General features: G+C 69.6%; 58 protein-coding genes (1 of these 58 only partly in view). 31 read left to right on the top strand and 27 right to left on the bottom strand.

Annotation, left to right across the window (positions count from 1 at the left end; translation table 11 throughout):
* Positions 1-2186 (bottom strand): methionine synthase (gene metH, locus KAH28_RS06400; protein ID WP_290575152.1); only part of this gene is annotated, 2186 nt, incomplete at its 3' end.
* A 156-nt stretch (positions 2187-2342) separates the two neighbouring features.
* Here metH and KAH28_RS06405 point away from each other — a divergent pair.
* Positions 2343-3302, top strand: coding sequence for a hypothetical protein (locus KAH28_RS06405; RefSeq protein WP_290575153.1), 960 nt, complete (start codon positions 2343-2345; stop codon positions 3300-3302).
* Position 3303: 1 nt separating this feature from the next.
* Here KAH28_RS06405 and KAH28_RS06410 read toward each other — a convergent pair whose 3' ends face one another.
* Genes KAH28_RS06410 through rpmH form a run of 7 tightly spaced genes read right to left on the bottom strand, consistent with a single transcriptional unit; the run spans position 3304 to position 8082 of the window.
* Positions 3304-3816 (bottom strand): NUDIX domain-containing protein, encoded by a 513-nt coding sequence (locus KAH28_RS06410; protein ID WP_290575154.1) that lies wholly within the window; start codon positions 3814-3816, stop codon positions 3304-3306.
* Positions 3813-4259 (bottom strand): YiiD C-terminal domain-containing protein, encoded by a 447-nt coding sequence (locus tag KAH28_RS06415; protein ID WP_290575155.1) that lies wholly within the window; start codon positions 4257-4259, stop codon positions 3813-3815. Before KAH28_RS06415 ends, KAH28_RS06410 begins: the two co-directional genes overlap by 4 nt.
* 46 nt (positions 4260-4305) lie before the next feature.
* Positions 4306-5640, bottom strand: coding sequence for a tRNA uridine-5-carboxymethylaminomethyl(34) synthesis GTPase MnmE (gene mnmE / locus KAH28_RS06420; protein ID WP_290575156.1), 1335 nt, complete (start codon positions 5638-5640; stop codon positions 4306-4308).
* 10 nt (positions 5641-5650) lie between these two features.
* Positions 5651-7363: a membrane protein insertase YidC gene (yidC, locus tag KAH28_RS06425; protein WP_290575157.1), complete on the bottom strand. Its 1713-nt coding sequence runs from the start codon at positions 7361-7363 to the stop codon at positions 5651-5653.
* A gap of 6 nt (positions 7364-7369) precedes the next feature.
* Positions 7370-7636 carry a membrane protein insertion efficiency factor YidD gene (gene yidD, locus KAH28_RS06430; protein ID WP_290575158.1) on the bottom strand — a complete coding sequence of 89 codons (267 nt, stop codon included), beginning with the start codon at positions 7634-7636 and terminating at the stop codon, positions 7370-7372.
* Complete coding sequence (rnpA, locus tag KAH28_RS06435; protein ID WP_290575159.1) at positions 7603-7947, bottom strand: ribonuclease P protein component; 345 nt, start codon at positions 7945-7947, stop codon at positions 7603-7605. Before rnpA ends, yidD begins: the two co-directional genes overlap by 34 nt.
* On the bottom strand, positions 7948-8082 hold the full coding sequence (gene rpmH / locus KAH28_RS06440; protein ID WP_290575160.1) for a 50S ribosomal protein L34: 135 nt from the start codon (positions 8080-8082) through the stop codon (positions 7948-7950). It abuts the gene before it with no gap.
* A gap of 128 nt (positions 8083-8210) precedes the next feature.
* Between rpmH and dnaA the strand changes: the two genes are divergently transcribed.
* From dnaA to KAH28_RS06465, 5 genes are all read left to right on the top strand, one after another.
* Positions 8211-9563 (top strand): chromosomal replication initiator protein DnaA, encoded by a 1353-nt coding sequence (dnaA, locus tag KAH28_RS06445; RefSeq protein ID WP_290575161.1) that lies wholly within the window; start codon positions 8211-8213, stop codon positions 9561-9563.
* A 234-nt stretch (positions 9564-9797) separates the two neighbouring features.
* Positions 9798-10895 carry a DNA polymerase III subunit beta gene (gene dnaN, locus KAH28_RS06450; protein ID WP_290575162.1) on the top strand — a complete coding sequence of 366 codons (1098 nt, stop codon included), beginning with the start codon at positions 9798-9800 and terminating at the stop codon, positions 10893-10895.
* Between the two features lie 73 nt (positions 10896-10968).
* Positions 10969-12042 carry a DNA replication/repair protein RecF gene (recF, locus tag KAH28_RS06455; RefSeq protein ID WP_290575163.1) on the top strand — a complete coding sequence of 358 codons (1074 nt, stop codon included), beginning with the start codon at positions 10969-10971 and terminating at the stop codon, positions 12040-12042.
* A 58-nt stretch (positions 12043-12100) separates the two neighbouring features.
* Positions 12101-14473 carry a DNA topoisomerase (ATP-hydrolyzing) subunit B gene (gene gyrB, locus KAH28_RS06460; protein ID WP_290575164.1) on the top strand — a complete coding sequence of 791 codons (2373 nt, stop codon included), beginning with the start codon at positions 12101-12103 and terminating at the stop codon, positions 14471-14473.
* A 30-nt stretch (positions 14474-14503) separates the two neighbouring features.
* Positions 14504-15262, top strand: a complete 759-nt coding sequence (locus KAH28_RS06465; RefSeq protein WP_290575165.1) for an AAA family ATPase — start codon at positions 14504-14506, stop codon at positions 15260-15262.
* Here KAH28_RS06465 and KAH28_RS06470 read toward each other — a convergent pair.
* The 3 genes from KAH28_RS06470 to KAH28_RS06480 form a co-directional block, all read right to left on the bottom strand.
* Positions 15246-16382 carry a 5-(carboxyamino)imidazole ribonucleotide synthase gene (locus tag KAH28_RS06470; RefSeq protein ID WP_290575166.1) on the bottom strand — a complete coding sequence of 379 codons (1137 nt, stop codon included), beginning with the start codon at positions 16380-16382 and terminating at the stop codon, positions 15246-15248. The two genes, KAH28_RS06465 and KAH28_RS06470, sit on opposite strands and share 17 nt — an antisense overlap.
* A complete protein-coding gene (gene purE, locus KAH28_RS06475; RefSeq protein WP_366918137.1) occupies positions 16379-16882 on the bottom strand; it encodes a 5-(carboxyamino)imidazole ribonucleotide mutase in 504 nt (167 codons plus the stop codon). The genes KAH28_RS06470 and purE overlap by 4 nt, the downstream gene beginning before the upstream one ends.
* A gap of 104 nt (positions 16883-16986) precedes the next feature.
* A complete protein-coding gene (locus KAH28_RS06480) occupies positions 16987-17718 on the bottom strand; it encodes an SIMPL domain-containing protein (RefSeq protein WP_290575168.1) in 732 nt (243 codons plus the stop codon).
* Between the two features lie 119 nt (positions 17719-17837).
* Between KAH28_RS06480 and sufT the strand changes: the two genes are divergently transcribed.
* Positions 17838-18386 (top strand): putative Fe-S cluster assembly protein SufT, encoded by a 549-nt coding sequence (gene sufT, locus KAH28_RS06485; RefSeq protein ID WP_290575169.1) that lies wholly within the window; start codon positions 17838-17840, stop codon positions 18384-18386.
* Between the two features lie 10 nt (positions 18387-18396).
* On the opposite strand, the gene KAH28_RS06490 is transcribed toward sufT, so the two are convergent.
* The 8 genes from KAH28_RS06490 to KAH28_RS06525 all read right to left on the bottom strand — a co-directional run bounded on the left by KAH28_RS06490 (position 18397) and on the right by KAH28_RS06525 (position 26722).
* Positions 18397-19701 carry an NADH:flavin oxidoreductase/NADH oxidase family protein gene (locus KAH28_RS06490; RefSeq protein ID WP_290575170.1) on the bottom strand — a complete coding sequence of 435 codons (1305 nt, stop codon included), beginning with the start codon at positions 19699-19701 and terminating at the stop codon, positions 18397-18399.
* 129 nt (positions 19702-19830) lie between these two features.
* The gene (gene mutM, locus KAH28_RS06495; protein WP_290575171.1) at positions 19831-20649 is read right to left on the bottom strand and encodes a bifunctional DNA-formamidopyrimidine glycosylase/DNA-(apurinic or apyrimidinic site) lyase; all 819 of its coding nucleotides are present in this window, start codon (positions 20647-20649) and stop codon (positions 19831-19833) included.
* Between the two features lie 6 nt (positions 20650-20655).
* Entirely contained in the window at positions 20656-21561 is a 906-nt protein-coding gene (locus KAH28_RS06500) for a DUF4340 domain-containing protein (protein WP_290575172.1), read from the bottom strand.
* A gap of 10 nt (positions 21562-21571) precedes the next feature.
* Positions 21572-22942: a DUF4350 domain-containing protein gene (locus KAH28_RS06505; protein ID WP_290575173.1), complete on the bottom strand. Its 1371-nt coding sequence runs from the start codon at positions 22940-22942 to the stop codon at positions 21572-21574.
* A gap of 3 nt (positions 22943-22945) precedes the next feature.
* Positions 22946-23692, bottom strand: a complete 747-nt coding sequence (locus KAH28_RS06510) for an ABC transporter permease (RefSeq protein ID WP_290575174.1) — start codon at positions 23690-23692, stop codon at positions 22946-22948.
* The gene (locus tag KAH28_RS06515) at positions 23689-24648 is read right to left on the bottom strand and encodes an ABC transporter ATP-binding protein (protein ID WP_290575175.1); all 960 of its coding nucleotides are present in this window, start codon (positions 24646-24648) and stop codon (positions 23689-23691) included. Before KAH28_RS06515 ends, KAH28_RS06510 begins: the two co-directional genes overlap by 4 nt.
* A gap of 69 nt (positions 24649-24717) precedes the next feature.
* On the bottom strand, positions 24718-25824 hold the full coding sequence (locus KAH28_RS06520) for a TRAP transporter substrate-binding protein (protein WP_290575176.1): 1107 nt from the start codon (positions 25822-25824) through the stop codon (positions 24718-24720).
* A gap of 28 nt (positions 25825-25852) precedes the next feature.
* On the bottom strand, positions 25853-26722 hold the full coding sequence (locus KAH28_RS06525) for a lysophospholipid acyltransferase family protein (RefSeq protein WP_290575177.1): 870 nt from the start codon (positions 26720-26722) through the stop codon (positions 25853-25855).
* A gap of 196 nt (positions 26723-26918) precedes the next feature.
* Here KAH28_RS06525 and dtd point away from each other — a divergent pair, with 196 nt between their 5' ends.
* The 10 genes from dtd to KAH28_RS06575 all read left to right on the top strand — a co-directional run bounded on the left by dtd (position 26919) and on the right by KAH28_RS06575 (position 32680).
* Positions 26919-27359: a D-aminoacyl-tRNA deacylase gene (dtd, locus tag KAH28_RS06530; RefSeq protein ID WP_290575178.1), complete on the top strand. Its 441-nt coding sequence runs from the start codon at positions 26919-26921 to the stop codon at positions 27357-27359.
* A 93-nt stretch (positions 27360-27452) separates the two neighbouring features.
* Positions 27453-28043 carry an imidazoleglycerol-phosphate dehydratase HisB gene (gene hisB / locus KAH28_RS06535; protein ID WP_290575179.1) on the top strand — a complete coding sequence of 197 codons (591 nt, stop codon included), beginning with the start codon at positions 27453-27455 and terminating at the stop codon, positions 28041-28043.
* A 15-nt stretch (positions 28044-28058) separates the two neighbouring features.
* The gene (gene hisH / locus KAH28_RS06540) at positions 28059-28700 is read left to right on the top strand and encodes an imidazole glycerol phosphate synthase subunit HisH (protein WP_290575180.1); all 642 of its coding nucleotides are present in this window, start codon (positions 28059-28061) and stop codon (positions 28698-28700) included.
* Positions 28701-28804: 104 nt separating this feature from the next.
* Positions 28805-29536 carry a 1-(5-phosphoribosyl)-5-[(5-phosphoribosylamino)methylideneamino]imidazole-4-carboxamide isomerase gene (hisA, locus tag KAH28_RS06545; protein ID WP_290575181.1) on the top strand — a complete coding sequence of 244 codons (732 nt, stop codon included), beginning with the start codon at positions 28805-28807 and terminating at the stop codon, positions 29534-29536.
* Positions 29537-29542: 6 nt separating this feature from the next.
* Positions 29543-30331, top strand: a complete 789-nt coding sequence (gene hisF, locus KAH28_RS06550; protein ID WP_290575182.1) for an imidazole glycerol phosphate synthase subunit HisF — start codon at positions 29543-29545, stop codon at positions 30329-30331.
* 16 nt (positions 30332-30347) lie between these two features.
* Positions 30348-30695 carry a phosphoribosyl-ATP diphosphatase gene (locus KAH28_RS06555; protein ID WP_290575183.1) on the top strand — a complete coding sequence of 116 codons (348 nt, stop codon included), beginning with the start codon at positions 30348-30350 and terminating at the stop codon, positions 30693-30695.
* Position 30696: 1 nt separating this feature from the next.
* Complete coding sequence (locus KAH28_RS06560) at positions 30697-30954, top strand: Sec-independent protein translocase subunit TatA (protein WP_290575184.1); 258 nt, start codon at positions 30697-30699, stop codon at positions 30952-30954.
* 21 nt (positions 30955-30975) lie between these two features.
* A complete protein-coding gene (gene tatB / locus KAH28_RS06565) occupies positions 30976-31452 on the top strand; it encodes a Sec-independent protein translocase protein TatB (protein ID WP_290575185.1) in 477 nt (158 codons plus the stop codon).
* A gap of 59 nt (positions 31453-31511) precedes the next feature.
* Positions 31512-32246, top strand: a complete 735-nt coding sequence (gene tatC, locus KAH28_RS06570; protein WP_366918139.1) for a twin-arginine translocase subunit TatC — start codon at positions 31512-31514, stop codon at positions 32244-32246.
* A gap of 38 nt (positions 32247-32284) precedes the next feature.
* Positions 32285-32680 (top strand): gamma-glutamylcyclotransferase family protein, encoded by a 396-nt coding sequence (locus KAH28_RS06575; RefSeq protein ID WP_290575211.1) that lies wholly within the window; start codon positions 32285-32287, stop codon positions 32678-32680.
* On the opposite strand, the gene aroE is transcribed toward KAH28_RS06575, so the two are convergent.
* Complete coding sequence (gene aroE / locus KAH28_RS06580) at positions 32677-33510, bottom strand: shikimate dehydrogenase (RefSeq protein WP_366918138.1); 834 nt, start codon at positions 33508-33510, stop codon at positions 32677-32679. The two genes, KAH28_RS06575 and aroE, sit on opposite strands and share 4 nt — an antisense overlap.
* On the bottom strand, positions 33486-34487 hold the full coding sequence (gene hemB, locus KAH28_RS06585) for a porphobilinogen synthase (protein WP_290575188.1): 1002 nt from the start codon (positions 34485-34487) through the stop codon (positions 33486-33488). Before hemB ends, aroE begins: the two co-directional genes overlap by 25 nt.
* A 117-nt stretch (positions 34488-34604) precedes the next feature.
* Between hemB and KAH28_RS06590 the strand changes: the two genes are divergently transcribed.
* The 5 genes from KAH28_RS06590 (at position 34605) to KAH28_RS06610 (ending at position 39457) form a co-directional block, all read left to right on the top strand.
* A complete protein-coding gene (locus KAH28_RS06590) occupies positions 34605-35201 on the top strand; it encodes a sigma-70 family RNA polymerase sigma factor (protein WP_290575189.1) in 597 nt (198 codons plus the stop codon).
* Positions 35198-35926 (top strand): anti-sigma factor, encoded by a 729-nt coding sequence (locus tag KAH28_RS06595; RefSeq protein ID WP_290575190.1) that lies wholly within the window; start codon positions 35198-35200, stop codon positions 35924-35926. Before KAH28_RS06590 ends, KAH28_RS06595 begins: the two co-directional genes overlap by 4 nt.
* A gap of 71 nt (positions 35927-35997) precedes the next feature.
* On the top strand, positions 35998-37473 hold the full coding sequence (glpK, locus tag KAH28_RS06600) for a glycerol kinase GlpK (protein ID WP_290575191.1): 1476 nt from the start codon (positions 35998-36000) through the stop codon (positions 37471-37473).
* Positions 37474-37844: 371 nt separating this feature from the next.
* On the top strand, positions 37845-38435 hold the full coding sequence (locus KAH28_RS06605) for a LemA family protein (RefSeq protein WP_366918140.1): 591 nt from the start codon (positions 37845-37847) through the stop codon (positions 38433-38435).
* Between the two features lie 23 nt (positions 38436-38458).
* Entirely contained in the window at positions 38459-39457 is a 999-nt protein-coding gene (locus KAH28_RS06610) for a DUF3137 domain-containing protein (protein ID WP_290575193.1), read from the top strand.
* Positions 39458-39476: 19 nt separating this feature from the next.
* Here the strand turns inward: KAH28_RS06610 and KAH28_RS06615 are convergent, their stop codons facing one another.
* From KAH28_RS06615 to KAH28_RS06630, 4 genes are all read right to left on the bottom strand, one after another.
* Complete coding sequence (locus KAH28_RS06615; RefSeq protein WP_290575194.1) at positions 39477-40412, bottom strand: hypothetical protein; 936 nt, start codon at positions 40410-40412, stop codon at positions 39477-39479.
* A 52-nt stretch (positions 40413-40464) separates the two neighbouring features.
* Complete coding sequence (locus KAH28_RS06620; protein ID WP_290575195.1) at positions 40465-41442, bottom strand: malate dehydrogenase; 978 nt, start codon at positions 41440-41442, stop codon at positions 40465-40467.
* 107 nt (positions 41443-41549) lie between these two features.
* Positions 41550-44057 (bottom strand): FtsX-like permease family protein, encoded by a 2508-nt coding sequence (locus KAH28_RS06625; protein WP_290575196.1) that lies wholly within the window; start codon positions 44055-44057, stop codon positions 41550-41552.
* Positions 44054-44722 (bottom strand): ATP-binding cassette domain-containing protein, encoded by a 669-nt coding sequence (locus tag KAH28_RS06630; RefSeq protein WP_290575197.1) that lies wholly within the window; start codon positions 44720-44722, stop codon positions 44054-44056. The genes KAH28_RS06625 and KAH28_RS06630 overlap by 4 nt, the downstream gene beginning before the upstream one ends.
* A 13-nt stretch (positions 44723-44735) precedes the next feature.
* Here KAH28_RS06630 and KAH28_RS06635 point away from each other — a divergent pair, with 13 nt between their 5' ends.
* From KAH28_RS06635 to KAH28_RS06650, 4 genes are read left to right on the top strand one after another with little or no spacing between them, the layout of a single operon-like run.
* Complete coding sequence (locus KAH28_RS06635; protein ID WP_290575198.1) at positions 44736-45359, top strand: arylesterase; 624 nt, start codon at positions 44736-44738, stop codon at positions 45357-45359.
* Positions 45360-45383: 24 nt separating this feature from the next.
* Positions 45384-46661 (top strand): FAD-dependent oxidoreductase, encoded by a 1278-nt coding sequence (locus tag KAH28_RS06640; RefSeq protein ID WP_290575199.1) that lies wholly within the window; start codon positions 45384-45386, stop codon positions 46659-46661.
* Positions 46658-47440, top strand: a complete 783-nt coding sequence (locus KAH28_RS06645) for a DUF1365 domain-containing protein (RefSeq protein ID WP_290575200.1) — start codon at positions 46658-46660, stop codon at positions 47438-47440. Before KAH28_RS06640 ends, KAH28_RS06645 begins: the two co-directional genes overlap by 4 nt.
* Positions 47441-47487: 47 nt before the next feature.
* Complete coding sequence (locus tag KAH28_RS06650) at positions 47488-48705, top strand: cyclopropane-fatty-acyl-phospholipid synthase family protein (protein ID WP_290575201.1); 1218 nt, start codon at positions 47488-47490, stop codon at positions 48703-48705.
* A 237-nt stretch (positions 48706-48942) separates the two neighbouring features.
* Here KAH28_RS06650 and KAH28_RS06655 read toward each other — a convergent pair whose 3' ends face one another.
* Both KAH28_RS06655 and KAH28_RS06660 read right to left on the bottom strand, forming a co-directional pair.
* A complete protein-coding gene (locus KAH28_RS06655) occupies positions 48943-49578 on the bottom strand; it encodes a hypothetical protein (protein ID WP_290575202.1) in 636 nt (211 codons plus the stop codon).
* Positions 49579-49662: 84 nt separating this feature from the next.
* Positions 49663-52248 (bottom strand): transglycosylase domain-containing protein, encoded by a 2586-nt coding sequence (locus KAH28_RS06660; RefSeq protein WP_290575203.1) that lies wholly within the window; start codon positions 52246-52248, stop codon positions 49663-49665.
* A 244-nt stretch (positions 52249-52492) separates the two neighbouring features.
* On the opposite strand from KAH28_RS06660, the gene pilM reads away from it, so the two are divergent.
* The 5 genes in view from pilM to pilQ are tightly spaced (at most 22 nt apart) and all read left to right on the top strand, a layout consistent with a single transcriptional unit that may run on beyond the window.
* Entirely contained in the window at positions 52493-53563 is a 1071-nt protein-coding gene (gene pilM, locus KAH28_RS06665; protein WP_290575204.1) for a type IV pilus assembly protein PilM, read from the top strand.
* Positions 53564-53565: 2 nt separating this feature from the next.
* Complete coding sequence (locus KAH28_RS06670; RefSeq protein ID WP_290575205.1) at positions 53566-54147, top strand: PilN domain-containing protein; 582 nt, start codon at positions 53566-53568, stop codon at positions 54145-54147.
* Complete coding sequence (locus KAH28_RS06675) at positions 54137-54790, top strand: type 4a pilus biogenesis protein PilO (protein WP_290575206.1); 654 nt, start codon at positions 54137-54139, stop codon at positions 54788-54790. The genes KAH28_RS06670 and KAH28_RS06675 overlap by 11 nt, the downstream gene beginning before the upstream one ends.
* Entirely contained in the window at positions 54790-55299 is a 510-nt protein-coding gene (locus tag KAH28_RS06680) for a pilus assembly protein PilP (protein WP_290575212.1), read from the top strand. Before KAH28_RS06675 ends, KAH28_RS06680 begins: the two co-directional genes overlap by 1 nt.
* Positions 55300-55321: 22 nt before the next feature.
* A protein-coding gene (gene pilQ, locus KAH28_RS06685) for a type IV pilus secretin PilQ (protein ID WP_290575207.1) crosses the window boundary here: on the top strand, positions 55322-55932 show its 5' portion. It continues 1552 nt past the right edge of the window; only the first 611 of its 2163 coding nucleotides appear in the window; the start codon lies at positions 55322-55324; its stop codon lies off the right edge, out of view.

Below are 55932 nucleotides of genomic sequence, written 5' to 3' on the forward strand. Positions count from 1 at the left end.
GGCAGGAACATCTTGCCGGCGCCGAAGAGGTCGCCGACGACATTCATGCCGTCCATCAACGGGCCCTCGATGACCTCGATGGGCTTGCCGCCGTTGGCCGAGATCTCCGCGCGCAGCTCCTCGGTGTCCTCTTCGACGTACTGGTCGATGCCCTTGATGAGCGCGTGCTTGATGCGCTCGCGCGCATCATTCTCGCGCCAGGCCAGACGGTCGCCCTGGTCGGCCTCGGAAGCGTCGCCCTTGTACTTCTCGGCGAGCTCCAGGAGCTTCTCGGTGGCGTCCTGCGGATCGTCCTTCCGGTTGAGGATGACGTCCTCGATGGCGTCGCGGAGCTCCTCCTCGATGTCCTCGTAGACGGTCAGCTGGCCGGCGTTGACGATGCCCATGTCCATGCCCGCCCTGGTGGCGTGGTAGAGGAACACCGAGTGGATCGCCTCGCGCACCTTGTTGTTGCCGCGGAACGAGAACGAGATGTTCGACACGCCGCCCGAGATGTGGGCGTGCGGGCAGTTCTCCTTGATCCAGCGACAGGCCTCGATGAAGTCGACGCCGTAGTTGGCGTGCTCCTCGATGCCGGTGGCGACGGCGAAGATGTTGGGGTCGAAGATGATGTCCTCGGGCGGGAAGTCCAGCTTCTCGGTGAGCAGCTTGTACGCCCGGCCGCAGATCTCCTTGCGGCGCTCGAGGTTGTCGGCCTGACCATCCTCGTCGAAGGCCATGACCACGACGGCCGCACCGTAGTGCCGGCACAGGTTGGCCTCGCGCAGGAACTTCTCCTCGCCCTCCTTCATCGAGATGGAGTTGACGATGCACTTGCCCTGGAGGCACTGCAGGCCGGCCTCGATGACCTCCCACTTCGAGGAGTCGACCATCATCGGCACACGCGAGATATCCGGCTCGGACGCCACCAGCTGGCAGAAGGTGCGCATGGCCTCAACGCCGTCGAGCATGCCCTCGTCCATGTTGATGTCCATGACCGCGGCACCGTTCTCGACCTGCGAGCGCGCGACATCAAGGGCGGTGGTGTAGTCGCCGTCCTTGATCAGGTTGCGGAACTTGGCGCTGCCGGTGACGTTGGTACGCTCGCCGACGTTGATGAAGCCCTTCTCGGGCGTCAGGTTCAGCGGCTCGAGACCGGACAGACGCGTGATCGGCTCGTGCTCGACCGGAATCCGCGGCTTGTGCCTGGCCGCCTGATCGGCAATGGCCGCAATGTGCTCGGGCTGGGTGCCACAGCAGCCGCCGACCAGATTGATGAACCCCGCCTCGGCGAACTCGCCGACGATGGCCGCGGTCTCCTCGGGCTGCTCGTCGTACTCGCCGAAGGCGTTGGGCAGGCCGGCGTTCGGATAGCACGAGATGTAGCAGTCGGCGAGGCCCGACAGCTCCTCGACGTAGGGGCGCATGTCCTTGCCGCCGAGGGCGCAGTTGAAGCCCACCGCCAGCGGCTCGGCGTGGCGGATGGAGTTCCAGAAGGCCTCGGCCACCTGGCCGGACAGCGTTCGCCCGGAGGCGTCGGTGATGGTGCCCGAGATGATGATGGGCAGCTTGAAGCCGTACTCGTCGAACACGCGGTGCGCCGCGAAGATCGCGGCCTTGGCGTTGAGCGTGTCGAAGATGGTCTCGATCAGCAGCAGGTCGACGCCGCCGTCGATGAGACCGCGCGTCTGCTCGGCATAGGCCTCGACCAGCTCCATGAAGCTGGTGTTGCGCTTGCCGGGATCGTTGACGTCCGGGCTGATGGAGGCGGTGCGGTTGGTCGGCCCGATGTTGCCGGATACGAAGCGCGGGCGATCGGCGGTGGCCCGCGAGTCGGCGGCCTCGCAGGCCAGCCGGGCGGCTTCCACGTTCAGCTCGTAGGCCAGCGACTCCATGTGGTAGTCGGCCATCGAGATGACCTGGCAGTTGAAGGTGTTGGTGCCGATGATGTCGGCGCCGGCATCCAGGTAGGCGCAGTGCACCTCCTTGATCAGCTCGGGCTGGGTGAGCACGAGCAGGTCGTTGTTGCCGGCCAGATCGGACTCCCAGTCCTTGAAGCGCTCGCCGCGGTAGTCGGCCTCGCCGAGCTTGTAGGACTGGATGCGCGTGCCCATGCCGCCGTCGAGGATGAGGATGCGCTCGGCGATGGCCTTGCGGATCGTTTCCTCTGAATGGCGGGTGCGCTGGGTCTGGCGGGGGTCGTCCATGAGTCCTGATCGGTCGAATGAATCGGCCATTATATCCGTTTATCCGCATAAGCGGATAGTTGCCGGTGGTCGGCCGGGCAGCGCCTCCCGGCGCGGACCGTCGGCGCCGGCTCGCGCGGGCGCCTAGCGTAGGCCCGTCCCATGACCGGAAACCCCATGCGTCCGCAGCTCGTTGCCTGGCCGCTGCTCGATGGCTCCGCGCCGCCAACGCGCACGCCGGAGTGCCGCGAGGTCGCCCGGATGGTAGCGCCGCTGGCCGAGGCACTGCTCCAGTTGCGGGCGGACGGATGCCGCGCCAGCATCGCGGCGGTTTCGGCGCTGGCGCTGCAGCGACCAGTCATCGAACGGGCATTGCGCGCGCTCGGTCGGGGGCGACCGGCGACGATCCTGCTCGATCCGCTGCAGGGCGGGGCGCCCTTCTTCAGCGCCATGGCCTGGCGGGTGCATCTCGCCCGCAGGCTGGCACCGCTGGTGGCCGTGCTCGAGGCCGAGGTATCGGAATCGTTGCTGCTGCGCGGGATGGCGCTGTCACCCGCGAGCGTGCCCAGTCTGGCCTGCGAACGCGCCCTTGCGGCGCTCCATCTGCAGACGGCGGCGCGCGACTGGGTGATCGAGGCAATGGCGCATCCGGCGGCGGCGCTTCTTCCCAATCTGCACGATGTGCATGTCGAGCGCGGCCCCGCAGGCGACGGTCCGGGCGCACGCTCGCGACAGCTCGCGATCCACTGGCTCGACGCGCATCTTGACGGCCAGGAATTGCCGCTGCCGCTGCGCGTGGCGCTGCCGCGCCTGCAACCCGCGCTCACCCGGCTGGGCGAACGCGACACCCTGTTCTGGCGTTGTCCGGCGCACCCCGGGCGGCGGCTGCTCAATGACTGGCTGGCGTCGATGTGCATCGCGTTCCGCCGGCAGCGCTTCGAGGTCACCGCCGTGGAGACCGAGATCGACGGCATGATCACGCTGCTCGCGGACATGCCCGACGGCGCCGACCGACCCATGCGGCACATTCCGCCGGCACTGGAGCGGGCGCGGATCGCGCGCGACGCGAGCCTCTTCCACGCCTGGTCCCGGCTCGAGAACGAGCGCGAGAGCGCCCGCATCTACGCGATCGCCTGATTCAGCGCATCGATTCGTGCACGATGCCGTGCGCGCGAGCCAGCCAGTCGGCAACCGCCCGTCCGGTACCGCCCGGCCACGGCCGCACCCGCTCCGGCGGAAGGCGCTTGTAGTCGTCGAGCTCTTCGTTGAGCCGGATCTCGCCGGTCGCACGCACGTGATAGGCGATGATGAGCTGGTTCATCTGCGGGAAGTCGTAGTGGCCGACGAAGCACACCGCTTCCGCGGTCAGCGCGAGCTCCTCGGCTACCTCGCGCACCACGCCGGCTTCGGGCGTCTCGGACGCTTCCAGGAAGCCGGTGATGAGGCCGTACCATTTCGGCGGCCAGCTGCGGTTGTGAGCAAGGATGATCTCGCCGTCGTGTTCGACGATGGCGGCGACCACCGGGGTCGGGTTGTCCCAGTGCACGAAACCGCAGCTCGTGTCCGGGCACACGCGGCGCATGACCTCGCCGCGTTCGCCGTCCTCCAGCGGTTGCGCGCAGCGCGGGCAGTAATGGAAGCGCACGCTCATGCCGGCACCGTCACGAAGCGGTTGTCCTGCTCGAGCGCGGTGCCGCCGTCGCCGGCGACCGTCACCCGCAGCCGGACGGCGGCCCTTTCGCCTTTCGCGAGGGTTGCGCGATAGGCCGCGGCCTGGTCGGGATCCCATCGTGCCTCGGCGACGAGATCGGCGTGCAGCGGCCGGAGATAGCGACTGTGGCTATCCGCGACCACGATATTGCGGGAGGGCGTTGCCGTCGCCTGCCCGGCGTAGGCGAGCAGCCAGCCGGTGACGATGCCGAGCAGCGACAGGCTGCCGCCGAAGGCGCTGCCGTGATGGTTGCCGTTGACCGACAGTGGCGCGCGCGCCACCACCCGGTCGGCGTCGACATGACTGACCGCGACTTCCGCGTGGGCCAGCAGCGGTACCTGGGCGTGCAGCAGGCGGGTGGCGTCGTCGGGTGTCACGAGCATGGCGTTAGCCTACCGGGCCGCGAAGCGGCGTGCCCGGTCGCGATCCTCACTTGCCGATGCAGAAGCGGCTGAAGATGGCGCCGAGCAGGGCCTCGCTGTCGACCGCACCGCTGACCTGACCGAGCGCGTCGTGCGCGGCGGCGAGCTCGGTGGCGGCGATGTCGACATCGCGGCCCGCCGCAACCGCCGCCTCGGCGCACTGCAGCGCCGCGTCGCAGCGATCCAGCGCCTCCAGATGGCGCGCACGCGCGCTGAACGGCGCCTCCGTCTCGCCACCGCCGGCGACATCGCGCAGCGCCGTTAGCAGCGCTTCGATGCCGTCGCCGTCGCGGGCGCTGATGGCCACGGTGCCGTCGTCCACCGCGCCCGCGGCGCGACCGCTGGCATCGATCTTGTTGCGGACGCGCAGCACCGCCTGGCCGGCAGCGGGCACGAAACCGGACTCGTCGTCGGTGGCCGCCCGCGGATCGCTGTCGTCGACCAGCATCAGCACGATGTCGGCCTCGGCCAGCTGGGCGCGACTGCGCGCCACGCCCTCGCGTTCGACGACGTCGTCGGTGGCGCGCAGACCGGCGGTGTCGATCAGCCGCACGGGAATGCCGGCGAGCACCAGATCGTGGCGCAGCGGATCGCGCGTGGTGCCCGGCACATCGGTGACGATGGCGAGCTCCTCGCCGCAGAGCCGGTTGAGCAGCGTCGACTTGCCGCTGTTGGGCGGCCCCGCCAGCACCACCGTCAGCCCCTGCGCCAGCCGTGCTCCGCGCGCGGCATCGGCACGCAGGGTCGCGATATCGCTGCGCAGCGCGGCGAGATGCTCCGGCACAGCACCGCGGGCGATCCAGTCGACATCCTCGTCGGAGAAATCGAGCGCGCCCTCGACCTGCACGCGCAGTGTCAGCAGACGCTCGGCCAGTGCCGCCACCTGGTGCGAGAACGCGCCGCCCAGACTGGCGTGCGCGGCACGCGCAGCGCCGATGCTGGCGGCGTCCACCAGGTCCGCGACCGCTTCGGCCTGGGCGAGATCGATGCGATCGTTGAGAAAGGCGCGCTCGGTGAACTCGCCCGGCCGGGCGCGGCGCGCGCCGCCGGCGCAGGCCGCGTCCACGATCGCCTCGAGGACCACCGGCGCACCGTGCGCCTGGATCTCGACCACGTCCTCCCCGGTGAACGACGCCGGGCCCGGGAAGAACAGCACCAGCGCCTCGTCGAGCGGGTTCCCGGCGGCGTCGCGGATGGTCCGCAGCCCGGCCGTCCGGGGCGAAGGCAGCGGTCCGCTCATCGCCGCCGCGATGGTCGCGGCCCCGGGGCCGGAGAGCCGCACGATCCCGACCGCGCCGCGCCCGGCAGGGGTGGCGACGGCCGCGATGGTGTCGGCGCTCACGGTGGCGCCGTCAGCGCGCGGGCTTGCGACCCAGGCCCTCGCGATCGAGCTTGCGGTTGATGTACCACTGCTGCGCGATGCTCACGAGGTTGCTCACGAACCAGTACAGCACCAGACCGGCCGGGAACAGCGTGAAGAACGCGCCCAGCATGATCGGCATGGCCATCATGATGCGCTGCTGCATCGGCTCCATTGTCGCCATCTGGCCGGACAGTCGCTGCTGCAGCCACATGCTGGCCGCGAACAGGACGGGCAGCACGTACCACGGGTCAGGCGTGGACAGGCTGTCGATCCAGCCGATGAAGGGGGCCTGACGCAGCTCGACCGATTCCAGGAGCACCCAGTACAGCGCGATGAACACCGGGAACTGCACCAGCATCGGCAGACAGCCACCGAGCGGGTTGAAGCCCTCCTTCTTGTAGAGGTCCATCATCGCCTGGTTGAGTTTCTGGCGATCGTCCCCGTAGCGCTCGCGCAGTTCCTGGATGCGCGGCGCGAAGTGCCGCATCTTGCCGAAGGACCGGAACTGCGCCTCGGACAGCTTGTACATCGCGGTCTTGACCAGCAGCGTCAGCACGACGATGGCCCAGCCCCAGTTGCCGAGGAAGCTGTGGAGGAAGTCGAGGATCCAGAACAGCGGCGATGACAGCGGCGTGAGGATGCCGTAGTCGATGGTCAGGTCGAATCCGGGCGCGATGGTGTCGAGGCGCTTCTGCAGCTTGGGGCCGGCGAAGACCTCGCTGGCGAAGGTCGCCGACGCGCCAGGCTCGACGCGCCGGGCGCTGCCCACCACCTGGCCGAGATAGCCCCACCGGCTGCTCGGCTTCGCGCTGTAGCGCTGGGTTTCGTCGCTCGGCGGAATGGCGGCAACGATGAAGTAGTGCTGCATCATCGCCAGCCAGCCACCGCGCTGCTCCACCGAGAGCGGCTCGTCGGCGACGTCGCCGAAGTCGATCTTCTCGAAGCCGTAGCGGTTGCCCTCGTCGCGCGCCTCGTAGAATCCGTAGCCGGTGAAGGTGGGCGCGAAGGGCGGCTGATCGCCGAGGGTGTGATCGTTGCGCCAGAGCTGGGTGAAGGCGGAGGCGTCGATGGCCTCGTCGCCGTTGTTGATCACCTCGTGCTCGAGATCGATCACGTAGCGGCCGCGATGGAAGGTGTAGCGCTTGCGGACCTCGACGCCGCTGTCGCTGACCGTGCGCAGGGTGACGGTGACCGAATCGGCGCCCTCGGCGAGCGTGGCGGTGCGCTGGTCGGTGGTGTAGACGCTGTGCTGGGTGGCGGGGTTGCCCTGCGGCGACAGCACGCCGCTCTGCACGATCGACCATTTTGCACGCGTGTCGTCGATGATCGGCAGCGGCTGCGGATCGGCTTCGCTCTCCGGGTAGTCGAGCAGCGCGAGATGGCGCAGATCGCCACCCTGCAGGGCGATGCGCGCGCGCACGACGTCGGTCTCCACGCGGATGCTGCCGTCGGTCGCCGCGGCAGCGGGTCCGGCCGCAGCCGGCGCTGCGGGTGCCTCGGGCGTGTCGGGGGTATCGGCTGCGGCTGCGGCTGTCGGCAGATCGGGGTCAGCGGCTGCCGGGCCGTCCGGCATCTCGGCCATCTCGTCGACCGTCGACGGACGCTCGCCTGCGGGCGCGGCCTGTTCCTGCTGCCAGGCCTGATAGATCAGGAACAGCAGCACACCGAAGACGCAGATCAGGATGAAGCGGCGGTTTTCCATGCGGATTCAGGAGGCGGGGTCATCGGTGCGACCGGCCGGCGCCTCGGGCACCGGATCGTGGCCGCCTGGGTGCAGCGGGTGACAGCGCAGGATTCGCCGCATGGCGAGCCAGCCACCGCGCAGCGCGCCGAAGCGCGCGACGGCAGTGTAAGCGTATTGGGAGCAGCTCGGCTGAAAGCGGCAGTGCGGCCCGAGCAGCGGGCTGAGCCACCGCTGGTAGCCGCGGATGACGAGCAGGATCAGGACTGCGGGGATGCGCCCAATTCGCGCCATAGCCGTTCGAGGTCCGCGATGATCTCGGTATCCGCCAGCTTGCCGGCACCCGGCCGTGCCATCACCACGTACCAGCCCGGCGGCGGCGGGAGACGCATGAAGCTCGCGCGGGTGAGTCGCTTGATGCGATTGCGGCGCACGGCGCTGGCCGCGGCCTTCCGGCTGATCGCGAGGCCGAGTCGCGGTGGATCGTCGTCCTGTCGCAGCGCGACGATGGTGCAGATGCGACCGCGGTGCCGCCGGCCCGAGCCCAGGACGCGCGCGAACTCGCGCGGCAGTCGGAGCCGCTGCGGGCGCGGCGGGCGCGACAATTACGGCGAGAGCCGCTTGCGGCCCTTGGCGCGACGACGCGCGATCACGCGCCGACCGGCGGCGGTGGCCATGCGCGCGCGGAAGCCGTGGGTACGGCTGCGGCGGACGCGCTTGGGCTGATAGGTACGTTTCATGACGACAGTCCGGCAGAAAAAGGCGCGCAAGTTTACTCGCGCCCGCAGCCGCGCGGCAAGCGGCCGGCGCTGTGGATAAGCCGGGATCGCGCCGCTAGACTGCTCCCCCGAACCGACGAGTGCGCGTTGTGACTGCCGAGCTGTGGAATCGTTGCCTGCGCTTCATGGAGCGCGAACTGGACGAGCGCGACATCATGGCGTGGCTGCAACCGCTGCATCCGACCGCGAACGGGCAGCATCTGCGGCTCGACGCGCCCAATCCCGCCGTACAGGCGCGCGTGCAGCGGGATTTCCTCCCGGTGATCGAGCGGGCGCTGGCCGCCTGTGACAGCAGCGCCCACTGGTCGGTCGAGATCGCCGTCGGCGGTCGCAACCCGAACACGCAGCGCGCCGAGACACCGGTCGCCGAGCAGCATCTTTCCGCGGGCGAGGCCGTCATCGAGAGCGGTTCCGGTGCCCGCCTCGCGCCACGCATCGACGAGCGCTACACCTTCGGCAACTTCATCGAGGGCAAGTCCAATGCCCAGGCTAGGGCGGCGTCGCTACAGGTCGCGGAAGCCCCCGGCGAGCGCTTCAATCCGTTGCTGATCTACGGCGAGTCGGGACTCGGCAAGACCCATCTGATGCACGCCATCGGCAATCACATCGCTTCGGCGACCCATGGCGCCCGTGTGCTCTACGTCGGTGCCGAGAAATTCGTGCGCGACCTGATCACGTCCATCCGCGGCAACACCACCGAGCAGTTCAAGGCGCACTACCGCTCGGTCGATGCGCTGCTGATCGACGACATCCACTTCTTCGTCGGAAAGTCGGGCTCGCAGGAAGAGTTCTTCCACACCTTCAACGAGCTGCTCGACGGACGGCAGCAGATGGTGATGACCTGCGACCGCTACCCGGCCGAGCTCGACGGCCTCGATTCGCGGCTGAAGTCGCGCTTCACCTGGGGGCTGACCGTTCCGGTCGAGGCCCCCGAGCTCGAGACGCGCGTAGCGATCCTTCTCAACAAGGCGGAGGAGCGCGGCGTTCCCATTCCGGAGCGGGTCGCCTTCTTCGTCGCCCAGCGGGTGCGCTCCAACGTGCGGGAACTGGAGGGAACCCTCAACCGGCTGGTGGCGAGCTCGCGCTTTCTGGGCCGCGAGATCACCGAGGACTTCGCGCGGGAGACGCTCTACGACATCTTCTCGAGCTACGAGCGCCTGGTGACCATCGACAACATCAAGCGCGTGGTGGCGAGCTATTTCAAGATCCGGGTCAGCGACCTCAACTCGGTGCGGCGAACGCGCTCGGTCGCGCGTCCCCGACAGATCGCCATGGCGCTGTGCAAGGAACTGACGCAGCACAGCCTGCCGGAGATCGGCAGCGCCTTCGGCAAGGATCACACGACCGTGATGCATGCCTGCCGCAAGGTCCGAGATCTGCGTGCGGACGATCCGCGTGTCCGCGAGGACTGGGAGAACCTCCTGCGGCAGCTCGGTGGATAGACCGCGGGACAACCCTGTGGGCAAACCGGCTGCCAAAGCTGTGGATAGATCGGGCACGGTTCCGGAGGCCCGATTTATCCACATGCCATCCCCACGGGATACAGCGATGATCCGGATGGTTGCTGGCGCCGCAAGATATTGAAGTAAAAGGACTTTATGGCGTTGCGCGCAGCTTTCGCCGGGGCCAGCTACCATCACAATCTTTCTATATAGAAATGGAATGAGTGGGACGGCATGAAAATCGAGATCGGAAGAGATACGTTGTTCGATGCCCTGAACGCCGTAGTCGGGGTTGTCGAACGCCGTCAGACACTGCCCATCCTCGCCAACGTCTATGTCGATGCCGACGAGGAGTCGCTCACGCTGATCGCCACCGATCTCGAGCTCCAGCTCACCAGCCGGGTGCCAGTCACGGTGGTGCAGCCGGGTCGGGTCACCGTCCCGGCACGCAAGCTGTTCGAGATCTGCCGGGGGTTGCCGGAGGGCGCCAACATCGTCATGACGATCGAGGAACAGCGCGCCACCATCAGTTCGGCGGGTTCGCGCTTCGTCCTGTCCACACTCCCGGCCGACGAATTCCCCACCCTCGAAACCGAGTCCGATCATCAGGAGCTGCGTCTCGCGCAACGCGATCTGCTGCGCCTGATCGACAAGACCCATTTCGCGATGGCGGCACAGGACGTCCGGTACTACCTGAACGGCCTGTGTCTCCATCTCTCCGACACCTGTCTGCGAGCCGTCGCGACCGACGGCCACCGCCTCGCCCTCAGTGAATGCACGTTGCCGGAGCGCTTCGAGGATCGGCAGGTCCTGGTTCCGCGCAAGGGCGTGCAGGAGCTGCAGCGGCTGCTCGATGACAGCGACGCCGAGATCGTCCTGCGCCTCTCCGGCAACCAGGTGGCGCTGGATCTCGGCAGCACCGGGTTCGTCTGCAAGCTCATCGACGGCCGGTTTCCGGAATACCAGCGCGTCATTCCGGACGCCGACGGCATGCAGCTGCAGGGCAATCGCGAGCGCGTGCGCCAGGCACTGGCCCGAGCCGCGATTCTCGCCAACGAGAAGTTCCGCGGGGTCCGGTTGCAGCTCTCCGAGAACGAGCTTCGGCTCCAGACCCACAATCCGGAGCACGAGGAAGCCGAGGAAGTCGTCGAGGTCCAGTTCGACGGTACCCCGCTGGAGATCGGGTTCAATGTTTCCTATCTGCTGGAGGCGCTCGGAGCGATGGAGGGCGAATCCTTCATGCTCACGCTCAAGGCGGCCGATGCGAGTGGTCTGCTCACCGATCCCGAGGACCCGGAAACCCGCTACGTGGTCATGCCGATGCGGCTCTGAGCCGCGGCGACACACGCCGTCCGCGCCGGAGAACCGGATGCGCGGACACTCGACGGACGGACGCTGAGCGCGAATGCCGATCCTGCGCGAAGTCGGTATCGGTGGGTTCCGTTGCCTCGAGGACACGCGGCTTCGTCTGCATCCACGACTGAACTGGATCGTCGGCGACAACGGCGCCGGCAAGACCAGCGTGCTGGAAGCGATCTACTGGCTGGGCCGGGGGCGGTCGTTCCGGGCTTCGCGACCGGCACTCTGCACCCGGCACGGCGATAGCGCCTGGCTGGTCCGGGGCAGGATCGGATTCACCGATCGACCGGACGATGTCGTTCGCATCGGCTACAGCGGTGGCGGCATCGCGACGCATCGCAACCAGGCCACGACGACGCTGGTCGAACATGCGCGGGTGCTCCCGATGCAGATGGTCGAACCGGGGCTGCACCGGGTCGTGGAGGACGGGCCGGCCTATCGCAGGCGGTTCCTCGACTGGGGAATGTTCCACGTGGAACCTCGATATCTCGCTCTCTGGCGCAGCTATGCGCGCGCGCTGCGGCAGCGCAACCAGGTTCTGCGCAGTGGCGCCGGCAGTGATCAGCTGGACGCGTGGACCCACGAGCTGATCCGGACCGGGACGGAACTGGCGACGGCCCGGGAGGCCGGCCTGGCCGGATTGCGCGAGGCGTTTGCCGTGCGCTGCGGATCCCTCGATCTCGGCACCGCCGAAATCCGCCTTCACCCAGGATGGGAGGCCGGCAAGTCGCTAGCGGATGCCATTCGGGATCGATCGGAGCAGGATCAGCGTCAGGGGGTCACTGGTGCCGGACCGCACCGGGCGGAGCTGCGCATTCGACTGGGCGAGGGCGAGGCGCGCGACCGGGTCAGCCGGGGACAGCAGAAACTGCTTCTGTCTGCCCTCTGTCTGGCGCAGGCGGATGTGATCTTCGCGGCAACGGCAATCCGGCCGCTGGTACTGCTCGACGACTTCACCGCCGAACTGGGCCGCGCCTATCAGGAGCGTCTGGCCGGCTTGCTGGCCGGCTACGAAGGGCAATGTGTCATCACCGCATTGACTCCACCCGAGGGAGCAGTCACTGCAGACGATGCGGCGATGTTCCACGTGGAACAGGGACGGATCGTCACCCGGGACTGAGCAGGCGGCCGAGGGCCCTGCCGGGCTATACTAGGCGATCGTCCAACGGTGACTCGCCTTGACCGAATCCGCCTATAACGCCAGCAGCATCCGCGTCCTCCGTGGCTTGGAAGCCGTGCGGGAACGCCCCGGCATGTACATCGGTGATACCGACGACGGTACCGGTCTGCATCACATGGTCTTCGAGGTGGTCGACAACGCCATCGACGAGGCGCTTGCGGGCTATTGCTCGGAGATCGTCGTCACGCTGCAGGCGGACAACAGCGTCTCGGTCAGCGACAACGGCCGCGGCATCCCGGTCGATGAGCATCCCGAAGAGGGCTGCTCGGCGGCCGAGGTCATCATGACCGTGCTGCACGCGGGCGGGAAATTCGGCGGTGACGGCTACAAGGTGTCGGGCGGCCTCCACGGCGTGGGCGTCTCGGTGGTCAATGCGCTGTCGCACACCCTGCAGCTGGACATCCACCGGGACGGAACGCAGCATCGAATCCGTTTTCACGACGGCATCCCCGAAGCACCCCTGGCGCCCGTCGGCCCCACGGAACAGCGCGGCACCCTGGTGCGCTTCTGGCCCAGCACCGAGGTCTTCTCGAGCTGCGAGTTCCACTACGACGTGCTGGCGAAGAAGCTCCGAGAACTCTCCTTCCTCAACGCCGGCGTGCGCATCGTGCTCCGCGACGAGCGCGAGGAGCGCGAGGACATCTTCCAGTTCGACGGCGGCACGGCCGCGTTCGTGCGATATCTCAACCGCAGCCGCGACGCCCTGCACCCGACGGTGGTGCAGATCACGGTCGAGAACGGCGATACCGTCGTGGACTGCGCGCTTCAGTGGAGCGACAGCTACCAGGAGAACGTCTTCTGCTTCACCAACACCATTCCGCAGAAGGATGGCGGCACCCATCTCACCGGGCTCCGCAATGCGTTGACCCGCACTCTCGGTGACTACCTCGAGAGCGAGGGCGTTGCCAAGCGGGAAAAGGTCTCGGTGAGCGGTGAGGACACGCGCGAGGGGCTGACCGCGGTTCTGTCGGTGAAACTGCGCGAGCCGCGCTTCTCGTCGCAGACCAAGGAGAAACTGGTCTCCAGCGAGATCACGCCGGTGGTGCAGGCGGCGATATCCGAGCGGCTGCGCGACTTCCTGCTGGAAAATCCGCGCGAAGGCAAGCTCATTGCCGCCAAGGTGGTCGACGCCGCGCGTGCGCGCGATGCCGCCCGCAAGGCCAAGGAGCTCAACCGCCGCAAGAGCGTGCTCGACGTGGCGGGACTGCCGGGCAAGCTCGCCGATTGCCAGGAGAAGGACCCTTCCAAGTCCGAACTCTTCCTGGTCGAGGGCGATTCCGCCGGCGGCTCGGCCAAGCAGGGGCGCGATCGCCATTTCCAGGCCATCCTCCCGCTGAAGGGCAAGATCCTCAACGTCGAGCGGGCGCGCGTCGAGAAGATGCTCTCATCCACCGAGGTCGCGACCCTGATCACGGCACTCGGTTGCGGCATCGGTGCGGAGGAGATGCGGCCGGAGAAGCTCCGCTACCATCGCATCATCATCATGACGGATGCTGATGTCGACGGCTCGCACATCCGGACGCTGCTGCTGACCTTCTTCTACCGGCACATGCTGAGCTTGGTGGAGAATGGTTACGTCTACATCGCCCAGCCACCGCTGTACAAGGTCAAGTCCGGCAAGTCCGAAACCTACGTCAAGGACGAGGCGGAGATGCAGGAATACCTTCTGCGTCAAGCACTTAGCGGTGCATCCTGGTCCTCCGACGATGCTTCGCTCCCCACCGAGGGACTCGAGGAGCTGGTCCGCGACTGGCATGCCAGCGAGGCGCAGATCGAGCGTCTCGCACGCCGTTACGACGGTGTCGTCCTGCGCGCCATGCGCGATCTGCCACCGCCCCCGCCGGTGGGCCAGCGCGGCGACTGGGTGGCCGATCTCGAGACAGCCACCAATCGCCGTGGCGCGGACAAGGGCAGCTATCGCATCGAGGAAACCGGTGAAGGGCTGCTGGTGCGCCGGCGTGCCCATGGTCTAGAGCACACCCACAGTTTTGCCCCGGCCTTCTTCGAGGGCCCCGACTATGAGCGCATCCGCCGTCTGCATGCCTCGGTCGCGGCGCTCGGGATGCCGGCAACCGTCCGCCGTGGCGAGCGCGAGCGGGTCGTCGAGACCTTCGAGGCCGGATTCGACTGGCTCATGCAGGAGGCGCGGCGCGGTCTCACCATCCAGCGCTACAAGGGACTCGGCGAGATGAATCCCGCCCAGCTCTGGGAAACGACCCTGGACCCGGCGCGCCGCAGACTGGTGCAGGTCAAGATCGATGACGCGGTGTCGTCCGACCAGATCTTCACCACGCTGATGGGCGAGCACGTCGAGCCACGGCGCGAATTCATCGAGCAGCACGCGCTCCAGGTCGGCAACCTCGACGTCTGAGCACCGGCCGGCCACGACGGAGGCAATCGAATGCACACCGTGGCCAGCTTCCAGTTCAAGGGTGGTGTCGGCAAGACCACCACCGCCGTCAACCTCGCGGCATGCGCGGCGGCGGAGGGCTGGAAGACGCTGCTCTGGGATCTCGATCCGCAGGCGGCCGCCACGCACATCCTCCAGGGCGACATGCCGGAGCTCAAGCTCAAGAAGCTGCTGAAGGGGCGGCAACCGGCCGGTCGCCTCGTCCAGCACACCGAGCGCCCGAACCTCGATCTCCTGCCTGCCGATTTCAAGCTGCGCCAGCTGGATGCCCGTCTGGCTGAACACAGCGAGGGCAAGCCCTGGCTGCGACGCGCGCTGGAAGCATTCTCGGAAACCTACCGGCTGGTGGTCATCGACTGTCCCCCCGGCATGGGACCGCTCGCCGAACAGCTCTTCGAGAGTGTCGATCTGCTGCTGATGCCGGTCGAGCCGTCGCCGCTGTCGCGGCGCGCGGTGATGCAGGTCGCGACCCATCTCGAGGGTCGCAAGCGACCGGTGCTGCGCTGCTTCCTCAACCGCGTCGACCGCCGGAGGCGCATGCATCGGGAAATGGCGGCGGATCCTCCGGCCTATCTCCCCAACGCCAGCCGCGTCAGCGTGCCGGCCGCCGCCATGGTGGAGCGAATGGGAGAACTGTGCGCGCCGCTGCGCGAATTCGCACCGGAGGGCCACATCGCCAATCAGTGCTTCCACGCACTCTGGCGGGATACGGCCCGCCAGCTCGACGGTACCGTCAAGCGTCGGCGCTGACCGCGGCGGCAATCACCTCCAGCACGGCGGCTTCACGCCGTGCCAGCGTTGCCGCGTCATCGGCGCAGACCGTGACATGGCCGACCTTCCGACCCGGCCGCGCCGACTTGCCGTAGTGGTGCAGATGAGCGCCGGGAATCGCCAGGAAGTGCTCGCGCGGTGGTACGTCGCCGAGCAGGTTGATCATGGCGCTGCACCCCCGCGCGGCTGTCTCGCCCAGGGGCAACCCGGTCACGGCGCGAACGTGGTTCTCGAACTGCGAGCAGTGAGCGCCCTCGATGCTCCAGTGCCCGCTGTTGTGCACGCGCGGCGCGATCTCGTTGGCCAGCAGTGTGCCGTCGCCATCGACGAAGAACTCGAAGGCCAGCACCCCGACATGTCCGAGCGCATCCATCAACCGCTTCGCGTGACCGGTCGCGGTGCCGAACAGCGGATCGTCCGGCATCGGTCGCGCGGTGTGCAGAACCCCGTCACGATGCACGTTCTCGCTCAACGGATAGAAACGTGTCTCGCCATCGGCCGATCGCACGCCGATCGCGGACACTTCGCGCGCCAGATCGACCAGGCTCTCGACGATGGCGGGCCGGCCACCGATGGCGTCCCAGGCCGACGCCACCGCGCCGGCATCGCGCAGCACGACCTGTCCCTTGCCGTCATAACCGAGACGGCGCGTCTTGAGGACGCAGGGCAGACCGATCCGGTCGATGGCCCCGTGCAGGGCCTCGACGGAGTCGACCGCTTCGAACGGCGCCACCGGTATGCCCAGCGCCTGAAAGCGTTCCTTCTCGACGAGTCGGTCCTGGGCCACCTCGAGCGAGGTTGCCGCCGGCCATACCGTGGTCCGTTTCCCGATTTCGGCAACGGTGGCGGTCGGCACGTTCTCGAACTCGAGTGTCACGACCGGACAGGCATCGGCCAGCGCGGCGAGCACCTTGGCGTCGTCGAAATCGGCGCGCAGGCGTCGACCGACCGCCGCCGCGCAGGCCTCCTCGGCGGGGTCCAGATAGAGACACTCGATGCCCAGCGACTGCGCGGCCTGCCCGATCATGCGGCCGAGCTGGCCGCCGCCGAGCACGCCGAGCCGCGCCGGCGCGGCGCCGCGGTAGGCCGATGCGCTCATTTGCCGGGCGGCAGACGGTCGTTGGCGAGTACCGATTCGCTCTGCCGGCGCCGATACGCGTCCAGGCGCTGCGCCAGCGCGTCATCGGTGGTTGCGATCATCGCTGCCGCCAGGAGACCCGCGTTGACGGCGCCGGCGCGTCCGATGGCCAGGGTCCCGACCGGAATGCCGGCGGGCATCTGCACGATCGACAGCAGCGAATCCCATCCCGACAGCGCCTTGGACTGCACCGGAACCCCCAGCACCGGCACGCGGGTCTTGGCTGCCAGCATGCCGGGCAGGTGCGCGGCACCGCCGGCGCCCGCGATGATCGCCCGCAAGCCCCGCTCGGCCGCTTCCTCGGCATAGGCGAAGAGCCGGTCCGGGGTGCGGTGCGCCGACACCACGCGCGCCTCGTGGGGCACGCCGAGCGCCTCGAGCGTGTGGGTGGCGTGCTCCATCGTCTCCCAGTCGGACACCGAGCCCATCACCACGCCCACCAGCGGTTTGTCTTGCGCCATCACCCTCTACCCGTATCGGCTGGCGGCGAAGGAACGCCGCGGGAAAACCGCGCATTATTCGTGCGCGGCGCCGAAATGGCAATGACGCGCCGGTGACGACGGACTCAGCGCGCGATGGCGTAGCGCGCGCGCACGGTAGCGCTGTAGACCATCTCGCCGATGTTGATTCCGCTGTCGGCATTGCCCGGCGCCGAGGACTCCGCCATGGCGCGCATCGCGATCGGCTCCACCGGGCGACCCTGCGACTGCTGCGCATCGACCTCGGTGACCGCACCGAGGGTCACGCCCGCGGCCTCGGCAATGGCCTGCGCGTTGGCGCGCGCCGCGCGGGTCGCCGAGGCCAGCGCTTCGCGTCGGTGGGCGGCAGCGTCCGAGGCGTAGAGCCGAGGCGGCTCGATATGCGTGACGCCGGCCTCGCTGGCGGCAGTCAGGAATCCGGCGAGACGATCGAGCGCGCGAATCTGCACGGTGATGTCGCGGCGCGCGGTGAAACCCGTCTGCACGCGCTCCCGTGTCTCATCGTCCCAGCGGTATTCCGGCATGAGCCGCAGCGAGGTGCTGCGCAGATCCTTGTCGGCTACGCCCAGCTCGCGCGCCGATGCCAGGAAGGCGGCCGTGATGGCGTTGGCCTTTTCCATCGCGGGCTCCGCATCGTCCTTGCGTACCTCCACCGCCACCGCGAGCTCGGCGCGGTCGGGGATGACGCGCACTTCACCCTCGCCGTCGACCGCGATGCCGGCGGTGGCGGAATCGGAAGCCGCCGATGCGACGAAGGCGGGCACGAGAAGTGCGCCCAGCAGGGCGAATCGGGCAACGGGACGGAAGCGAGCGGTCACGGGCAACCTCGGGAGCGGGAGAAAGGAGAACGGTTTCGATGCGGTCGATCAGGAACACAGCAACGCGCATGGCAGTCTGAGTACACTGACGGGTTCCAACATTGCCGAGCAACAACTGAATGGCTGCCGAAGACGAAGTCGTCACCCTGCAGCGCGACGTCATCGCCGCGCTGGTGCCCTCCGGACAGCGCGTCGAGCTGCCCGAGGGCACCGAAGCGCGCATCACGCAGGCGCTGGGCGGCAGCTTCACGGTCGTCATCCAGGGCCACATGTTCCGCATCGAGGGCAGCGACGCCGACTGCCTCGGCAAGGAACCGCCGCCGCTTCCCGAGGTGTCCGACGACGCCGACGAGGAGGAGGTCAAGAAGGCGGTCTACGAGCAGATGGGGACCGTCTACGACCCCGAGATCCCGGTCGACATCGTCGAGCTCGGCCTGATCTACCGCTGCGAGCTCGAGCGAGCCGACGACGGCTCCTACCGCATCGAGGTGGACATGACCCTGACCGCGCCCGGCTGCGGCATGGGCGACTTCCTCGTCAACGATGTGCGCAGCAAGCTGCTGGCGCTGCCGGTGGTTTCCGAGGCCACCGTCAACCTGGTGTTCGATCCGCCCTGGCGGCAGGACATGATGTCCGAGACCGCACAGCTCGCGGTCGGATTCTTCTGACCGACCTCCGCTACCGCTTCGCGGCTCGCCGCACGCGCCAGGCCGTGCTCAGCTCGTCGAGCTGATAGCGCAGGAACGCCCCCAGAAGGCCCATCTTCATGTCGGCGCCGCGCCCCGCCGCAATGCGCTGGAGCTGCTGGTAGTACCAGGCCTGTGCGCCGAAGATGTTCAGGATCTTGAAGAAGAAGATCGGGCTGGCGCCCGACAGCCAGCGTCGGTCCGAGAGCTTGAGGCGCTGCTCGTGCCGGATCGCCGGGGCCTCCTCGCCGGCCAGCCAGCGCTTCGGCAGATCCATGTCGGTGGTCATCGGTCGTCCCAGACCGACCACATCGCAATGCCCGGCGGCCAGCACTTCCTCGACGAAGGCGGGCGTGCGAAAGCCGCCCGTCACCATCAGCGGCATGGTCGCGATCCTCCGGATCGACTGTGCATAGTCGATGAAGTACGCCTCGCGCTTGCGCGTGCTCTCGCGGGTATTGGGGTCGACGCTCGCCTCCTGGCCCTCGAATCCCAGGAGCCGCGGCTGCTCGTAGGTACCGCCCGAGATCTCCAGCAGATCGATGCCCTCGGCGTTGAGCAGCTCGACGACCTGCAGGCAGTCCTCGTGCGAGAAGCCGCCCTTGCGGAAGTCGTCCGAGTTCAGCTTGACCGCGATCGGGAAGTCGGGACCCACCGTGCGCCGGATCGCACGCACCGTCTCGAGCAGCATGCGCGCGCGATTCTCCAGCGATCCGCCCCATTCGTCGGTCCGGCGGTTGGTCTCCGGCGACAGGAAGCTGGAAAGCAGATAGCCGTGGGCCGCGTGCACCTGCACACCGGTGAAGCCGCTGTCGCGTGCCACCTCGGCAGCAAAGGCGAAGCGCTCGATGAAGTCCCGGATCTCCTCGTCGCGCAGCGCCCGCGGGCGCGCGTAGTTGCCGAGAATCTTCAGGCCGACCTCGGAAGGTGCCAGCGGTTCGCCCGTCACATAGCGCGGGGACTGCCGGCCGGCATGGCTGATCTGCATCCAGAGATGGTTGCCGCCGCGCGTGCCCGCCTGCGCCCAGCGCCGCAGCGCGGCGCGTGCGGTGTCGTCCGGCGGGCTGCTGCGGTCGATGGCCACATTGCCCGGCCGCTCCAGGACGCGTCGGTCGATCATCACGTTGCCGGTCAACAGCAGACCCGCGCCGCCGTCGGACCATTGGCCGTACAGCTCCGCGTGGCGGTCCGTGGCGCGCAGGCGCTCGTCGGCAACGCCCTCGGTCATGGCGGCCTTGCATAGACGGTTGGGCAACTCGGCGCCGCAGGGGAGGGTCAGGCTGCGGGACATGTACATGAACGGGTCTCCGGAAGCATTGGTGTGTCGCGACATTCGAACGGTCGTTTAGCCACAGGTTACACAGAATGCCCGGGCCCTTCGTGTCCGGGCCGGACACCCGGTCGGTGTCCTGCCTGCCGTGCCACTTCAGCGCGGCTGGCAGCGCGGACACCAGGTGCTGCTGCGACCGGTGATGCGGGTCAGGCGCAGCGTGCTCGTGCAGCGCCGGCAGCTCAGGCCGGCGCGGCCGTATACGTGCAGATCCTGCTGGAAGTAGCCGGGCGCGCCGTCGGCACCCGTGAAATCGCGCAGGGTCGTGCCGCCCGCGACCACCGCGCGCTCCAGAACGGCCCGCACCGCAGCGACCAGGAGATGGCATTCCGGGCGACTGAGGCGCCCGGCGGCGCGGCCGGGGCGGATGCCGGCCTCGAACAGCGCCTCCTGCGCGTAGATGTTGCCGACACCGACGACGATGCGGGCGTCCATCAGCAGGGCCTTGATGCTGGCGCGCCGGTCGCGCAGCCGCGCGTGCAGGTAGTCGCCGTCGAAGGCGTCTTCCAGCGGCTCGGGGCCGAGTCCGGCCAGCAGCCGCTCGCCGCTGCCGTCGCCTTCGCTGAGCAGCACGCAGCCGAAGCGGCGCGGATCGTGAAACCGCAGTATCGTCCCGCTATCGACCACGATATCGACATGATCATGCTTTCTCGGCGCCTCGGGTGCGGTCAGCACGTGCAGCCGGCCGGACATGCCCAGGTGGATGAGCAGCGTGTCGTACTCGCATCCGATGAGCAGGTACTTGCTGCGCCGTCGCACGCTCCCGACCCGCTGGCCGCGCAGCCGCCCGGGCAGATCCGGCGGCACCGGAAAGCGCAGCCGGGGCTCGCGCACGATGACATCGGCAATGGCGCTGTCCGCGAGCCAGGGCGCGATGCCGCGCCGGATGGTCTCGACTTCCGGTAGCTCGGGCACCGGGCCTCAGTTCCCGGCCGGCGCCATCACGCCCTTGCCGGTGGTCGGATCGGTTTCCGGTGCCGCGGGTGGCGCCGCCAGATCCAGCAGCACGCCGGCGAGGTTCCGCGCCACGTGATAACGCACCCGGTAGCCGGGCCGGGCCAGGATGAGCTGCTGGCCGCGCTCGGCCACCAGCGCGGTGCTGCCGCCGTCGGCGAAGTGCAGGGTGACCGCTTCGCCGCTTCCGGCATCGACGGCGTCGAGCGGTCGCGTCCACATCGCGCGGGCGGTGCGCCAGGCTTCGGCGGTCTCGGCCGCGCGCGCGGCGTCGCGGGTGCCGTCGTGCCCGCGGGCGCGCGCGCTCCAGCTGGCGTCGCGCTTCTCGACGATCCAGCGCGGCAGATCGATGCGGGTCAGCTCGCGGTCGGCGGCGACGATCCGCTTGTGCACGAAGTTGGCATGGGTGGCGTTGCGCGGCGCGCCCGCCGGATCGTCGATCTGCGCCACGGTATCGTCCCCGACCTGCACGAAGCGCTGCCGGGTGACCGGATTGACGGCGCCGATGGCGATATCGGTGTCGTCGAAGAACAGCCGCCGCTCGGGGCGATCCAGGCCTAGGTCGGCGGCATCGACCTCGTTCAGTCCGAAGCGCTCGTGCGCCGCCGCCGATGCCACCGACAGCAGGCTGTTCACTTCGGTGGGATCGGCGGGCGCGTCCACCGGCTCGCGTAGCCGCCAGCCGTCCGCGACGCGCTCCAGCAGTACGCGCCCGCCGTCGGGGGTGGCGAAGCCGGCGCGCTGGATGCGGTCGCGCTGATCCGTGACCAGCGGCGTGGTCGCGGTCGGTTCCGGCTGCGTTGCGCGCCAGACCAGCACCGCGCCGGCACCGAGCAGGAAGAGCAGCACCAGATTGACGATGTGGCGGTGCATGCGGCCTTCCCTAGCGGCGGCGCCGGATGATCCAGCGCACCACGCCGAATCCGATGAGCAGCGCCGGCAGCACCAGCACGATGCCGCCCGCCACCAGCGTCAGCGACAGCCCCGACATGCGCAGCGAGGTATCGGGCGCGCGCGGCACGTCGATGTCCAGCTGCCTATCCCGCGACGCGACCCACTGGAAGAGGTTGAGGGCGAGCTGGCGGTTGCCGACCTCCCGCAGGTAGGCATCGATCAGGAAGTCGGAGTCGCCGAAGACCACCACGCGCTGTTCCAGCACGGTCTCTCCGTCGCCGGCGGGCAGGTCGCGCGTCATGGTGGCGCCCACCGTGACCGGGCCGCCGATGTCGCCGGCAGCCTCGTCGAAGGTGAGGTCGCCCTCGATGGCGCCGGTCTCCAGCCAGGCGCTTTCGCGCGTCACCACCAGCGGCATGCCGTTCCACTCGCCGTTCATGTCCCATTCGAGGCCGGCAACCAGCGGGAACACCGTGGTCTGCTCCAGACGCCGCGTCAGCGGATTGGGTGGGTAGTCGGTGGCGAGCAGGATCCCGGGATGACCCGAGGTCGCCTCGTAGTCCGGGAACACCGCCACGCCGGGTTGCCACTCGACGGTCAGGATCTCGGCCAGCGCCGGGATGTCGTGCGCGCTGTCCGGGTCGGCGAGCCAGACGAGATTGCCGCCATCGCGCACCCATTCGGCGACGCGGCGCTGCTCGCCTTCCAGCAGCGCGCTCTGCGGACTCGCCAGCACCAGGACGGAGGCATCCGCCGGGATCTCGGGCGTGTCGGCCAGGTTCAGCGGCGCCACGCGCAGGCCGGTCTCCTCGAGCGCGCCGACCAGCGCCGCCATGCTGAGCCCGCTCCCCTGCCCGTTCTCGCCGCTGCCGGACAGCGGGCGCTCGCCGTGGCCGCGCAGGAAGTAGACGACCTTCTCCTCGGGGTTGGCCAGGCGCTGCAGCGCGCCGGTGATGGCCGGCTCGGTGAGGCTGCCGATCACCTCGCTGTTGCCCTGGTAGGCGATCTGCACCTCGTTGAAGCTGCGGATGCCGGCGGCACGCGCCTTCTGCGGCTCGCGCGACGGGTCCACGAAGCGGATCTCGATGTTGTCGGCAGCGCGGCGATAGCGCCCCAGATCGCCGATGATGCTGCGCTTCATCTCGGCATCCGACGAGGTGAACGCGGTGAAGACGATGGGCTCGGGCATGCGCGCGAGCAGCTGCCGGCTCGCCTCGCTGAGCGAGTTGCGGCCGCCGTAGGTCCAGTCGAACTCGGTCTTGTATATCTGGCTCAGCACGCCGGCGACGGCGACGACGCCGAGCACGAGCACGATGCGCAGCAGCTGCTGCAGTCGCGTGGAAAGGCGATCGCGGGCCATGAATCAGCTTCTCTCGATGTCCAGGCGCTGCACCGCGGCCCACAGGAAGGTGCCGGTGAACAGCAGGTAGTAGGCGATGTCGGCGGTGTCGAAGATGCCCCGCCGCAGATTGTCGTAGTGCCCGATCAGCGACAGGTGCCGGAACACCTGCGCCAGGGGCACGTCCTGGTAGGCCAGCACGTCGAGCAGCCAGAGCATGAGCAGCAGGCCGAAACCGGTCACCGCCGCGATGGTGGGCTCGCGCGTCAGGGTCGATACGAACAGGCCGGCGGCACCGAAGGCCAGCAGCATCAGCAGCATGCCCAGCACGCCCGCGGCCAGCCGGCCGTAGTCGAGGTCGGTGCTGAACGCCAGCGAGGCGGGCATCAGCATGAGGATGAGCACCAGACCCTGCATGAAGACCGTCAGCCCGAGGAACTTGCCGAGCACGATCTGCGTGGTCGATACCGGCGCCGAGAGCAGCAGCGTGATGGTGCCGGTCTTGCGCTCCTCGGCGAACAACCGCATTGTCATCAGCGGCATCACCAGAAGGAACAGCAGCGTCGCGAAACCGAAGACGCCGGCGCTGATGTAGTCCGACACGCCCATGTAGTCGGACAGCGCCATCGGATCGGCCTGCAGCGACAGCAGCAGCATCACGAAGATGTAGCCCGAGATCGCCGCCACCACGCCCAGCACCGTCCAGGCCAGCGGCGAGGTGAAGATGCGCCGGGCCTCGTTGCCGGCGATGGACAGCGTCGTCGCGATCATGCCGCCTCCTCGCGCTCGGGGCTCGCGGCCCCGGTTTCGCCCGTGGTCAGCTCCACGAATATGTCCTCCAGCGTGCGCAGCTCGGGCCGCAGCTCGAACAGCCCCCAGTCGTGGCGCGCGGCCGCCGCCGCCCAGGCATCGCGGGCGCTGCTGTCGGTGCGGCAGTGCAGGCGGAAGTGCTGCGCGTCGATGCGCTCGACGCGGCCGACATCCGCCAGCGCCAGCAGCTCGTTCTCGGGCGGCGGCTCGCGCAGCCCGATGATCACGCTGGAGAAGCTCGCCCGCATGGCCTCGGCCATGCTGTCGGCATAGACCACGCGGCCGCCGGCGATGATCATGACCCGGTCGCATACCGCCTGGATCTCGGGAAGGATGTGGCTGGACAGCAGCACCGAGTGCTCGCGGCCGAGATCGGTGACGAGCGCGCGGATCTCCCGGATCTGGATCGGATCCAGTCCCACCGTGGGTTCATCGAGCACGATCACGTCGGGATTGTGGATGATCGCCTGCGCCAGTCCGGTGCGCTGCTGATAGCCCTTGGACAGATTGCCGATCAGCCGGCGGCCCATGTCGTCGAGTCCGCACGCCGTCTTGGCGCGGGCCAGCGCCTCGGCGCGGTCGCCGCGCGGCACGCCGTGCAGGCGGGCGGCGAAGCGCAGGTACTCGTCCACCGTGAGCTCCGGGTAGACCGGCGGCACCTCCGGCATGTAGCCGAGGTGCCGCTTGGCGGCCTCCGGCCGCGCGAAGGGGTCCTGCCCGCGGATATGCACGCTGCCCGCACTGGGTGCCAGGCAGCCGGTGAGCATCTTCATGGTCGTGGACTTGCCGGCGCCGTTGGGGCCGAGCAGCCCCAGGATCTCGCCCTTGCGCAGGGTCAGGTCGAGGCCGTCGACCGCGACCGTCGGGCCATAGCGCCGCGTCAGGCCCCGGGCCCGAATCAGCGTGTGATCGTCCAATGGTGTTCCTCCGTCAGGAGCGCATCGATGGTACTGCGAGCATCAAGACCGACCGCGATCCCGATCGGTTCAACCGGGCGCGACGCCGCGCGCCGTCAGCTGGGCGGCGATGCCGATGCGCGTGTTCTCGGCCATCGCGTCGCGGAACGGGCGGTAGGCATCCCACACCCGCCGCGCGAACGGTTCCTCGGCCGCAAGCGCCTCGACCACGTCGTCCGCCGCCGCGTGCATGGCGCGCAGCACGTCGTCCGGGAATGGCAGCACCTCGATGCCGTGCTCGGTCTTCAGCTCGCGCAGTGCCTCGGCGTTGCGGGCGTTCATCTCGGCCATCATGGTATGGGAGCACGACAGGCAGGCGGTCTCGACGATGGCCTGCAGATCCGGCGGCAGGGATTCCCACGCGTCCTTGTTGACGATGGCCTCGAGGGTCGCGCCCGGCTCCTGCCAGCCCGGGTAGTAGTAGTAGGGCGCGATCTTGTGGAAGCCGAAGGCGAGATCGTTGTACGGCCCGACCCACTCGGCGGCGTCGATGGCGCCCGACGACAGCGCCTGGTAGAGCTCGCCGCCCGGAATGTTGACGGTGGCCACGCCGAGGCGCGACATGACGTCGCCGCCCAGGCCCGGGATGCGCATGCGCAGGCCGTCGAGATCCGCCACCGAGTCGATGCGCTTGCGGAACCAGCCGCCCATCTGCGCACCGGTGTTGCCGGCGTCGAAGGGCACCAGATTGAAGTCGGCGTAGAGCTCGCGCCACAGCGCCATGCCCCCGCCCCAGTGCAGCCAGGCGTTGGTCTCGTTGGCAGTCATGCCGAAAGGCAGTGCGGTGAAGAACGGCGCGGCCCGCGACTTGCCTTTCCAGTAGTAGGCAGCGCCGTGACCCATCTGCGCGCTGCCGCGGGATACCGCGTCGAAGACCTCCATCGCCGGCACGCGCTCGCCGGCGCCGAAGACCTCGATCTCGAGCCGGCCGCCGGACATGGTCCGGATGCGCTCCGCCAGCCGTGCCGCGCCGCTGCCCAGGCCGGGAAAGTTGCGCGGCCAGGTGGTGTACATCTGCCAGCGGAAGCGTTCCTTCGGCTTGGCGGCGGCCTCGTCCTGCGCCTGCTCGCGCGAGCAGGCGGTGGCCCCGAGCCCGGCGGCAACCGCAAGGCCGGCGATCATGTCGCGACGTAGCATCGTGTGTCTCCCTCGTTCTGCAGCGGCGTCAGTCGGCACGCCGGTAGAAAGCGTTCCAGCCGTCCGGCGTGCGCCGGAATCGGCGATAGGCCCACCAGTATTGCCCGGGCAGATGCATGATGCAGCGCTCGACGCTGGCGTTCATGCTGGCGAGATCGCGCCCCGCTCCGGGCGCCGGCGCAACATGGAACCGGAAGCGCGACGCACCGACGCGCTCGGCGTAGCAGTACAGCACGGCAGCGCCGGTGCGGTCCGCGAGCCGGTGCACCAGCGTCGGCGTGTGCGCCGGGCGGCCGAACAGGGGCGCGAATGCGCCGGCGCCGTCCGGCGGATCCTGATCGGGCAGGATGCCGACGCGCTCGCCGCGTCTGAGCGCCGCCAGCAGCGCGCGCACGCCGCCCCCGTCGCTCGATACCAGGCGCGCGCCGAGGCGCTGCCGACCCTCGATGATGAGCGCGTCGACGGCGCCCCTCTGCGGCTTGTAGAGCGAGGTGATGCCGCCGTGCAGCGCGCAGAACATGCCGGCCAGCTCCCAGTTGCCGATGTGCGGGCACAGCACGATGGCGCCGCCGGGATGGGCATCCGCCAGTGTCCGCAGTCGTGCCGCAACCTCCGGCGCGTCGAGCCAGCGCAGCAGGCGCCGGCGCGGCCCGAACCAGACGGCGGGCGACTCGGCGAGCGCGCAGCCGAAGGCGATCAGACTGCGCCTCGCCAGGCGCCGACGGCTGGCGGGAGCGGTATCGGGAAACAGGCGATCGAGGTGGATGCGCGCGGTGTCCCGCGGTTTTCCGCCGAGCAGCCACAGGACGCAGCCGATGCCGGCGCCGAACAGGCGCAGCACGGGAGTGGGCAGACTGCCGACGGCGCGCAGTGCCGCGCGCAAGAGGCGCTCCTTCATGGACGGAGAGTGTAATCCGCTCGCCGCCGGCCCTTCCGGTTGCCGGGCAGCGAACGGCCGTCCGTGGCGTGACTGCCGGCCGGCATCCGTGCGCGGCGCGTCCGTGGCGGTCACGTCGCCATCTTGCCGCGCGGGACGCCGATTGCCTGTAGGGGGCTGCAAAGCGCTGCTGTAGGAAAAGACGGACAATCGCGGCATGATCGGTTTCCTGCAACGCGTGCGTCGGGCATCGGTCGATGTGGCCGACGAAAGCGTCGGCGAGATCGCCGACGGATTGCTGGTGCTGGTGGGCATCCGCCGCGAGGATGACGCGGCCGCCGCGGAGCGGCTCGCGCACCGGCTGCTGGCCTACCGGGTGTTCACCGACGGCCGCGGTCGCATGAACCGCAGCCTCGGGGACACCGGCGGCGGGCTGCTGCTGGTGCCGCAGTTCACCCTCTGCGCCGATACCCGCCGCGGCCTGCGCCCCGGCTTCGAGCCGGCGGCCCCGCCCGAGCAGGCCCGCGGGCTCTTCGACGAACTGGTGCGCGTCGCGGAGGTCGCCCATGACGGCCCGGTGGCGCGCGGCCGCTTCGGCGCCGACATGCAGGTGGCGCTGATCAACGACGGGCCGGTCAGCTTCTGGCTCGAGGCCTAGGGCCGACGAAGCGGCGTCCCGGCTACGACGGGCGGAGTTGCGTGCGCGCGCGAGCGGAGTATCCTACGCGCCCTTATTGACCAGCTGGCGGCCATGAACGCGCGCAGCGCCCGCGTACAGCGGGATACCAAGGAAACCCAGATCGGCGTCGAGATCAATCTCGACGGCACCGGCGAGGCGCGGCTCGACACCCCGGCGCCCTTCCTGAACCACATGCTGGACCAGGTGGCGCGGCACGGGCTGGTCGATCTGCACGTCAGCGCCCGGGGCGATGTCGAGATCGATCTCCACCACACGGTCGAGGACATCGGCATCGCCGTGGGCCAGGCGCTGGCGAAGGCGATCGGCGACAAGAAGGGTGTGCGCCGCTACGGTCACGCCTACGTGCCGCTCGACGAGGCGCTCTCGCGCGTGGTGCTGGACTTCTCCGGCCGACCGGGCCTGGAGTGGTTCGTGGAATTCCCGCGGCCCCTCATCGGCGAGTTCGACGTCGACCTGCTGCGCGAGTTCTTCCAGGGCCTGGTCAACCACGCGCAGATCACGCTGCACGTGGACGCGCTGCGCGGCCGCAATGCGCACCACATCGCCGAAACCGTGTTCAAGGCCTTCGGGCGCGCGCTGCGCGCCGCCGTCGAGCTGGATCCGCGGTCGGATGTCATTCCCTCGACCAAGGGCACGCTCTAGGGCCCGAGCCGCGTTATGTCCGCTATCGGCGTCATCGACTACGGCATGGGCAACCTGCATTCGCTGGCCAAGGCGCTGGAGCGCTCGGCCGGATCGCAGCGCGTGGAGGTCACCTACGATCCCGACAAGCTGGCGAAGTGCGAGCGTCTGGTGCTGCCCGGTGTGGGCGGCGTGCGCGCCTGCATGGCCGAGCTCAACCGGCTGGAGCTGGACGCCTTCGTGCGCGAGCAGTCAACGCGCAAGCCGCTGCTCGGCATCTGCCTCGGCATGCAGGTGCTGCTCGACCACTCCGAGGAGAACGAGGGCGTCGACGCCCTCGGCCTGATTCCCGGGCGCGTGGTGCGCTTCCCGGATCCGCCGGCACCCAAGCCTGGAGAGCAGCGCCTCAAGGTGCCGCACATGGGCTGGAACCGTGTGCGCCAGACGCAGCCGCATCGACTGTGGCACGGTATTCCCGACGAATCCTGGTTCTACTTCGTGCACAGCTATCACGCGCAGCCGGCCAATCCGGAGCATGTGCTGGGCGAAGCGACCTACACGCACCCCTTCGCCGCGGCCATCGGGCGGGACAATGTGGCAGCCTTCCAGTTCCACCCGGAAAAGTCGCAGCAAGCCGGTATGATGCTGCTCAACAACTTCATCCAATGGGAGCCCTGAGCCCGTAGCGGGAAGCCGAACCCCGCGGCGTCGAGCCGCGCGCGCTCCGTCGCGGCCCCGACTGGACGGCCGATCGGCACGCCCGGACGCTCTATCAAGCCATCATGTTTCTCATCCCCGCAATCGACCTCAAGAACGGGCAGTGCGTGCGCCTGCGTCAGGGCAAGATGGACGACGTCACGGTCTTCTCCGATGACCCGGTCGCCGTCGCACGGCAATGGCAGGAGGCCGGTGCCGAGCGCCTGCACATCGTCGATCTCGATGGCGCCGCCACCGGACGACCCGCGCATGCCGACATCATCCACCGCATCTGCGAGGCCTGTCCCGAGCTGCTGGTGCAGATCGGCGGCGGCATCCGCGACGAGGACACCGTCCAGGGCTATCTCGACGCCGGCGCGGAGTGGGTCATCATCGGCACGCGCGCGGTCACCGCGCCGCACTTCCTGCGCGATCTCTGCGTCGAGTATCCGCGCCGCATCGTGGTCGGGCTCGATGCCCGCGACGGCCGCGTCGCGGTCGACGGTTGGAGCAAGCTCTCCCAGCACAGCGTGCTGGAGCTCGCCCAGCAGTTCGAGGAGGATGGTGTCGAGGCCATCGTCTACACCGACATCGGCCGCGACGGCATGATGAAGGGCGTCAACATCGAGGCGACCCGCGATCTCGCCGCGCAGATCCGCACGCCGGTCATCGCATCGGGTGGTGTCTCGTCGATGGACGATGTGCGCGCGCTGCACGGCATCGAGCAGGACGGCGTCATCGGTGCCATCATCGGACGCGCGCTCTACGAGGGCGGCATCGATTTCCGCAAGGCCATGGAAGAAGTGGCCGGGAGCTGAGCAACCGTGCTGGCCAAGCGCATCATCCCCTGCCTGGACATCGACCGCGGTCGTGTCGTCAAGGGCGTCAAGTTCCGCGACATCGTCGACGCCGGTGATCCGGTCGAGGTCGCCGGCCGCTACGACGCCCAGGGCGCCGACGAGCTGGTGTTCCTCGACATCACCGCGAGTCACGAGGACCGCCCCACCCTGTTCGCCACCGTCGAGCAGGTGGCGCGCCAGATCTACATTCCGTTCACCGTCGGCGGCGGCGTGCGCACCTGTGCCGATGTCCGGGCGCTGCTGTCGGCCGGTGCCGACAAGGTCTCGATCAACACCGCCGCGGTCATCGATCCCGATTTCGTCACCGAGGCCGCCGGCCGCTACGGCGTGCAGTGCATCGTCGTGGCGGTGGACGCCAAGCGCGTCAACAAGCGCAAGGAGCCCCCGCGCTGGGAGGTCTTCACGCACGGCGGCCGCAAGGCCACCGGTCTCGACGCCGTCGAGTGGTGCCAGACCATGGTCGAGAAGGGCGCCGGCGAGCTGCTGCTCACCAGCATGGACCGGGACGGCACCAAGTCCGGCTACGACACCGAGCTGCTGCGCGCCATCTCGTCGAACGTCCCGGTGCCGCTGATCGCGTCCGGCGGCGTCGGCACGCTGCAGCACCTCTACGAAGGCTTCGCCGAGGGCGAGGCCGATGCCGTGCTCGCCGCCAGCATCTTCCACCAGGCGACGTACAGCGTCGGCGAGGTCAAGGACTTCCTCGCCGCGCGCGGCATCAACGTGCGGCTGCCGCCGCGCGTCGCCGCCTGATCCGGCGACCGCATCCATGGCCTCCGCACCGAGCTCGGCGCTGGATGATCTCCACGCCACCATCCGTGCACGCCTGGCGACCGGCGACGCCGGATCATCCTATGTCGCCCGCCTGAACGGAAAGGGCCGCGACGCCATCCTGAAGAAGGTCGGCGAGGAAGCGGCCGAGGTCCTCATCGCGGCGAAGAATGACGATTCCGTGAACCTGGTCCACGAGCTGGCGGACCTGTGGTTTCATTGCGCAGTCCTGATGGCCCACGCCGGCGTCGAGCCCGAGCAGCTTTACGGCGAGCTTGCACGGCGCGCGGGCACCTCGGGCATCGCCGAGAAGGCGGCCCGCGGGCAACCCCCCAACGGAGAGTGATATGTCACCGAGTCTCTGGCAGCTGTTGATCGTGCTGGGTATCGTCATCGTGGTGTTCGGGACCAAGCGCCTGCGCGGCATGGGCAGCGACCTCGGGTCCGCGATCCGCGGGTTCAAGGATTCCATGAAGGACGGCGAGAAGAAGGGCGACGAGCACGTCCAGCACCTCACTACCGAGGACAGCGAATCCGCCGACACCACCACCAGCCAGTCGGCCGACAGCGACCCGCAGAAGCAGCACGATCGCACCGGCGTCTGATCGTCCCACGCGCGCCGGCCCATGTTCGATCTCGGCTTCTGGGAGCTGCTGTTCATCGGCGCCATCGCGCTGGTGGTGCTCGGTCCCGAGCGCCTGCCGGTGGCCGCCCGCACGCTCGGCCGGTGGGTCGGACAGGCGCGCGCCTACACGCGCAGCCTGTCGAACGAGCTGAACCGCGAGGTGCAGCTGCGCGAGATGCGCGATCGCGTGCGCTCGGCCGAATCGGAGATCCGTTCCGAGGTCGACAAGGCCGGCCGCTCGATGCGCGAGCTCGCTGAAGCGACACCGGCCGACGCCGTCCCCGAGCCTGCACCGGCGGAACCGTCCGCCACACCGGCGGTCGCGCAGGCGGCGTCCCCGGCACCCGCGCCGGCCTACACCCCGCGTCCGGTTCCCCCGGTCGGCGGCGTGGTGGTCGACCCCGTGGCCGATGCCGGCGTCGTGCCCCCGCGGGCGGTGCCGCCGCAGCCGGGCGGCACCGGCGAGCCGCGCCCGTGAGCGCCGGCAGGTCCGGCAGGGAGCGTCCGCACGCGGGCGAGGAAGCGGCCGAGCAGCCGCTGATCGCCCATCTCATCGAGCTGCGCGACCGCGTGCTGCGCGCGCTCATAGGCGTTGCCATCGTCTTCGTGCCGATGGCCTTCTTCGCGCAGGAGCTGTACAGCTTCGCCGCGGCGCCGCTCATGACGCTGCTGCCCGAAGGCACCAGCATGATCGCCACCGACGTGGCATCCCCCTTCTTCGCGCCCTTCAAGCTGGCCGCACTGGGCGCGCTGGTGGTGGCACTGCCGTGGGTGCTCTACCAGATCTGGTCCTTCGTCGCGCCCGGCCTCTACCTCCAGGAGCAGCGCCTCGTCATGCCGCTGCTCGCGAGCAGCACGCTGCTGTTCTACGCCGGCATGGCCTTCGCCTACTTCGTGGTGTTCCCGGTGGTGTTCGGCTTCTTCATTTCGGTGGCGCCCGAGGGCGTGGCGGTGATGACCGACATCTCCCGCTATCTCAACTTCGCGCTGGGCATGTTCCTGGCCTTCGGCGTGGCCTTCGAGACCCCCATTGCCATCGTGCTGATGGTGTGGAGCGGCTTCACGACGCCGGGTGCGCTGGCGGCCAAGCGGCCGTACGTGCTGGTCGGCCTGTTCGTGATCGGTGCTTTCCTGACGCCGCCCGACATCGTCTCGCAGACCATGCTGGCACTGCCCGCCTACCTGCTCTACGAGGTCGGCATCCTCGCCGCGCGCTGGATCGTGCCGGGCAGCGCCGAAGTCGATGCGCAGCGCGAGAGCGGCGACTCCTGAGACCGCGCGCTCGGCGGTCAGGCGTCACGGGTAGCGGTATCGACTTCGTTCTCGTCTACGGCACTCTGATGCGGGGTCACGCCGCGCACCGCGCCCTGGGACTGCAGCGGCGCGCCCGCCTGATACGGCGCGTCGTGCTGCGCGGCCGGCTCTTCGATCTCGGTGCCTATCCCGCGTTCCGCCCGGGGCGCGGCACGGTGCGTGCGGAACTCTACGCGCTGCGCGACCCGCGCCTGCTGCGCGCGCTCGACCGCTACGAGGATTACCGACCGGGGCGGCCGCGCGCATCGGAGTACCGGCGCGAGCGCTGGCGTGGCGGGCGGCCGGGCTTCGGCGCCTGGCTCTACGTCTACAACCGGCGCTTGGATGGACGCCCGATGCGCATCGGGCACTGGGGCGGCGGTCGGGGTCCGGTCGACCGAACGCGAGGCTAGGCCGCGCGCAGGCGCGCGATGACGTTGTCGGTGACCGGCAGCACGCCGTGCCAGCGCTCGAAGCTCACCGCCGCCTGCTCGACCAGCATGCCGAGCCCGTCGAAGACCGCAGAGGCGCCGGCGTCCCCGGCCCATCGCGCGAGCGGCGCATGGGCCTCACCGTAGCTGAGGTCGTAGACCACCGCATCGTCGGCGAGGAGGCCTTCCGGCAGGCGCGGGAAGCCGCCGCCGTGGCCCACCGACATGGCATTGATGACCAGGTCGAAGCGGTCTCCCTTGAGTGCCATGTGCGTGGCCGGGCGGATGCGGCCGTACGGCGCCAGGGCATCGGCGATGGTCTCGGGCTTCCAGGGCGAGCGGTTGGACAGCACCAGCTCCGCCGGCTCTTCCGCGAGCAGCGGCTGCAGGATGCCCCGCGCCGCACCGCCCGCACCCAGCACCAGCACGCGCCGGTCGGCCACCGCGACGCCGCAGTTGTCCACCAGGTCGCGCAGCAGGCCTTCGCCGTCGGTGTTGTCGCCTTCCCAGCCACCCTCGCCGCGGATCAGCGTGTTGACCGCCTCGGCGACCCGGGCGCGTTCGCTCAGCCCGGTGCAGAGCGCGGCGACGGCGGTCTTGTGCGGCAGCGTGACGTTGAAGCCGGCGTAGCCCTCGTCGTGCCACGCCGCGAGCTGCGCGCCGAGATCCTCGGGCGCGACCGCGAGGGCGTCGTAGGACAGCGCGATGCCGGTCTGTTCGGCGAAGCCGGCATGGATGCGCGGAGACAGCGAATGGGCGATCGGCTGCCCGATGACCGCGAAGCGTTTCACGCCCCCTCCTCGCGCAGCCATGCGGCGACCTCGGCCGCGAAGTAGCTGAGGATCATGTCGGCACCCGCACGCCGGAAGCAGAGCAGCGACTCCAGGATCGTCCGCTTCCGATCGAGCGCGCCCGCCGCAGCGGCGGCCTCCAGCATCGCGAACTCGCCCGACACCTGGTACGCCGCCACCGGCACCCCGAACTCTGCTTTGGCGCGCGCCACGATGTCGAGGTACGGCATGCCCGGCTTGACCATCACCCAGTCCGCGCCCTCGCGCAGGTCGAGCGCGATCTCGCGCAGCGCCTCGTCGCCGTTGGCCGGGTCCATCTGGTAGCTGCGCTTGTCGCCGATCAGCGCCGTTCGGCTGCCGACGGCGTCGCGGAACGGGCCGTAGAAGCCGGAGGCGTACTTCGCGGCGTAGGACAGGATGACGGTGTCGACCCGGCCGTCGCGCTCCAGCGCCGAGCGCAATGCGCCCACGCGGCCGTCCATCATGTCGGAAGGCGCCACCACGTCGGCGCCGGCGCGCGCGTACAGCACCGCCTGACGGGTGAGGATCTCGACGGTGGCATCATTGTCGATGGAGCCGTCGGCCCGCAGCACGCCGTCGTGCCCGTGATCGGTGAAGGGATCGAGCGCGATGTCGACGATCACGCCGAGTTCCGGAACCGCCTGCTTCACGGCCGCGATGGCACGCGGGATCAGGCCCCGGGGATCGAGCGCGGCATCCCCGCCGGCGTTCTTCTGTTCCGCCGGAATGACCGGGAAGATGGCCACCGCCGGGATGCCGAGTGCGTGCACGCGCGCGCACTCCTCGCACAGTGCCGGGATCTCGCGCCGCGCGATGCCGGGCATGCCCGGTGCCGGGCCGGTGAGATCGCCCTCCGCGACGAACAGCGGCTGGATGAGATCGGCCGGAGCAAGGCGGTTCTCCGCGGTCAGGCCGCGGGCGAAGGCGCGCATGCGGTTGCGGCGCAGGCGGGTGGCGGGAAAGCGTTGCTCGATCATCCCCGCATTATAGGCGGCGTGCCGCCATCACCTCCCGCGGATCGGGCGCTTCCGGCATGGTCCGGGCACCGGCCCCGGCCGCATCACCCCGTGCAACGATCGCGCTCCACGGATACGATGGCGGTCGGACGAACACTTCGGGTTTTTGCCTACGTGAGCAACGACGCTGCACGTCTCCAGACCCTGTTGACGGCAACCGCCGGCGGCGACACCGCCGCCTTCGGTGAGCTCTATCGCGAGACCAGCGCGCATCTTTTCGCGCTGCTGTTGCGTATCTTGCGGCGAAGGGATCTTGCGGAAGAGGCACTCCAGGATTGTTACGTGCGCGTCTGGCAGAAATCGTCGAGCTACAGCCCCGAGCGGGGCTCGCCTACCGTGTGGATGGCGAGCATTGCGCGCTATCGCGCGCTCGACATGCTGCGCGCGCGCCGACCGGAGGTGTCCGACGCGGTGACCGAATCCGGTGAGCCGCTCGCCAGCCACGTCGACGATCGCGTCGACATCGAGCGTCAGGCGGAAGAGCAGGGCGAACTGGACCGGCTCCATGATTGCCTGGGCGAGCTCGGCGGCGAGCAGCGCGATGCGCTCATGCTCGCCTACTACGAGGGGTTCACGCATCCCGAGCTGGCGGAGCGCCTGGCGGCGCCGCTCGGTACCGTGAAGAGCTGGGTCCGTCGCGGGCTGCAACGCCTGCGGGAGTGTCTCGAGCGATGATCCCGACACGCCCAGAAACCCGCGCTCTGCTCGCGGCCGAGTACGTGCTCGGCACGCTCCAGGGCCGTGCCCGCACCCGCTTCGAGCGCTACCTCGCCGAGTCCGACGCGCTGCAGCGCGAAGTGGCGGTCTGGGAGGCGCACCTGCACACGGTGATGACCCGCGATCTGGAACCGGTGACGCCTCCCGATGCGCTGCGCGCGCGCGTCATGGCGCGCGTTGCGCCGCCGGGCGGCGCGGGCGCGCCCGCCGCGGGCAGGCCGCGCAGTGGCGCGCGGCGTGGCCGGCGACGCGTGTGGTACGCCGCCGCTGCCGCCGCCGCGCTCGCCGTGCTGGCGCTGCTGCTGCCGGTTGCCGTTCAGCAGCCCGACGCGCCGGTGGTGGTCGAGCCGCAGCCCGAATTCCAGCCGCTCAAGCGTATCGAGCTGGCCGAGGCCGACGGGGCATGGGAAGTGGGCGTCCGGGGCGATCAGCCCATCGTGGCAGCCGCCGACGACGGGGTGCGTCCGCCGGCCGGCAAGGATTACGAGCTCTGGTGGGTCAGCGGTGTCGAGGGCGAGGCGCCGGTCTCGCTGGGCGTGCTGCCGCGTACCGGCGAGCGCACGGTATCGGTGCCCGCCGAGGCGGCCGGCCTCGATACCGGCGCGCTGGCGATCAGCCGCGAGCCGGAGGGCGGCGCGCCCGAGGGCACGCCCACCGAGGTCATCGGCGTCTTCCCGCTCTGACCCCCCACCCGCGTGATGGACGTGGCAGCGCCATGCGCTAGCATGTCCGTTCACCGGGGGGAGCCACCGCGATGACCTACCTGCTCGCCGTCGATCAGGGCACCACCAGCACGCGCGCGATCATCTTCGACCGCGACGCGCACTACATCGCCACCGCCACGCGCGAGTTGCAGCAGTCCTACCCGAACCCGGGCTGGGTCGAGCACGACGCGCGCGCCATCTGGGCCGACACCCGCGACTGCGTGCGCGAGGCCATGGCCAAGGCGGGCATCGAGGCCGCGCAGATCGCCGGTCTGGGCATCACCAACCAGCGTGAAACGGTCGTGGTCTGGGACCGTGCCACCGGCGAACCCATCCATCCCGCGATCGTCTGGCAGGACCGCCGCACCACCGAGTTCTGCAAGGCGCAGCACAGCGAAGCCCGGGACGGCTGGCTGCAGCAGAAGACCGGTCTGCTGCTCGACCCCTACTTCTCGGCGACCAAGGTGGCGTGGATCCTCGACAACGTCGAGGGCGCGCGTCAGCGCGCCGAAGCCGGCGAGCTCGCCTTCGGCACCATCGACAGCTGGCTGATCTACAAGCTCAGCGGCGGCCGCGTGCACGCCACCGACGCCACCAACGCCTCGCGCACGCTGCTGTTCAACATCCGCATGCAGCGCTGGGACGATGAGCTGCTCGAATTCTTCCAGGTCCCGCGCGCCATGCTGCCGCAGGTGCACGACAGCGCCTACGCATTCGGCCACACCGACAGCGCCCTGTTCGGCGGGCCCATCGCCATCGCCGGTGTGGCCGGCGACCAGCAGGCCGCGACCGTCGGCCAGGCCTGCTTCGAGCCCGGCATGATCAAGTCCACCTACGGCACCGGCTGCTTCATGGTGCTGAATCTGGGCGACAAGTTCGTGCGTTCGCGCAACCGGTTGCTGACCACCACCGCCTACCGGTTGAACGGCGAGGTGACCTACGGTCTGGAGGGCAGCATCTTCATCGCCGGCGCCGCCGTGCAGTGGCTGCGCGATGCCGCCAAGCTCATCCAGCACGCCGCCGACACCGAGGACATCGCCCGCTCCATTCCGGATACGCGTGGCGTCTACATGGTGCCCGCCTTCACCGGCCTCGGCGCGCCCTACTGGGATCCGGAGGCCCGCGGCGCCGTGCTGGGCCTGACCCGCGACACCGGCCTCGCCCACATCGTGCGCGCCGCGCTGGAGTCGGTCTGCTACCAGACGCGTGACCTCATCGGCGCCATGCGCGAGGACGCCCACGCCCCCAGCGAGCTGCGCGTCGACGGCGGCATGGTCGTCAACGACTGGGTCGTCCAGTTCCTCTCGGACATCCTGGGCATCCCCGCCGTCCGCCCCGAGGTCATCGAGACCACCGCCCTGGGCGCCGCCTTCCTCGCCGGCCTGCAGACCGGTGTCTACGGCTCGCTCGACGATATCAGCGCGCTGTGGAAGACCGACCGCAGCTTCGCCCCCGAAATGCCCGGCGACAAGGCCGACCAGCTCTACAAGGGCTGGAAACGAGCCGTCGAGCGTGTGAGGGGGTGAGACGTGACCGAAGCGCCTGTGGCGCTTCGCAGCACGTCGAACGCCCGGACATGGATGTCCGGGCAGGGGTTCGAGAGAGCGCAACCGCAGCGCCATGGACGGCAGGCACGCCCCTCATCGGGGCGGCGGCATGCCGATGTGCCGGGCCCCGGCAGGGTCACTTGGCGAGGCCCGGAAGGCCGAGCCTAGTGATCGCGGCGGCCGCTGGCACGGCAAGCGTTTCGGGCAGCACGTCGAACACCCCGGCAGCCTCCGCCATTTGACACCACCCCCGCCCTTGACGATAGTCCGGTGACCCCGGTGCCGCCGCCGCTTGCAGGCCGCGCGCGGTCATCGGGGTCCGACAATCAGGGGGCTTTCGCATGGGCGCTATCGTTCCGGTCGTTGTCGCGCTGATGATCGTCGCCATCGGATATGGCTGGTACGTGGCTCTGATCACCCGCCGCAACAAGGCGCTGGAGGCGCTTTCCTCCATCGACGTCCAGCTGCGCAAGCGTCACGACCTGATTCCGAATGTGCTCAGGCTGGCGCAGCAGTTCATGACGCACGAGCGCGAGCTGATCACGCGACTGACCGAGCTGCGCACCCGCGCCCAGGAGCGCTACGACCCGTCGCGGCCGGATGACGTGGAAGCGCATCTGAGCGCGGAGGGCGCGCTGCAGGGCGGCATGCGGCAGTTGTTCGCCGTGGCGGAAAACTATCCGGAGCTGCGCTCGAGCGAAACCATCGTCCAGGCCCAGCAGACCTTCAACGAGGTGGAGGGGCACATCGCTGCCTCGCGCCGCTTCTACAACGCCGCCGTTACCCGCCTGAACAATGCCGTGCAGATCTTCCCCGGCTCGATGATCGCCGGCATGACCGGGATACGCGGCATGCCCTTCTTCGAGATCGAGGACGACGTGGTGCGTCAGCCCGTCAATGCCGACGATTATCTCCGCGCCGGCGATCGGCCGACGGTCTAGCGCAGCGCAAGGTCTCGGCCGGCATGGACAACGCCATGGATCGCCTGTCGCCGTATGCCGACGGCTACGAGCGGTTCTTCACCGCGGAGATCGAGCCGTCGCTCGCGGAGATGGAGAAGAAGCGGCGCGAGGTGGCGCGGAAGATCAAGCGCAGTCTCGTCTTGGCCCTGGTGGCCTTCGTCCTGTTCCTGGCGTGCCTGGTCCCGCCGTGGTTCGGGGCAGCGTTCAGCGCCGGCATCGAGCCGTATCGCGGCGGTGTCATGATGGGAGGGCTCTTCGCCTCGGCGGTGTTCTTCTTCCGCGCCGGATATCTGACCATCGGGGTGCAGGGCGATTTCAAGGAGGTCGTGGTCGGGCGGACCTGCGCCTTCCTGGGGCTGGACTATGCCCGCAGCTCCAGCGACTTCCCGGTCGACCGCTTCCGGGAAACGGGGCTCTGTTCAGGTTTCGACGACAGCACGATCGAGGACGCCATAAGCGGCGAGCACAAGGGGGTCGCCCTGCAGCTCTGCCAGGCCTCGCTGGAGCGGCGCGGTGGCTCGTCCGACAGCGGAAGCAGCACCAGCACGGCATTCAAGGGCGTGCTCCTGATCTACCGTTTTCCCAAGCGCTTTCACGGCGCGACGGTCGTCCTTCCGGACGCCACCTGGGCGGGCAATCTGGTGGTGGGGCTGCGCCAGGAGGGGCAACGCGTCACCCTCGAGGATGTCGGCTTCGAGGACCGCTTCGAGGTGTACTCGAGCGATCAGGTCGAGGCGCGCTACCTGCTGACGCCGCGTTTCATGGAACGCGTCGTCGCGCTCGGCCGGATGTTCGACGAGGACGGCGGCGGCCTGTCGATGGCCTTCGACGGCAGCGATCTGCTGATCGCCTACCGGACGCCGCTGAAGCTCTTCGTCGGCGCCGGCGTGTTCACGGATTTCACCGACCGCGCGCATATCGGACCCATCCTCAAGGAACTGGCCATGCTGCTGGAGATCGTCGATGTGCTGAAACTGGACGATCGGTCGGGCAGCGCCTGACGGCGATCCGGTGCGGGCGTCACGCCAGGCGGAACACGCCCTCGCACTCGATCATCAGCTCCGGCCGGCAGATGTCGCCCTGCAGGACCGTGATCGCGCCGCTCAGGCCCAGCCGCTCGGCTGCCGCGAGATCCTCGGCGCGGCGCAGGTAGATGACCGCGCGCTCGTTCTGCCAGCGGTTGCCGGCGGCGTGCAGCAGGGCGTCGATGTTGCTGCGGGTTTCGCGGGCCTGCTCGCCGGCATCGGAGGGGTGAAGGCTGTCGGCGCCGACCACGGCGGCGGTGCCGGAGACCAGCAGCGCGCCCCAGTCGGTGCGCAGTGAGCGCACGAAGCTCGGCGGTTGCGGGCCGTAGCGGCGGGGGTAGTCGAAGGCGCTGGTCTGCCGCGGATTCTCGATGGCCTGCGCCGGTGAGCGCGCGGCCATGAAGTGGATCGATGCGCCATCGACGGGCCGGCCGATGACGGTGGCGGCCGGATAGTCGCGCGGGTCGCGCGCGATGGCGTCCAGCGCGCGTGCGCGACCGACGCAGAACTGGCGATAGCGTTCGCCATCGCCGTCGCCGCGGTGGATGTGGCCGAGGTAGATCCAGCAGCGCAGCAGGTGCGGATAGCCGGCGCCGCGGATGACGCCGATCAGTCGCTCGAAGGCGTCGCGGCAGGCGCCGGCGGTGTCCGCCGCGAGCGCGGTCTCGTCGATGGCGAGGTGGCCGAAGCCGATCGCGCTGTTGGCGCGGAAGGCGACGTCGTCATCGCCCAGATCACCGACCGCACTGTCGGACAGCCACCATTCGCACCGGGGGCCGGCGAGCAGCGGCAGGCTGGTGCGCACCCGCCATGCCTCGGCATCGGGCTCGTCGGGGTCGCGGCCGCCGTGATCGACGCACAGCAGGACGCGCGCCGCGTCCACCGCCGGCGCGTCCTCGGTCGACAGGCGGTAGGGCTGCCGCAGCGTCATGACGGGAACAAAGGCCTCCGGCGCACGCCGGGTGCGCCGGAAGCGCGGACGATCAGCCCAGCAGATCCTCGATGGCGCCGCGCTCCTCGCGCAGCTCGGTCTCGGTCTCGGTCATGCGGCCGCGCGAGAACTCGTCCACCGGCAGATCCTGCACGATCGCGTAGTCGCCGCCCTCGCAGAGCACCGGGTAGGAATAGACCACGCCGGGCGCGATGCCGTACGAGCCGTCCGACGGAATGCCCATGCTCACCCACTTGCCGTTCGAGCCCAGCGCCCAGTCGCGCATGTGGTCGATCGCCGCCGAGGCTGCCGACGCCGCCGAGCTGGCACCGCGCGCCTTGATGATGGCGGCGCCGCGCTGCTGCACGGTGGGGATGAAGTCGGACTCGATCCAGTTCTGGTCGACCAGGTTCTTGGCGGCCTTGCCGTCGATCGTGCAGTGCGAGATGTCCGGGTACTGCGTGGAGCTGTGGTTGCCCCACACGATCAGCTTCTCGATGTCGTTGACGTGCGAGCCGGTCTTGTTGGCGAGCTGCGACGCCGCGCGGTTGTGATCGAGGCGCATCATCGCGGTGATCTGGCGCGGGTCGATCTTGGGCGCGTTGCTGGCGGTGATCAGCGCGTTGGTGTTGGCCGGGTTGCCGACCACCAGCACGCGCACGTCGCTGCGCGCGTTGTCGGACAGCGCCTTGCCCTGCACCGAGAAGATCTTGGCGTTGGCCTGCAGCAGATCCTTGCGCTCCATGCCCGGGCCGCGCGGGCGCGCGCCGACGAGCAGCGCGTAGGAAATGTCCGAGAACGCCTCGTTGGGGTCGGACGACGCGGTGATGCCCTGCACCAGCGGGAAGGCGCAGTCCTCGACCTCCATCACCGTGCCGCGGAGCTTCTCCATGGCATCGGGAATGTCGAGCAGCTGCAGGATGACCGGCTGGTCCTTGCCGAGCATGTCGCCCGAGGCGATGCGGAAGATGAGCGAATAGGCGATCTGCCCGGCGGCGCCGGTGATCGCGATGCGAACGGGGTCAGCCATGGTCTACGAGCTCCAGAATCCGGTGAATGGCACGTGAATAAAGCCTTCGGCGCGCGCAATTATGCCCCAAGCCCGGAAATCGACCCGTTCGCGCGGGAGCGGGATCGCTATCCCTGCAGGCGCAGCACGCGGTCGGGGGCCACCATGGTCACCCCGCGCAGTGCCAGCCAGCCCATCGCGCCCACCAGCAGACCGCCGCCCAGCGGCCCGGCCAGCCACGGCCACAGCGGCATGGCGAAGGGCATGTCGAACACGCGCGCGGCCAGCTGCCAGGCCACCAGCTGCGCGATGGCGGTGGCGATCGCACCGGCGGTGGCGCCCAGCACGCCGTACTCCACCAGCAGCGTGCGCGCCACGAAGTGCCGGCGCGCGCCCAGTGCGCGCAGCAGTGCCACCTCCTGCTCGCGCTCGGTGCGCGAGGTCTCGATGGCGGCGAGCAGCACCAGCACGCCGGCGGCGAGCGCGAAGGCCAGCAGGAAGGCCAGCGCCTGCACGATGCGGTCGATGACCGCGCGCACCTGCTCCAGCAATGCATCGATGTCTATCGGCGTGACGTTCGGGAAACGCTCCACCAGCGCCCGCAGAAGCGCGCCGCGTTCCCCGGACAGGTGGAAACTGGTCAGCCAGCTCACCGGCACGCGCTCGGGATCGAGCGCGCCGGGCGTGGTCATCAGGAAGAAGTTGGGTCGAAAGCTGTCCCACTGGACCTCGCGCAGATTCGCCACCGTGAAGGTGATGTCGCGGCCGGCGAAGCGCAGCGTCATGGTGTCGCCGATGGCGACATCGAGCCGCTCCACGGCGTAGTCGTCGGCCGACAGCAGCGGCTCGCCGTGCGCGTCGTCGCGCCACCACTGCCCGTCGGTGAGCCGGTTGTCGGGTGGCAGCGCGGCGCTCCACGACAGGTTGAAGTCGCGGTTGATCCAGCGCTGCGTTTCCGGATCGTCGAAGTCGTCGACGCTGACCTGCTCGCCGCGCAGTCCCACCAGCCGGCCGCGCGCCATCGGCCACAGCCGCACGTCGGCAAGGCCGCGGTCGGCGAGGAAGTCGGCGAGCGCATCGCGCTGCGCGTGTTGCACGTTGACCAGGAAGATGTTGGGGGTGCCGGCCGGCAGGCTCGCCCGCCACTGGCTCAGCATCTCGCCGCGCACGATCGCCATCAGCAGCAGCGCGAGCAGCACCAGGCCCAGGGCCGATGCAAGTCCGGCGGAAGCCCGCCGCCGGCGCGCCAGGTTGGCCAGCCCCAGCCGCCATGCCGCGCCCGCGGCGCCGCTGCGGCGCATGCCGTCGAGCAGGCGCAGGGCCCCCTGCGCGATCAGATAGAGCAGCGCCACGGCGACCGCGGCGCCGGCGATCACCGCGGCGGTCAGGGGCAGACTGCGTGCCTGCAGGCCGACGATGACGAGCAGCGCGATACAGGCCGCGCCGCGCAGTCCGCGTGCCGCCAGGGTCGCGGTCTCGGCGTGCTGGAACACGCGCATCGGCGAGACATCGCGTACCGCCAGGATCGACGGCATCGCGAAGCCCACCAGCAGCACGGCACCGAGCAGCGCCGCCTGCGCCGCCGGCCACCACGACGCGGGCGGCGGCAGTCCGGCATCGAAGAGCGCGCCGGCGGCACCCGCGATCACCGCCTGCCCGCCCCAGGCCACGCCCAGCCCCAGCGTGATGCCGCCGAGGCCCAGCGCCCCCATCAGCGCCAGCAGCGCGCGCCCGACGAAGGCGCGCGAGGCACCCAGCACCCGCAGCAGCGCAGCCTCGTCGCGCAGGCTGCGGCCGAAGCCGTCGGCCGCGATCATGGCCGCGGCGGCGGCCAGCACCAGCGCGCAGACCACGGTGAGATCCAGGAAGCGGTCGGCGCGGTCCATGGCGGCGGCCAGCTCGCGCCGGGCCTCGGTGGGCGTCACCATCTCCACGCCGGCGGCGTCGGCGGCCGCGCGCACGGCGTCGAGCGCTTCGGCCGGACCGGCGAGCTGCAGCGCGTAGGCGACGCGAGCGCCCGGGCCGGTGAGTCCGGCGCGCTCGAGATCGTCGTGGTGCAGCATCAGGCGCGGCGCGAGCTCGCGGAAGCCGCCGCCGCGATCGGGCTCGAAGGTGAGCACGCCCGCCACGCGCAGCGCCGCGCCGCCGACCTGGACCTCGGCACCCGGCGACAGCCCGAGCTCGGCCCACAGCCGGCTGTCGACGTAGACCGTCCCGGGCCGAGGCGCCGCAGCCGGTGCGGCCTCCCCGAACGGGCGCCCGGCGGTGCGCAGGCCGCTGCGCAGCGGGTAGTCGTCGCCGACGGCCTTGAGCGAAGCCAGCGCCGAACGCTCGGAGGGACCGAACACCACGCTCGGCATGCTGACGATGGGCGCGGTGCGCAGGCCGGCGTCCCGCGCGACCCCGGCGAGCGCGTCGGGAATGGGGCGGCGCGCCTGCAGCAGCGCATCGGCGCCGATGCTCTCGCCGCTCTGCGCCACCAGTGCCGCGCGCACGCGCTCGGAGAACAGCCCCACCGAACCGGCCGAGCCCACCGCCACCGCCAGCGCGGCCACCAGCAGCAGGGCGCCGTGCTGGCGCCAGCCGTGGCGGGCGCGGCGCAGCGCGTAGCGCAGCGGCGAAGCGGTGGCGTTCATTCGGCGATGCGGCCGTCGACGAGGGTCATGCGGCGCTGGCACCGTGCCGCCAGCTGCGGGTCGTGCGTCACCAGCACCAGCGTCGTGCCCGCCTCGCGGTTGAGCGCGAACAGCAGCTCGATGATCTGGCCGCCGGTGTCGCCGTCGAGGCTGCCGGTGGGCTCGTCGGCGAAGAGGATGCCCGGACCGGTGACCCAGGCGCGTGCCAGCGCCACGCGCTGCTGCTCACCGCCGGAGAGCTGGTGCGGGTAGTGTCCGGTGCGCCGGGCGAGGCCGACGCGCGCCAGTGCCTCCTCGGCGCGCTGGCGCGCGTCGCGCAGGCCGGCGAGCTCGGCCGGCAGCATGACGTTCTCGAGGGCCGTGAAGCCGCCCAGCAGCTGGAAGGACTGGAACACGAAGCCGACCCGGCTGGCGCGAGCCGCCGCCCGGGCTTCCTCGTCCATGGCGCTGATCTCGGCGCCGTCGAGCACCACGCGGCCGCTCGTGGGCGAGTCGAGGCCGGCGAGCAGCGCCAGCAGCGTGGTCTTGCCCGACCCGCTGGCGCCGACGATGGACACCGTCTCGCCAGGATGCACGGCAATATCGACTCCGCGCAGAATGTCGAGCTTCTGCGCGCCGCTCGACACGCTCTTGCAGAGATTCTCGGAAACAATGATGGGATGCATCGCGCGAAGACTGTTGCTGTTCCTGGTTCTGGTGTCGGGCATGCCGCTGCAGGCTGCCGCGGCGCCGAGCGTGCTGGTGCTCGGCGACTCGCTGTCGGCGGCCTACGGCATTCCGCTGGAGGCGGGCTGGGTGAACCTGCTCCGCGAGCGTATACGCAGCCGCGATCTGCCGCACGAGGTGGTCAATGCCAGTGTCAGCGGCGAGACCAGCCGCGGCGGCCGCGAGCGGCTTCCGGCGCTGCTCGCCAGTCACGAGCCGACCATCGTGCTCATCGAGCTGGGCGGCAACGACGGACTGCGCGGCCTGCCGCCGGCGCGCCTGCGGGAGAATCTGGCGGCGATGGCGCGCATGAGTCGCGACGCCGGCGCGACGCCCGTGCTCTTCGAGATGCGCATTCCCAGCAACTACGGGCCGGCGTACACCGAGGCCTTCACCGCCACCTTCGCTGCCGTGGCGGAGGCGCACGAGGCGCCGCTGGTGCCGTTCCTGCTTGCCGACTTCGCCGACGACGAGGATGCCTTTCTCGACGATGGCATCCATCCGACGGCCGCTTCCCAGCCGCGGATCCTCGACACCGTGTGGCCGCATCTGGCGCCCCTGCTCGGTGCATCCAAACCATCCGCAGCACGTAATTAGCTGCGTACTTCCACAAGGGTTGCCATGCGCATTGCTGTCGTCGGCTCGGGGATCTCCGGCCTCACCGCGGCCTACTGCCTGGGCGGTCACCATGATGTGACCGTCTTCGAGGCACAGGACCGCCTGGGCGGGCACAGCAATACCGTGACCGTCGAGACCGCGCTCGGCCCGCGTGCCATCGACACCGGCTTCATCGTCTGCAATCCGGTCAACTACCCGGGCTTCTTCGGCCTCATGGCCGAACTTGGCGTGCCGCTGCTGCCCAGCGATATGTCGCTGGGCGTATCGGTGGACCACGGTCGCATCGAATGGGCCGGCGACCACAACGTGCTCAAGGTCTTCGCACAGCCGCGGCTGGCGCTGTCGCCCGCCCATCTCGGCATGCTGACCGCGGTGCTGCGCTTCAACCGCCACGTCAAGCGCCTGCTGGCCGAGGACGCCCTGCCCGACATCACCCTCGGCGAATTCCTCGATCGCCACCGCTATCCGCAGACACTGCGCGTGCGCTACATCGCGGCCATGGCCGGTCCGATCTGGAGCACGTCGACTCGTGGTGTGATGGCGTTCCCGTTTCCGGCCTTCGCGCGCTTCTTCGAGAGCCACGGACTGCTTAACGTACGCGAACGCCCACAGTGGATGACCGTGTCGGGCGGCTCGCAGTACTATGTTCAACGGTTGCGCGAGCGCTGCCGCGCGCGGTTCCTCACCGGCACCGCGGTGCGCGCGCTCTCGCGCGGGGGTCAGGGGGTTCGCGTGCAGACCGAGCACGACGAAGCGGTCTTCGATGCGGTCGTGTGTGCTGCGCACTCGGACGAGGCGCTGGCCATGCTCGGCGATGCCTCGCCGGCCGAGCGCGCGATCGTGGGAGCCGTGCCCTTCGCCCGCAACCGGGCGGTGCTCCACAGCGATACCTCCCTGATGCCGCGGCGCCGGCGTGCATGGTCGAGCTGGAACGCGCTGCTCGACGGCGATGCGCCGAGCGATGTGCCCATCGGCGTCAGCTACTGGATGAATCGGCTGCAGAATCTCGATACGCCCGATCCGTTCATCCTGACGCTGAACCCGCCGCGCGAGCCGGCGCGCGACCGCGTCCTGTACGAGACCGAGTACGCGCATCCGCAGTACACCCCCGAGACCATCGCGGCGCAGAGCCGGCTCGGCGAGATTCAGGGTGCGAACGGCATCTGGTGGGCGGGCGCGTGGACCGGCTACGGTTTCCACGAGGACGGCCTGAAGTCCGGGCTGGCGGCGGCTGCCGGTATCGATGCGGCCTGTCGTCCGGACTGGGCCGAGGCGGCATGACGCCCGGGCGCACCGGTTCGCGTGAGGACGCGGTGCTGTACCGGGCCCGCGTCATGCACCGGCGTCGCGTGGCGCCGCTCTATCGCTTCGTCTACCGCGTGTTCTACCTGCTGGTGGACATCGATCGGCTGGCGGAGACGGCGCGGCGGCATCGCCTGTTCTCGTACAACCGCTTCAACGTGCTGAGCTTTCACGACCGCGATCACGGTGTCGCACCGGGCGGGCTGCGCGCGTGGGTGGACCGCACGCTGGCCGCGCGCGGCATCCGGCTCGGCGGCGGGCGCGTGCGCGTGCTCTGCATGCCGCGGGTGCTGGGTCACGTGTTCAATCCGATCAGCCTGTTCTACTGCGAGGACGCCGGTGGCGCGCTGCGGGCCGTGATCGCCGAGGTGCGCAACACCTTCGGCGAGCGGCACTGCTATGTGCTCGAGGCCGGCGGCGACGCCCTGGAATGGGAGCAGCCGCTGGGGGCGCGCAAGCGTTTCCACGTCTCGCCCTTCATGGCCCTGGAGGGCGGCTACCGCTTCCGCCTGCGGGAACCGGGCGAGCGCCTGCGCGTCGCCATCGCGGCGCGCAATGACGACGGCCCGCTGATGGACGCCGTGCTCGCCGGTGAGCGTCGCGCCTTCGACAGTCGCCGCGTGCTGATGACCGTGGTCGCCATGCCGCTGATGACCCTCAAGGTGGTCGCCGCCATTCACTGGCAGGCGCTGAAGATCTGGCTGCGCGGCGCCGCCTTTCATCGCAAACCCGAGCCACCGGTACAGGAGACCAGTTGATGGCCCGATACGAACCCCGTCGAGAATCGCCCGGACAGGAGCCGCTCATGCGCATCCTGACTGAGCCCATGCACGAGGGATCGGGCAAGGCACCCAAGCTGGGTGCCGGCCTGCGTCTGCTGGTGTACATGCTGCGCGGCCTGCGCGTGGGCAGCCTCGATCTGCGCCTGCCCGACGGCAGCGTGCGCCGCTTCGAGGGTGCCGAGCCGGGGCCGCACGGCGTGCTGCACGTGCACCGCGCCGAGATCATCCGGCACGTGCTGCGCGGCGGCGAGGTCGGCTTCGGCGAGGCCTACATGGCGGGCTGCTGGGATTCGCCCGATCTCACGGCGCTGCTCTGCGTGCTCTACCGGAACCAGGGCCACTACCGCGGCCCCTACGAGAAGAACGCGCTCGGGCGGGCGCTGGGCTTCGTCCAGCATCGCCTGCGGTTGAGCAAGGCACGGGCGCGCGACAACATCGCCCACCACTACGACCTGGGCAACGCCTTCTACAAGCAGTGGCTCGACGGCACCATGGCCTATTCGAGCGCGGTCTTCGCGGACGAGAACCAGACCCTGCGCGACGCCCAGATCAACAAGTTCCGGCTGCTGGCCGAGCGTCTCGATCTGCAGCCCGGGCACCACATGCTGGAGATCGGCTCGGGCTGGGGCGGTTTCGCGATCTGGTGCGCGCAGCAGTACGGATGCCGCGTCACCGGCCTGACGCTGTCCAGCGAGCAGCTGGCCGAATCGCGCGCCCGTGCCGAGGCGGCCGGCGTGGCGGACCGTGTCCGGTTCCATCTGCAGGACTACCGGGATCACGCCGGCCGCTACGATCGCATCGCCAGCATCGAGATGTACGAGGCCGTCGGCGAGCGTCACTGGCGCGGCTACATGCGCGCCATTCACGACGCGCTGCGCCCGGGCGGGCTTGCCGCCATCCAGGGCATCACCATCGACGCCGCGATCTTCGACAGCTATCGCCGCAAGCGCGACTTCATCCAGAAGTACATCTTCCCGGGCGGCATGCTGTGCGCGCCGGCGCACTTCGAGTCGCTGGCGGCCGAGGCCGGCATGACCCCGGAGGACGCGCGCTTCTACGGCCACGACTACGCGCGGACGCTGGCGGTGTGGCACCGCAACGTGCTGGCGCGGCGCGACAGCATCACCGCCACCTTCGACGAGCGCTTCCTGCGCATGTGGCGCTACTACCTCGCCTACTGCGAGTGCGGCTTCCTCACCGGCTCCATCGACCTCATGCAGATCACGCTGCGCCGGTCCTAGCCGGGACGGCATGTCTCGGTGGTCCGGAGAAGCGGCGAACCGCAGATTGCGCAGATGGGCGCAGATTCAGAAGGGCGGTTGAACCACAGATTGCACGGATTCACACAGATTCCTTTGGTTCGGGTGTGCGCTGACTTTGTCAGGGCCACCAGTGAACAATCCCCGGAATCCGTGCAATCTGTGGTTCCGTCGCTTTACCCGGCAATGACCTCGCGCAGCAACGGCTCACCGAGCCCGCTACGCGACGTCGCGCGGGCTGGCGTCGCCGGGCTCGTCTCGGTCGAGCAGCGCCGCCACGCGCTCGCGGTCGATGCGCTTCATGGGCTGGCCGTCGGTCGGTGACAGCGGCACCTGCCGGCGGCCGAGCTCGGCGAAGATGGCGATGTCGACGCCGACATCGCCGGCCTGGAAGCTGAGCATGGGAATGTCGCGCGTGCGACCGTCGGCGAATCGGTAGCGCCGTTCCCCGGTGCGGAACTCGATGCCGCGCTCCAGGAAGAACATGTCCAGCGACTCGGCGGAGTCGGTGAAGCAGTGCAGCTGCAGCCGGTGCCCGTCGTGCGCCGCGCCGGTGGCGGCGGCGCCCACCATGCGGGGACTGAAGTCGGCGAGCAGGTCCATGGCTTCCAGCGCGGTGCGACGCAGCTTGCGCAGGTGACGATCGTAGGCGTCGCCGCCGAAGAGCTGCTGGTACTCCAGTACCGCGGCCTGGATGTCGGCGTTGGCCGGCATCGCCGTGTGGAGGCTGAGGCCGAGCCGGCGCGAAGCCTTCTGCTTCGCCAGCCGATAGTCCGTCAGACGCTCTTCGCAGATGATGCGCGCCGCTTCCCGCACCAGATCGTGCCCCGCGAGGCTCGCCGATCGCTTGCCCATCGTTTCCACCCTCCGGATGCCGATGTACGTTAAAGAGCGCTGGCGGGACCGTCAACGCGCCGCGATGCGGTGTCCGGCTGCCGGTCAGTAGAGCGCGTCGAGCGCCGATCCACCCTCCCCGCCGTTCTGCTCGCTGGTCATTTCGGGGACCAGCTCCTCGGGCAGCGTCTCGAACACCACCGAGGTCGCCTCCGGATGCGCCAGCAGCCCGCTGTCGGGGTCGATGCGCACGTCGACCATGCCTTCCGGCCGCGGCGGGATGGCCTGCTCGCGACCGTCGAGCGCCACGCGCATGAAGTCGATCCAGATGGGCAGCGCGGCGCGTGCGCCGCCCTCGCCGCGGCCCAGTCGGCGCGGCTGGTCATGGCCGACCCATACCGCTGCCGCGAGCTCGCGCTGGAAGCCGACGAACCAGGCGTCGGCCTCGTCGTTGGTCGTGCCGGTCTTGCCGGCGAGGTCGTTGCGGCCGAGCTCGGTCGCGCGCGCTCCGGTGCCGCGGCGCACGACGTCGCGCATCAGGTCGGCGGCCTCCCACGCGACCCGGTCGTTCACCGTTCGCGGGATGCACTGCGCGATGGCGTCGGTGGGAACGGGCTCGAGGGTCGGCTCCGGCTCCGGGGCGGGCTCGGGCTCCCCGAGCGGGAAGTCCGCCCCGGCCAGCGCCTCGGCGGCCTCGGCCTCGGCTTCCTCGCGGGCGCGGATGGCGAAGGTCGCGGGAACCGGGTTGTCGCACAGCGGAAGCGGACGCCTGGCCGCCGCGTCCTCGGGAGCCATCTCGTCGGGCGCGGCGACACCCGCCGCCGCCGCGATCGCCGCGATCTCCTCCGGGAGAGTCCTGGGCGCGTCCGGTTCGGCGTTGAGATGCTCGATGTCGGCGATGTGGTACGGCTCCACGAGGTGACCGCCGTTGGCGAACACCGCGAAGGCGCGCGCCATTTCGAGCGGCGTGAACACCGGGCTGCCCAGCGCCAGCGACAGGTTGTCGGGCACGCGCTCCAGCGGCAGGCCGAAGCGCGGCAGGTAGTCGCGCGCGGTTTCCACGCCGATGGCGCGCAGCAGCTTGATGGACACGATGTTGCGCGAGTGCACCAGCGCCTCGCGCAGCCGGGTCGGCCCGTAGAAGCGGCCGGTGTAGTTGCGCGGCCGCCACTTGTCCTCGAGGGCGTAATCCTCCATGACGATGGGTGCGTCGATGATGATCGAGGCCGGCGTGTACCCCTGATCGAAGGCCGCGGCATAGATGATCGGCTTGATCGCGCTCCCGGGCTGACGCTCGGCCTGGGTGGCGCGGTTGAAGCGGCCGGCGAAGAAGTCGTAGCCGCCCACCAGCGCAGTGATGGCGCCGCTGCGCGGATCGAGTGCCACCAGCGCGGCCTGGGCGATGGGCTCGGCGGCCAGACGCCAGTCGGGCGGGTTCCGCGCGGCGTCATCCCCGGTCAGCGCGATGCCGTCGGCCTCGGCTGCGGCGTCACGGCTGCGGTCGATGATGTGGACCACGCTGCCGCGCGGCAGCCGCTGATCACCGAGCCTGGCCCAGGCGTAGTCGTCCGGCGCCAGCGTCACCCGGCCGTGCTCGGTGGTGACCAGGTGCATGCCGTCGGCGTCGTGCGCGAGCACCAGCGCGCGCGTCAGGTCGGGATAGTCGTCGAAGGTTTCGATGGCGGCGACCACCGCCTCGGGCAGCGGGGTCTCGTCGAGCGCATCGCGCAGCGCCGCATCGATCATCGGGCGATCGCTCGCGTAGCCCTGCCGAGCGCTGTGCGCGCGCAGATGCTCGCGCACCGAGGCGACGGCGGCGCGCTGCTGGCGGCTGTCGATGGTGGTGGTCACGGTATAGCCGTCGGTGTAGACCGCATCGCCGTGGCGGGCGACCATCTCCTGGCGCACCATCTCGGCGACGTAGTGCGCGTCGATGTCGACCGCGACCTTCTCCGGCGTCACGACGACGGGGGCGGCGCGTGCCGTCTCGTACTGCTCCGGCGTGATGAAGTCGAGGGCGCGCATGCGATCGAGAACGTAGTTCCGGCGTTCGAGCGCGCGCTCGGGATCGTTGACCGGATTGTCGCGCGAGGGCGCCTTGGGCAGCCCCGCCAGCACCGCCATCTGCGACACGCTCAGCTCGTCCACCGGCACGTCGAAGTAGACGCGCGCGGCGGCGCCCACGCCGTAGGCGCGCTCGCCGAGATAGATCTTGTTGAGGTAGCTCTCCATGATCTGCTGCTTGGAGAGCACTTCCTCCATGCGCAGCGCCAGGAAGATCTCGCGGATCTTGCGATCGTAGGTGCGCTCGCGCGTCAGGAAGTAGTTGCGCGCCAGCTGCATGGTGATGGTGCTGCCACCCTGGCTGCGCTCGCCGGTGCGCACCAGATTGACGGCCGCGCGCAGCAGACCGCGCCAGTCGACGCCGGGATGCGCGAAGAAGCGCGCGTCCTCGGCGGCGATGAAGGCCTGGACCAGCGTTTCCGGCAGCTCCGCATAATCCAGCGGATCGCGCCGCTCGGCGCCGAACTCGCCTATGAGCTTGCCGTCCCGGGTCAGGATGCGGAGCGGCACCTGCAGCGGCAGCTCGCGCACCGCCTCCACCGGCGGGAGCTCGGCTTCGTAGATGTGCCGCGCGATGAAGAAGCCGCCGGCGGCGAGGGTCGCGCCCAGGCCGGCGAGCACAAGCACCACGATCCCGAGGCGAAGGGCTATGCGAGCGGAGAGAGACATGCAGGCGGCAAGGGCGGGGCGCGGTTCCGGGCGGGGGGCGGCGCGGTTGCAGGGGCAGTTATCGCGCTTATATTTCAGAGGCTTGGACGCAACATCTATTGTTGCATCCGAGGAACACCGCGTTATATTAGCGGACCAGGGCTGACGTGGTCGGGGGAGGATGCCACGCAGTCGCCAGTAATTCGGGGCTTTCATGGGATTGATGTCGACGCTGTTTCAGCGCAAGAGCCGGCCGCTGGTGGGCGTGGACATCAGTGGTTCCGCGATCAAGCTCGTGGAACTCACCGGCAGCGACGAGAACCCGGAGGTGGTCGCCTTCGCCGTCGAGCCGCTTCCCGAGGGCGCCATCGTCGACCGGCAGGTCAACGATGCCGACATCCTCGCCAACGCCCTGCGCCGGACGCTGCAGCGCGCCGGCACGCGCACCCAGCGCGCCGCGCTGGCAGTGCCGGGTGCCTCGGTCATCTCCAAGGTCATCCCCATGCCCGCCACGCTGAGCGAGTCGGACATGGAGGAGCAGATCCAGGTCGAGGCCGATCAGTACATTCCCTATCCGATCAGCGAGGTCAGTCTCGACTTCGAAGTCATCGGGTCGTCGGCCACGGACCCCGACGCCGTCGACGTGTTGCTGGCCGCGTGCCGCCGCGAGCACGTCGAGGCGCTGACCCAGGTGCTCGAGCTTGCCGGCATCGAGCCCGCCGTCATCGACGCCGAGCCCTTCGCCCTGGAGAACGCCTGCGACTATCTGCGCCGCCAGATGGCGGCCGACGCGCACACCGTCGCGGTGGTCGACATCGGCAACAGCACCACCCACGTCAACGTGCTGCATGACGGCGACAGCGTGTTCTCGCGCGAGCACACCATCGGCGGGCGCGTGCTCACCGAGGAGATCGCGCGTGCCTACGGCATGGAGCCGGGCGAGGCCGCGCAGAAGAAGAAGGAGAACGATCTCCCGGACGATTATCGCGACACCATCCTGCTGCCCTTCTTCGACGAGATCGCGCAGCAGATCGATCGCAGCTTCCAGATGTTCTTTGCCTCCGCCCGTGTCAGCCAGCAGATCGATCAGCTGCTGATCGCCGGCGGGTCGGCCTATCTCGACGGCATCGTCGAGCACATCGGCGGGCGGCTCCAGATCGCGGCCGAACGCGCGCGACCGCTGTCCAACCTGCGCGTGGCGCGCGGCGCGCGCTCGGCGAATCTCGAGCGCAACGAGGCGGCGCTGCTGCTGGCGCTCGGGCTGGCTTCCCGGACCTTCGACAGGGCGCGCTAGCCATGGCCACCCACATCAATCTCCTCGACTGGCGCGTCGCCCGCCGCGAGCGGCGCCTCGAGGACTTCAAGAAGCAGATGGTCGCGGCCGCGCTCGTCGGTTTCGCGATCGCGTTGCTGTGGTGGATGCACGCCGGCTCGGTGCTGTCCGAGCAGGAGTCGCGCAACGACATGCTGCGCACCGAGATCAAGCGCCTCGACGGCGAGATCAAGGAGATATCCGAGCTCGAGGCGGTGCAGGCCAACCTCATGGCGCGCATGCAGGTGATCGACTCGCTGCAGGCGTCGCGCTCGGCGACGGTGCACTTCTTCGACCAGCTCGTCGCGACCCTGCCCGACGGTCTGCACATCAACCGGCTGGTGCAGAACGGCACCGAAGTGACCATCGACGGCGTCGCCGAGTCGAATGCGCGCGTCTCCAGCTACATGAAGAATCTCGAGTCCTCGGAGTGGTTCGACAACCCGCGGCTCATCGTCATCCGCAGCGCCGAGCGCGATCGCGTGCGCCAGTCCGACTTCACGCTGCGCGTCAAGGCGCTCACCGAGCCGCAGAACGACGACGCGGAGGCCGCCGATGGCGATTGACCTGCGCCGCCATTTCGACGAGCTGCAGGGCCTCGACCTGCAGAACCCCGGGGCATGGCCCGACTGGGTGCGCGGTTTCGCTGCGGTGCTGCTCGCCGTCGCGCTGGTCGGCGGGGGCTACTGGTTCTTCGTCAAGGACCGCTACGCCCAGGCCGAGAACGCGACCCGGACCGAGCAGGATCTGCGCGGCGAGTTCGAGACCAAGCAGCGGCGCGCGGCGTCGCTGGAAGCCTATCGCGAGCGTCTCGAACAGATGAAGCGGGACTTCGGCGAGATGCTGCGGCAGCTGCCCGGTCGTGCCGAGGTCGCCAATCTGCTCAACGACATCTCCCAGACGCGCAGCGCGAACAATCTCGACGAGGAGATCTTCGAGCCCAAGGGCGAGATCGTGCACGACTTCTACGCCGAGCTGCCCAACCGCATCGTGGTGGTGGGTGGTTTCCACGACATGGCGCGCTTTGTCTCCGACATCGCCGCACTGTCGCGCATCGTCACCATCGAGCAGGTCGAGATATCGCGCGCCGACGGTGGCGGCGACGAAGGGGCCCGGCTGCGCATGTCGGCCACCGCCAAGACCTATCGCTATCTCGACGACGACGAGATCGCGTCGCGCAACAACAGCAACCGACGGGGGCGCCGGTGATGCGCGGGCCCGGTCTGCTGGCATCCGCGCTCGCCGCGTCGCTGCTGCTGTCCGCGTGCAGCGACGGCAAGGACGATCTGCGCGCCTACATCGAGCGCATCAACGCGCGGCCCGGCCAGCCGCTCGAGAAGCTGCCCGAGCCGAAGCAGTACGAGACCTTCACCTATCGCGAGCGCGACCGCCGCAACCCCTTCGCGCCGCTGCGGCCGGAGCGCGAGCAGCCCGACAACGCGCTGCGCCCGGACCAGAACCGGCCGCGCGAACCGCTCGAGGCCTTTCCGCTCGACGCGCTGCGCATGGTCGGCACCGTTCAGGTGCGCGGAACGCGCTACGCTCTGATCGAGGATCCCGAGAATGTCGTGCACCGCGTACCCGCGGGCACGCATGCGGGACAGAACTACGGACGCATCACCGCGATCACGCCCACCGAGGTGCGGCTCGTGGAGATCGTTCCCGATGGCTTCGGCGGCTGGAGCGAGCGGCCGGCCTCCATTCCGCTCGCCGAGTAGATTCATGCAGGAGACCGTTCCCATGTCCGGACCAATCATCATGCGGCTGCTGCGCCGGGCCGCGGGCTGCCTGCTGATGGCGCTGCTGGCCGGGCAGGCAGTCGCGCAGGACGCGCGCAGCATCCAGTCGGTGGAGCACGTGGCGCTCGGCACCAACAGCGTGCGCGTCAGCGTGCGGCTGGACGGCGACGTGCCCGAACCCAGCACCTTCTTCGTCGAGGATCCGGCGCGGCTGTCGGTCGATCTTCCCGCCACCCGTCTGGGCGCCGGCGTCGGACGCGTGCACCGCATCAACATCGGCGCCACGCGCTCGCTGGCGCTGGCCGAGGCGCAGGGCCGCACGCGCGCGGTGCTCGAGCTCACCGAACCGCTGCCCTACGAGGTGCGCCGCGACGGCCGGGAGCTCGTCATCCTGGTCAACGCCGAGCAGCGCGCACCCGCGCCCGGAACCCAGGCCGCATCCGCGCAGGCCGGCGCGATGCCGGATACCGGCTCACGCCCGGGCGCGGCCATCCGCGGCCTCGACTTCCGCCGCGGCGAGGGTGGCGCCGGCCGCGTCATCATCGATCTCGCCGATGCCGACACCGTGGTCAACACCCAGGAGACCGGCGGCCGCATCATCGCCCGCTTCCC

It is taken from the genome of Algiphilus sp., assembly GCF_023145115.1.
GTDB lineage: Bacteria > Pseudomonadota > Gammaproteobacteria > Nevskiales > Nevskiaceae > Algiphilus.

Coding starts and splice junctions, on each gene's coding strand:
- yidD (WP_290575158.1), bottom strand. CDS start 7,636: ATGGCGCGAATTGGGCGCATCCCCGCAGTCCTGATCCTGCTCGTCATC.
- KAH28_RS06560 (WP_290575184.1), top strand. CDS start 30,697: ATGTCACCGAGTCTCTGGCAGCTGTTGATCGTGCTGGGTATCGTCATC.
- KAH28_RS06500 (WP_290575172.1), bottom strand. CDS start 21,561: ATGCACCGCCACATCGTCAATCTGGTGCTGCTCTTCCTGCTCGGTGCC.
- KAH28_RS06640 (WP_290575199.1), top strand. CDS start 45,384: ATGCGCATTGCTGTCGTCGGCTCGGGGATCTCCGGCCTCACCGCGGCC.
- hisA (WP_290575181.1), top strand. CDS start 28,805: ATGTTTCTCATCCCCGCAATCGACCTCAAGAACGGGCAGTGCGTGCGC.
- KAH28_RS06525 (WP_290575177.1), bottom strand. CDS start 26,722: ATGAAGGAGCGCCTCTTGCGCGCGGCACTGCGCGCCGTCGGCAGTCTG.
- KAH28_RS06620 (WP_290575195.1), bottom strand. CDS start 41,442: ATGGCTGACCCCGTTCGCATCGCGATCACCGGCGCCGCCGGGCAGATC.
- KAH28_RS06615 (WP_290575194.1), bottom strand. CDS start 40,412: ATGACGCTGCGGCAGCCCTACCGCCTGTCGACCGAGGACGCGCCGGCG.
- recF (WP_290575163.1), top strand. CDS start 10,969: ATGCCGATCCTGCGCGAAGTCGGTATCGGTGGGTTCCGTTGCCTCGAG.
- KAH28_RS06590 (WP_290575189.1), top strand. CDS start 34,605: ATGGCGGTCGGACGAACACTTCGGGTTTTTGCCTACGTGAGCAACGAC.
- KAH28_RS06410 (WP_290575154.1), bottom strand. CDS start 3,816: ATGAGCGTGCGCTTCCATTACTGCCCGCGCTGCGCGCAACCGCTGGAG.
- KAH28_RS06520 (WP_290575176.1), bottom strand. CDS start 25,824: ATGCTACGTCGCGACATGATCGCCGGCCTTGCGGTTGCCGCCGGGCTC.
- KAH28_RS06465 (WP_290575165.1), top strand. CDS start 14,504: ATGCACACCGTGGCCAGCTTCCAGTTCAAGGGTGGTGTCGGCAAGACC.
- KAH28_RS06655 (WP_290575202.1), bottom strand. CDS start 49,578: ATGGGCAAGCGATCGGCGAGCCTCGCGGGGCACGATCTGGTGCGGGAA.
- hisH (WP_290575180.1), top strand. CDS start 28,059: ATGTCCGCTATCGGCGTCATCGACTACGGCATGGGCAACCTGCATTCG.
- KAH28_RS06555 (WP_290575183.1), top strand. CDS start 30,348: ATGGCCTCCGCACCGAGCTCGGCGCTGGATGATCTCCACGCCACCATC.
- KAH28_RS06630 (WP_290575197.1), bottom strand. CDS start 44,722: ATGCATCCCATCATTGTTTCCGAGAATCTCTGCAAGAGCGTGTCGAGC.
- dnaN (WP_290575162.1), top strand. CDS start 9,798: ATGAAAATCGAGATCGGAAGAGATACGTTGTTCGATGCCCTGAACGCC.
- KAH28_RS06675 (WP_290575206.1), top strand. CDS start 54,137: ATGGCGATTGACCTGCGCCGCCATTTCGACGAGCTGCAGGGCCTCGAC.
- KAH28_RS06650 (WP_290575201.1), top strand. CDS start 47,488: ATGCGCATCCTGACTGAGCCCATGCACGAGGGATCGGGCAAGGCACCC.
- KAH28_RS06405 (WP_290575153.1), top strand. CDS start 2,343: ATGCGTCCGCAGCTCGTTGCCTGGCCGCTGCTCGATGGCTCCGCGCCG.
- rpmH (WP_290575160.1), bottom strand. CDS start 8,082: ATGAAACGTACCTATCAGCCCAAGCGCGTCCGCCGCAGCCGTACCCAC.
- KAH28_RS06680 (WP_290575212.1), top strand. CDS start 54,790: ATGCGCGGGCCCGGTCTGCTGGCATCCGCGCTCGCCGCGTCGCTGCTG.
- yidC (WP_290575157.1), bottom strand. CDS start 7,363: ATGGAAAACCGCCGCTTCATCCTGATCTGCGTCTTCGGTGTGCTGCTG.
- hisB (WP_290575179.1), top strand. CDS start 27,453: ATGAACGCGCGCAGCGCCCGCGTACAGCGGGATACCAAGGAAACCCAG.
- KAH28_RS06510 (WP_290575174.1), bottom strand. CDS start 23,692: ATGATCGCGACGACGCTGTCCATCGCCGGCAACGAGGCCCGGCGCATC.
- sufT (WP_290575169.1), top strand. CDS start 17,838: ATGGCTGCCGAAGACGAAGTCGTCACCCTGCAGCGCGACGTCATCGCC.
- glpK (WP_290575191.1), top strand. CDS start 35,998: ATGACCTACCTGCTCGCCGTCGATCAGGGCACCACCAGCACGCGCGCG.
- KAH28_RS06670 (WP_290575205.1), top strand. CDS start 53,566: ATGGCCACCCACATCAATCTCCTCGACTGGCGCGTCGCCCGCCGCGAG.
- KAH28_RS06595 (WP_290575190.1), top strand. CDS start 35,198: ATGATCCCGACACGCCCAGAAACCCGCGCTCTGCTCGCGGCCGAGTAC.
- dtd (WP_290575178.1), top strand. CDS start 26,919: ATGATCGGTTTCCTGCAACGCGTGCGTCGGGCATCGGTCGATGTGGCC.
- aroE (WP_366918138.1), bottom strand. CDS start 33,510: ATGGCTGCGCGAGGAGGGGGCGTGAAACGCTTCGCGGTCATCGGGCAG.
- KAH28_RS06415 (WP_290575155.1), bottom strand. CDS start 4,259: ATGCTCGTGACACCCGACGACGCCACCCGCCTGCTGCACGCCCAGGTA.
- tatB (WP_290575185.1), top strand. CDS start 30,976: ATGTTCGATCTCGGCTTCTGGGAGCTGCTGTTCATCGGCGCCATCGCG.
- KAH28_RS06610 (WP_290575193.1), top strand. CDS start 38,459: ATGGACAACGCCATGGATCGCCTGTCGCCGTATGCCGACGGCTACGAG.
- hemB (WP_290575188.1), bottom strand. CDS start 34,487: ATGATCGAGCAACGCTTTCCCGCCACCCGCCTGCGCCGCAACCGCATG.
- KAH28_RS06505 (WP_290575173.1), bottom strand. CDS start 22,942: ATGGCCCGCGATCGCCTTTCCACGCGACTGCAGCAGCTGCTGCGCATC.
- KAH28_RS06470 (WP_290575166.1), bottom strand. CDS start 16,382: ATGAGCGCATCGGCCTACCGCGGCGCCGCGCCGGCGCGGCTCGGCGTG.
- pilM (WP_290575204.1), top strand. CDS start 52,493: ATGTCGACGCTGTTTCAGCGCAAGAGCCGGCCGCTGGTGGGCGTGGAC.
- purE (WP_366918137.1), bottom strand. CDS start 16,882: ATGGCGCAAGACAAACCGCTGGTGGGCGTGGTGATGGGCTCGGTGTCC.
- KAH28_RS06625 (WP_290575196.1), bottom strand. CDS start 44,057: ATGAACGCCACCGCTTCGCCGCTGCGCTACGCGCTGCGCCGCGCCCGC.
- KAH28_RS06490 (WP_290575170.1), bottom strand. CDS start 19,701: ATGTACATGTCCCGCAGCCTGACCCTCCCCTGCGGCGCCGAGTTGCCC.
- KAH28_RS06645 (WP_290575200.1), top strand. CDS start 46,658: ATGACGCCCGGGCGCACCGGTTCGCGTGAGGACGCGGTGCTGTACCGG.